The sequence below is a fragment of the Mycobacterium paraense genome (assembly GCF_002101815.1).
Classification (GTDB): Bacteria; Actinomycetota; Actinomycetes; order Mycobacteriales; family Mycobacteriaceae; genus Mycobacterium; species Mycobacterium paraense.
This window is the reverse complement of the sequence record NZ_LQPM01000036.1, coordinates 56,326-112,679: the sequence shown is the minus strand read 5'-3', so window position 1 is coordinate 112,679 and position 56,354 is coordinate 56,326. Positions and strand designations below refer to the sequence as shown.

General features: G+C 68.0%; 53 protein-coding genes and 1 pseudogene (2 of these 54 only partly in view). 31 read left to right on the top strand and 23 right to left on the bottom strand.

The genetic code is table 11. The features are described 5' to 3' along the window. Positions 1–2,521 carry the 3' portion of an aminotransferase class I/II-fold pyridoxal phosphate-dependent enzyme gene (locus tag AWB89_RS23750; RefSeq protein ID WP_085176983.1) on the top strand. 395 nt of this gene lie to the left of the window's left edge, so only the last 2,521 of its 2,916 coding nucleotides appear in the window; its start codon lies off the left edge, out of view; its stop codon occupies positions 2,519–2,521. Here AWB89_RS23750 and AWB89_RS23745 read toward each other — a convergent pair. Then, the gene (locus tag AWB89_RS23745) at positions 2,518–3,078 is read right to left on the bottom strand and encodes a PadR family transcriptional regulator (protein WP_085097906.1); all 561 of its coding nucleotides are present in this window, start codon (positions 3,076–3,078) and stop codon (positions 2,518–2,520) included. The two genes, AWB89_RS23750 and AWB89_RS23745, sit on opposite strands and share 4 nt — an antisense overlap. Before the next feature lie 120 nt (positions 3,079–3,198). Here AWB89_RS23745 and AWB89_RS23740 point away from each other — a divergent pair, with 120 nt between their 5' ends. Together AWB89_RS23740 and AWB89_RS23735 are read left to right on the top strand one after the other, a co-directional pair. Next, positions 3,199–3,639 carry a nuclear transport factor 2 family protein gene (locus AWB89_RS23740; protein WP_263993556.1) on the top strand — a complete coding sequence of 147 codons (441 nt, stop codon included), beginning with the start codon at positions 3,199–3,201 and terminating at the stop codon, positions 3,637–3,639. Positions 3,640–3,641: 2 nt separating this feature from the next. Beyond that, positions 3,642–4,679 carry an LLM class F420-dependent oxidoreductase gene (locus AWB89_RS23735; RefSeq protein WP_085097910.1) on the top strand — a complete coding sequence of 346 codons (1,038 nt, stop codon included), beginning with the start codon at positions 3,642–3,644 and terminating at the stop codon, positions 4,677–4,679. Here the strand turns inward: AWB89_RS23735 and AWB89_RS23730 are convergent, their stop codons facing one another. Continuing rightward, positions 4,680–5,738, bottom strand: coding sequence for a DUF3533 domain-containing protein (locus tag AWB89_RS23730; protein WP_241519356.1), 1,059 nt, complete (start codon positions 5,736–5,738; stop codon positions 4,680–4,682). A 66-nt stretch (positions 5,739–5,804) separates the two neighbouring features. Next, entirely contained in the window at positions 5,805–7,043 is a 1,239-nt protein-coding gene (locus tag AWB89_RS23725) for an MFS transporter (RefSeq protein WP_241520583.1), read from the bottom strand. A 223-nt stretch (positions 7,044–7,266) separates the two neighbouring features. On the opposite strand from AWB89_RS23725, the gene AWB89_RS23720 reads away from it, so the two are divergent. Further along, a complete protein-coding gene (locus tag AWB89_RS23720; RefSeq protein ID WP_085097917.1) occupies positions 7,267–7,548 on the top strand; it encodes a hypothetical protein in 282 nt (93 codons plus the stop codon). Between the two features lie 23 nt (positions 7,549–7,571). Here the strand turns inward: AWB89_RS23720 and AWB89_RS23715 are convergent, their stop codons facing one another. The 4 genes from AWB89_RS23715 to AWB89_RS23700 are packed head-to-tail and all read right to left on the bottom strand — an operon-like array spanning position 7,572 to position 11,643. Next, the gene (locus AWB89_RS23715; RefSeq protein WP_085176981.1) at positions 7,572–8,519 is read right to left on the bottom strand and encodes an NAD(P)/FAD-dependent oxidoreductase; all 948 of its coding nucleotides are present in this window, start codon (positions 8,517–8,519) and stop codon (positions 7,572–7,574) included. An 18-nt stretch (positions 8,520–8,537) separates the two neighbouring features. After that, the gene (locus AWB89_RS23710; RefSeq protein WP_085176979.1) at positions 8,538–9,755 is read right to left on the bottom strand and encodes a GNAT family N-acetyltransferase; all 1,218 of its coding nucleotides are present in this window, start codon (positions 9,753–9,755) and stop codon (positions 8,538–8,540) included. Between the two features lie 46 nt (positions 9,756–9,801). Continuing rightward, positions 9,802–11,013 (bottom strand): acyl-CoA dehydrogenase family protein, encoded by a 1,212-nt coding sequence (locus tag AWB89_RS23705; protein WP_085176977.1) that lies wholly within the window; start codon positions 11,011–11,013, stop codon positions 9,802–9,804. A 27-nt stretch (positions 11,014–11,040) separates the two neighbouring features. Continuing rightward, entirely contained in the window at positions 11,041–11,643 is a 603-nt protein-coding gene (locus AWB89_RS23700) for a TetR/AcrR family transcriptional regulator (protein WP_085097931.1), read from the bottom strand. 331 nt (positions 11,644–11,974) lie between these two features. Between AWB89_RS23700 and AWB89_RS23695 the strand changes: the two genes are divergently transcribed. From AWB89_RS23695 to AWB89_RS27135, 4 genes and pseudogenes are all read left to right on the top strand, one after another. Next, complete coding sequence (locus tag AWB89_RS23695; protein ID WP_372515377.1) at positions 11,975–13,540, top strand: SulP family inorganic anion transporter; 1,566 nt, start codon at positions 11,975–11,977, stop codon at positions 13,538–13,540. A gap of 216 nt (positions 13,541–13,756) precedes the next feature. Continuing rightward, positions 13,757–15,085, top strand: a complete 1,329-nt coding sequence (locus AWB89_RS23690; protein ID WP_085176973.1) for a sensor histidine kinase — start codon at positions 13,757–13,759, stop codon at positions 15,083–15,085. A gap of 58 nt (positions 15,086–15,143) precedes the next feature. Next, a complete protein-coding gene (locus AWB89_RS23685; protein WP_085176971.1) occupies positions 15,144–15,593 on the top strand; it encodes a nitroreductase family deazaflavin-dependent oxidoreductase in 450 nt (149 codons plus the stop codon). A gap of 56 nt (positions 15,594–15,649) precedes the next feature. Next, positions 15,650–15,733: pseudogene (locus AWB89_RS27135) on the top strand (LuxR C-terminal-related transcriptional regulator); the annotation flags it as partial. A gap of 21 nt (positions 15,734–15,754) precedes the next feature. Here AWB89_RS27135 and AWB89_RS23680 read toward each other — a convergent pair. Then, the gene (locus AWB89_RS23680) at positions 15,755–16,270 is read right to left on the bottom strand and encodes a winged helix-turn-helix transcriptional regulator (RefSeq protein WP_085176969.1); all 516 of its coding nucleotides are present in this window, start codon (positions 16,268–16,270) and stop codon (positions 15,755–15,757) included. A gap of 95 nt (positions 16,271–16,365) precedes the next feature. Here AWB89_RS23680 and AWB89_RS28125 point away from each other — a divergent pair, with 95 nt between their 5' ends. Then, entirely contained in the window at positions 16,366–17,040 is a 675-nt protein-coding gene (locus tag AWB89_RS28125; protein WP_241520582.1) for a hypothetical protein, read from the top strand. Here the strand turns inward: AWB89_RS28125 and AWB89_RS23670 are convergent. After that, positions 16,998–18,449: an aldehyde dehydrogenase gene (locus AWB89_RS23670; RefSeq protein WP_372515376.1), complete on the bottom strand. Its 1,452-nt coding sequence runs from the start codon at positions 18,447–18,449 to the stop codon at positions 16,998–17,000. The genes AWB89_RS28125 and AWB89_RS23670 overlap by 43 nt on opposite strands. A gap of 70 nt (positions 18,450–18,519) precedes the next feature. On the opposite strand from AWB89_RS23670, the gene AWB89_RS23665 reads away from it, so the two are divergent. Genes AWB89_RS23665 through AWB89_RS23630 form a run of 8 tightly spaced genes read left to right on the top strand, consistent with a single transcriptional unit; the run spans position 18,520 to position 25,114 of the window. After that, positions 18,520–19,785, top strand: coding sequence for an aromatic ring-hydroxylating oxygenase subunit alpha (locus tag AWB89_RS23665; protein WP_085176965.1), 1,266 nt, complete (start codon positions 18,520–18,522; stop codon positions 19,783–19,785). 2 nt (positions 19,786–19,787) lie between these two features. Next, positions 19,788–20,117 (top strand): hypothetical protein, encoded by a 330-nt coding sequence (locus AWB89_RS23660; protein WP_085176963.1) that lies wholly within the window; start codon positions 19,788–19,790, stop codon positions 20,115–20,117. Further along, positions 20,114–21,373, top strand: coding sequence for a metal-dependent hydrolase family protein (locus AWB89_RS23655; RefSeq protein ID WP_085176961.1), 1,260 nt, complete (start codon positions 20,114–20,116; stop codon positions 21,371–21,373). Before AWB89_RS23660 ends, AWB89_RS23655 begins: the two co-directional genes overlap by 4 nt. Beyond that, entirely contained in the window at positions 21,360–21,824 is a 465-nt protein-coding gene (locus tag AWB89_RS23650) for a MarR family winged helix-turn-helix transcriptional regulator (RefSeq protein ID WP_085176959.1), read from the top strand. The genes AWB89_RS23655 and AWB89_RS23650 overlap by 14 nt, the downstream gene beginning before the upstream one ends. A gap of 37 nt (positions 21,825–21,861) precedes the next feature. Next, on the top strand, positions 21,862–22,605 hold the full coding sequence (locus AWB89_RS23645; RefSeq protein ID WP_085176957.1) for an SDR family NAD(P)-dependent oxidoreductase: 744 nt from the start codon (positions 21,862–21,864) through the stop codon (positions 22,603–22,605). A gap of 38 nt (positions 22,606–22,643) precedes the next feature. Beyond that, positions 22,644–23,906, top strand: a complete 1,263-nt coding sequence (locus tag AWB89_RS23640; protein WP_085176955.1) for an aromatic ring-hydroxylating oxygenase subunit alpha — start codon at positions 22,644–22,646, stop codon at positions 23,904–23,906. Between the two features lie 3 nt (positions 23,907–23,909). Further along, a complete protein-coding gene (locus AWB89_RS23635) occupies positions 23,910–24,245 on the top strand; it encodes a hypothetical protein (protein ID WP_085176953.1) in 336 nt (111 codons plus the stop codon). A 23-nt stretch (positions 24,246–24,268) separates the two neighbouring features. Continuing rightward, positions 24,269–25,114 carry a TauD/TfdA dioxygenase family protein gene (locus tag AWB89_RS23630; RefSeq protein ID WP_085176951.1) on the top strand — a complete coding sequence of 282 codons (846 nt, stop codon included), beginning with the start codon at positions 24,269–24,271 and terminating at the stop codon, positions 25,112–25,114. Between the two features lie 6 nt (positions 25,115–25,120). Here AWB89_RS23630 and AWB89_RS23625 read toward each other — a convergent pair whose 3' ends face one another. The 5 genes from AWB89_RS23625 to AWB89_RS23605 form a co-directional block, all read right to left on the bottom strand. Continuing rightward, positions 25,121–25,375: a hypothetical protein gene (locus AWB89_RS23625; protein WP_241519359.1), complete on the bottom strand. Its 255-nt coding sequence runs from the start codon at positions 25,373–25,375 to the stop codon at positions 25,121–25,123. A gap of 176 nt (positions 25,376–25,551) precedes the next feature. Further along, the gene (locus AWB89_RS23620) at positions 25,552–26,904 is read right to left on the bottom strand and encodes an aromatic ring-hydroxylating oxygenase subunit alpha (RefSeq protein WP_085176949.1); all 1,353 of its coding nucleotides are present in this window, start codon (positions 26,902–26,904) and stop codon (positions 25,552–25,554) included. Between the two features lie 9 nt (positions 26,905–26,913). Continuing rightward, complete coding sequence (locus AWB89_RS23615) at positions 26,914–28,674, bottom strand: N-acyl-D-amino-acid deacylase family protein (protein ID WP_085176947.1); 1,761 nt, start codon at positions 28,672–28,674, stop codon at positions 26,914–26,916. Between the two features lie 159 nt (positions 28,675–28,833). After that, positions 28,834–29,970, bottom strand: a complete 1,137-nt coding sequence (locus tag AWB89_RS23610; protein ID WP_085176945.1) for a phosphotransferase — start codon at positions 29,968–29,970, stop codon at positions 28,834–28,836. Between the two features lie 107 nt (positions 29,971–30,077). Beyond that, the gene (locus AWB89_RS23605) at positions 30,078–30,698 is read right to left on the bottom strand and encodes a TetR/AcrR family transcriptional regulator (RefSeq protein ID WP_085097984.1); all 621 of its coding nucleotides are present in this window, start codon (positions 30,696–30,698) and stop codon (positions 30,078–30,080) included. Between the two features lie 124 nt (positions 30,699–30,822). On the opposite strand from AWB89_RS23605, the gene AWB89_RS23600 reads away from it, so the two are divergent. Both AWB89_RS23600 and AWB89_RS23595 read left to right on the top strand, forming a co-directional pair. Further along, positions 30,823–31,959 (top strand): Rv3169 family protein, encoded by a 1,137-nt coding sequence (locus tag AWB89_RS23600; protein ID WP_174627868.1) that lies wholly within the window; start codon positions 30,823–30,825, stop codon positions 31,957–31,959. Further along, positions 31,956–33,041: a phosphotransferase family protein gene (locus AWB89_RS23595; RefSeq protein ID WP_085176941.1), complete on the top strand. Its 1,086-nt coding sequence runs from the start codon at positions 31,956–31,958 to the stop codon at positions 33,039–33,041. The genes AWB89_RS23600 and AWB89_RS23595 overlap by 4 nt, the downstream gene beginning before the upstream one ends. Before the next feature lie 9 nt (positions 33,042–33,050). On the opposite strand, the gene AWB89_RS23590 is transcribed toward AWB89_RS23595, so the two are convergent. Together AWB89_RS23590 and AWB89_RS23585 are read right to left on the bottom strand one after the other, a co-directional pair. Next, the gene (locus AWB89_RS23590; RefSeq protein ID WP_085097993.1) at positions 33,051–33,512 is read right to left on the bottom strand and encodes an ATP-binding protein; all 462 of its coding nucleotides are present in this window, start codon (positions 33,510–33,512) and stop codon (positions 33,051–33,053) included. Between the two features lie 60 nt (positions 33,513–33,572). After that, positions 33,573–33,950 carry an STAS domain-containing protein gene (locus tag AWB89_RS23585; RefSeq protein ID WP_085176939.1) on the bottom strand — a complete coding sequence of 126 codons (378 nt, stop codon included), beginning with the start codon at positions 33,948–33,950 and terminating at the stop codon, positions 33,573–33,575. 366 nt (positions 33,951–34,316) lie between these two features. Between AWB89_RS23585 and AWB89_RS23580 the strand changes: the two genes are divergently transcribed. The 4 genes from AWB89_RS23580 to AWB89_RS23565 all read left to right on the top strand — a co-directional run bounded on the left by AWB89_RS23580 (position 34,317) and on the right by AWB89_RS23565 (position 37,660). After that, positions 34,317–35,450 (top strand): catalase family peroxidase, encoded by a 1,134-nt coding sequence (locus tag AWB89_RS23580; protein WP_276074802.1) that lies wholly within the window; start codon positions 34,317–34,319, stop codon positions 35,448–35,450. Then, complete coding sequence (locus AWB89_RS23575; protein WP_085176937.1) at positions 35,447–36,040, top strand: cytochrome b; 594 nt, start codon at positions 35,447–35,449, stop codon at positions 36,038–36,040. The genes AWB89_RS23580 and AWB89_RS23575 overlap by 4 nt, the downstream gene beginning before the upstream one ends. A gap of 18 nt (positions 36,041–36,058) precedes the next feature. After that, positions 36,059–36,679, top strand: coding sequence for a cysteine hydrolase family protein (locus AWB89_RS23570; RefSeq protein ID WP_085098002.1), 621 nt, complete (start codon positions 36,059–36,061; stop codon positions 36,677–36,679). An 87-nt stretch (positions 36,680–36,766) separates the two neighbouring features. Continuing rightward, entirely contained in the window at positions 36,767–37,660 is an 894-nt protein-coding gene (locus tag AWB89_RS23565; protein ID WP_085098005.1) for a fructose bisphosphate aldolase, read from the top strand. Between the two features lie 13 nt (positions 37,661–37,673). Here AWB89_RS23565 and AWB89_RS23560 read toward each other — a convergent pair whose 3' ends face one another. Beyond that, positions 37,674–38,753, bottom strand: coding sequence for a DUF190 domain-containing protein (locus AWB89_RS23560; RefSeq protein ID WP_085176935.1), 1,080 nt, complete (start codon positions 38,751–38,753; stop codon positions 37,674–37,676). 238 nt (positions 38,754–38,991) lie between these two features. Here AWB89_RS23560 and AWB89_RS23555 point away from each other — a divergent pair, with 238 nt between their 5' ends. Further along, complete coding sequence (locus tag AWB89_RS23555) at positions 38,992–40,923, top strand: pyruvate kinase (protein WP_241520581.1); 1,932 nt, start codon at positions 38,992–38,994, stop codon at positions 40,921–40,923. On the opposite strand, the gene AWB89_RS23550 is transcribed toward AWB89_RS23555, so the two are convergent. Then, entirely contained in the window at positions 40,855–41,448 is a 594-nt protein-coding gene (locus tag AWB89_RS23550; protein ID WP_085176931.1) for a TetR/AcrR family transcriptional regulator, read from the bottom strand. The genes AWB89_RS23555 and AWB89_RS23550 overlap by 69 nt on opposite strands. 142 nt (positions 41,449–41,590) lie before the next feature. On the opposite strand from AWB89_RS23550, the gene AWB89_RS23545 reads away from it, so the two are divergent. The 3 genes from AWB89_RS23545 to AWB89_RS23535 are packed head-to-tail and all read left to right on the top strand — an operon-like array spanning position 41,591 to position 45,449. Next, the gene (locus AWB89_RS23545) at positions 41,591–43,813 is read left to right on the top strand and encodes an acyl-CoA dehydrogenase family protein (protein WP_085176929.1); all 2,223 of its coding nucleotides are present in this window, start codon (positions 41,591–41,593) and stop codon (positions 43,811–43,813) included. Between the two features lie 8 nt (positions 43,814–43,821). Next, complete coding sequence (locus AWB89_RS23540; protein WP_085176926.1) at positions 43,822–45,030, top strand: thiolase family protein; 1,209 nt, start codon at positions 43,822–43,824, stop codon at positions 45,028–45,030. 2 nt (positions 45,031–45,032) lie between these two features. Beyond that, the gene (locus AWB89_RS23535; protein WP_085176924.1) at positions 45,033–45,449 is read left to right on the top strand and encodes a Zn-ribbon domain-containing OB-fold protein; all 417 of its coding nucleotides are present in this window, start codon (positions 45,033–45,035) and stop codon (positions 45,447–45,449) included. Positions 45,450–45,463: 14 nt separating this feature from the next. On the opposite strand, the gene AWB89_RS23530 is transcribed toward AWB89_RS23535, so the two are convergent. The 3 genes from AWB89_RS23530 to AWB89_RS23520 are packed head-to-tail and all read right to left on the bottom strand — an operon-like array spanning position 45,464 to position 48,815. Beyond that, the gene (locus AWB89_RS23530) at positions 45,464–46,459 is read right to left on the bottom strand and encodes a peptidoglycan-binding domain-containing protein (protein WP_085176922.1); all 996 of its coding nucleotides are present in this window, start codon (positions 46,457–46,459) and stop codon (positions 45,464–45,466) included. A gap of 44 nt (positions 46,460–46,503) precedes the next feature. After that, entirely contained in the window at positions 46,504–48,033 is a 1,530-nt protein-coding gene (locus tag AWB89_RS28120) for a glycoside hydrolase family 25 domain-containing protein (RefSeq protein ID WP_241520580.1), read from the bottom strand. Between the two features lie 56 nt (positions 48,034–48,089). Continuing rightward, the gene (locus tag AWB89_RS23520) at positions 48,090–48,815 is read right to left on the bottom strand and encodes a hypothetical protein (RefSeq protein ID WP_085176920.1); all 726 of its coding nucleotides are present in this window, start codon (positions 48,813–48,815) and stop codon (positions 48,090–48,092) included. A 373-nt stretch (positions 48,816–49,188) separates the two neighbouring features. On the opposite strand from AWB89_RS23520, the gene AWB89_RS23515 reads away from it, so the two are divergent. Beyond that, a complete protein-coding gene (locus AWB89_RS23515; protein ID WP_139830677.1) occupies positions 49,189–50,070 on the top strand; it encodes a hypothetical protein in 882 nt (293 codons plus the stop codon). Between the two features lie 15 nt (positions 50,071–50,085). Here AWB89_RS23515 and AWB89_RS23510 read toward each other — a convergent pair whose 3' ends face one another. Together AWB89_RS23510 and AWB89_RS23505 are read right to left on the bottom strand one after the other, a co-directional pair. Beyond that, entirely contained in the window at positions 50,086–51,258 is a 1,173-nt protein-coding gene (locus AWB89_RS23510) for a sulfotransferase family protein (protein WP_085176918.1), read from the bottom strand. Beyond that, complete coding sequence (locus tag AWB89_RS23505) at positions 51,255–52,337, bottom strand: DUF1214 domain-containing protein (protein ID WP_174627867.1); 1,083 nt, start codon at positions 52,335–52,337, stop codon at positions 51,255–51,257. Before AWB89_RS23505 ends, AWB89_RS23510 begins: the two co-directional genes overlap by 4 nt. Positions 52,338–52,636: 299 nt before the next feature. Here AWB89_RS23505 and AWB89_RS23500 point away from each other — a divergent pair, with 299 nt between their 5' ends. The 3 genes in view from AWB89_RS23500 to AWB89_RS23490 are tightly spaced (at most 2 nt apart) and all read left to right on the top strand, a layout consistent with a single transcriptional unit that may run on beyond the window. Further along, positions 52,637–53,974: an amidohydrolase family protein gene (locus tag AWB89_RS23500; RefSeq protein WP_085176914.1), complete on the top strand. Its 1,338-nt coding sequence runs from the start codon at positions 52,637–52,639 to the stop codon at positions 53,972–53,974. A 2-nt stretch (positions 53,975–53,976) separates the two neighbouring features. Then, positions 53,977–56,316, top strand: coding sequence for a CaiB/BaiF CoA-transferase family protein (locus AWB89_RS23495; protein WP_085176912.1), 2,340 nt, complete (start codon positions 53,977–53,979; stop codon positions 56,314–56,316). Position 56,317: 1 nt separating this feature from the next. Beyond that, a protein-coding gene (locus AWB89_RS23490; RefSeq protein WP_085176910.1) for a hypothetical protein crosses the window boundary here: on the top strand, positions 56,318–56,354 show its 5' end (the start). 293 nt of this gene lie beyond the right edge of the window; 37 of the gene's 330 nt are visible here — the first part of the coding sequence; it begins with the start codon at positions 56,318–56,320; its stop codon lies off the right edge, out of view.

Here is a 56,354-nt window from a genome sequence, read left to right as displayed (position 1 = left end):
CCGCCCCTATTTCGAGGTGCTCGTCGTCGAGAAGATGACCGAAGACCAGGAACGGGCGCTGCGCAACGAGGTCCGCAAGTGGCGCCGCCCCGACGACGAGTTCGTCTACGAGCTGGTCGTGGTGTCCAGCGGTGACGAGGCGCTGATCGCGGCGCGGCTCAACGTCAACCTGCAGGCGGTGGTGATCCGGCGGCGCTTCTCGCACCAGTCGACCCGGGACCTGTCGGCGCTGGCGGAGTTCGTCGACACGGGGGTGTCGCACGAGCTGGCGGATCACCAGTCGCCCGAGGAGCGCGCGCAGATCCTCGCGGTGTCGCTGGCGAAATTGCGGCCCGAGCTCGACCTGTATCTGATGACCGAGATCGAGGTGGAGGACATCGCCGGGCGGCTCGGCCAGTACTTCCGCCGGGTCTTCCACGCTCGCGAAGGCATGCTCGAGCTGCACCTGTCGATCCTGCAGGGCGTGGCGGCGCGCTACCGCACGCCGTTCTTCAGCGCGCTCAAGCAGTACAGCCACCGGCCCACGGGTGTCTTTCACGCCCTGCCGATTTCGCAGGGCAAGTCGATCGTCAACTCGCACTGGATCAGGGACATGGTCGGCTTTTACGGCCTGGACGTGTTCATGGCCGAGACGTCGGCGACGTGCGGCGGGCTCGACTCGCTGCTCGAGCCGACCGGGCCGCTGCGCGAAGCCCAGCAGCTCGCGGCCGAGGCCTACGGCTCCCGGCACACCTACTTCGTCACCAACGGAACGTCGACCGCGAACAAGATCGTGACCCAGGCGCTGGTGGCGCCGGGCGACATCGTGCTGCTGGACCGCAACTGCCACCAGTCGCACCACTACGGGATGATGCTCGCCGGCGCGAACGTGGTCTACCTCGAGGCGTATCCGCTCAACGACTACTCGATGTACGGCGCGGTGCCGTTGCGCGAGATCAAGTCGAAGTTGTTGGCGCTCAAGCGCGCCGGCAAGCTCGACCGCGTCAAGATGATGTCGCTGACCAACTGCACCTTCGACGGCATCGTCTACGACGTCGAGCGGGTCATGGAGGAATGCCTGGCCATCAAGCCCGACCTGGTGTTCCTGTGGGACGAGGCGTGGTTCGCGTTCGCCCGCTTCCACCCCGTCTACCGTGAGCGCACCGCGATGGCGTCGGCGCGGGCGCTGCGGGAGCGGCTGGCCGATCCCGACTACCAGCGCCGCTTCGAGGAGCAGCTGGCCGCCGACCCGGCCGGCGACGACGACCTGCTGGAGCGCCGCCTCGTTCCCGACCCGGCCCGCGCGCGGGTGCGGGTGTATGCCACCCAGTCGACGCACAAGACGCTGACCGCGTTGCGGCAGGGCTCGATGATCCACGTCTTCGATCAGGACTTCGACCAGAAGGTCGCCGAGCCGTTCCACGAGGCCTACATGGCGCACACCTCGACCTCGCCCAACTACCAGATCCTCGCGTCGCTGGACCTCGGCCGCCGGCAGGTGGCGTTGGAAGGCGTGGAGCTGGTGCAGCGGCAGATCGAAAACGCGATGCAGCTGCGCGACGCGATCGACAATCACCCGCTGCTCAGCAAGTACATGCGGTGCCTGCGCACGTCCGATCTGATCCCGGAGGAGTTCCGGCCTTCGGCCATCGCGCAGCCGCTGCGCTCGGGCCTGCGCAACATGATGGCGGCCTGGGAGCAGGACGAGTTCGTGCTCGATCCGTCCCGAATCACGCTGTTCATCGGCCCCACGGGCTACGACGGGGACACGTTCAAACGCCAACAGTTGATGGACCGCTACGGGATTCAGATCAACAAGACGTCGCGTAACAGCGTGCTGTTCATGACCAACATCGGCACCACGCGCAGCTCGGTCGCGTTCCTGGTGGAAGTGCTCGTCAACATCGCCCGCGAGCTGGACCAGAACATTTCCGAGATGAGCCTCGGCGAGCGCCAACACTTCGCGCAGGCGGTCTATCGGCTGACCGAAATGTCCTTGCCCCTACCCGATTTCAGCGGGTTCCACCCGGCGTTCCTGGATCACGGCGGCAGCGAGGCGACGCCCGAAGGCGATGTCCGACGAGCGTTCTACCTCTCCTACGACGACACCAACTGCGAATACCTGATGGGCGAGCAGATCCTCGAACGGCTGGACGCTGGAGCCGACATTGTCTCGGCGACGTATGTCACGCCGTATCCGCCGGGATTTCCGGTGTTGGTTCCGGGTCAGGTGTTCAGCCGGGAGATCCTGCAGTTCATGCGCGACCTCGATACCCCCGAAATCCATGGCTACCTGCCGAATTTCGGCTATCGCGTGTACACCGAGAAGGCCATCGAGATGGTCAGCGCGTCGGTCGGGCTGGCGACGCACAACGGTCACCGGCCCTCGGGGAGCCCGGACGGGTCGGCACCCCAGAAGCCGTCGAAGAAGAAGCCGACCAAGCGCGCGGCGGCCGATGGCGACGGGAACGTCCCGGAGGTGGGTCAGGACGAGCTGATCGGCCGGCAGTACCCGGGCGATGCGGTGGACACCACGATTTAGTGCGCCGAGAGGCGGCCGTCGAGAATCCGCAGCGCACGCTCCGCCCATCGGATGTTCTCCTCCTCGAACGATATTCCGCGCAGCAGCGTCAGGTAGGGGCCCACTCGTTCGTTGCGGGCGAGGTACTCCTTCTCGCCGCGGCCGTCGAGCATCCGGGCGCGCATCCGCTCGTAGCGTTGCAGCTTGACCTTCGCTCGCTGCAGTCGCTCCGCCATGAAGTCACGGACGGCCCGCGCGTCGCCGGCATCGGCGGCCAGCAGCTTGACCGCGAGATCATCGCGGATCACCGAGGGCTTCGGCGCCCGGGCGGTGAACTCCCGGATCGCGTCGTGCCCCGACTCGGTCAGCGAGAACATCCGCTTGTTGGGCCGGCGTTCCTGCTGCACCACGCGCGCCCGGATCAACCCGTGCTCGGCAAGGCGGTCGAGTTCGCGGTAGAGCTGCTGCGGGGTGGCCATCCAGAAGTTGGCGACCGAGGCGTCGAAACGCTTGGCGAGGTCGTATCCGGAGGCCTCACCATCGAGGAGCGCGGCCAGCACCGCGTCACGCAGCGACACGGCGACCAGCTTAACAATGCGAATACTCAAAAAAGTGACTAACCGCACATCGACGCGACGGCGGACGGCGGCTACCGTCAACCCCACCTACTCAATAAATTGACTAAGGCAGGTGTCTCGGTGGTTGCCACGCATCCCTTTCGGAAGGCGGTCGAGGAACGGGATGAGGGCGCCATCCAGGCGATGCTGGCCGACAATGTGGTGTTCATCAGCCCGGTCGCGTTCAAGCCCTATGTGGGCAAGCCGATAACCGCGGCGATCCTGCGCGGCGTGTTGCGGGTCTTCGAGGACTTCCGCTACATCCGCGAGATCGCCGACGCCAACGGCCGCGACCATGCGTTCGTGTTCGAGACCGCGGTAGCGGGGGCGCCGGGTGTGAAGATCACCGGTTGCGACTTCCTGCACTTCGACGACGACGGCCTCATCGACGAGTTCATGGTGATGGTGCGGCCGCTGTCGGGTGCGACGGCCCTGTCGAACGCGATGGGCGCCCAGTTCGAGCGGATCCAGCAAGAGGCCGTCGAACTCGCCGACCAGTTCGCCGTCGCGAAGGGATCCTGACCATGCGGATCGGATTGGGAATCAATTACGCGGGCGGGTTCAAGGACGTCGCCGCCGAAGTGGCCGACCTGGAACGCGCCGGCTTGGACATTGTCTTTGTCCCCGAGGCGTATTCGTTCGACGCGGTGAGCGCGCTGGGCTACCTGGCGGCGAGCACCGAACGGGTTCAGCTGGCCTCGGGCATCTTGCAGCTCTACACCCGCACGCCGACGCTGACCGCGATGACCGCGGCCGGCCTCGACTACGTGTCCGACGGCCGCTTCACGCTCGGTCTGGGCGCCTCCGGCCCCCAGGTCATCGAGGGTTTCCACGGTGTGCCCTACGACGCCCCGATCGCACGCACCCGCGAGGTCATCGAAATCTGCCGGCGGGTGTGGCGGCGCGAGACCCTGGAACACCAGGGCAAGCACTACGTGATCCCGCTGCCCGCCGGGCACGGCACCGGCCTCGGCAAGCCGCTCAAACTCATCAATCGCCCTGTCCGAGAGCGCATCCCGATCCTGGTCGCGGCGTTGGGGCCCAAGAACGTCGAGCTGGCCGCCGAGATCGCGGAGGGCTGGCAACCTATCTTTTTCCTGCCGGAGAAAGCGCGCGACGTCTGGGGCGAGGCGCTGGCTGCGGGCCAGGCCAAGCGCGACCCTGCGCTGGGTGAGCTCGACATCTACGCGGGACCGGTCCTGGCCATCGGCGAAAACGTCGAGCCACTACGCGAATTCGTCAAGCCGCACCTGGCGCTCTACATCGGCGGGATGGGTGCCAAGGGCAAGAACTTCTATCACACCCTGGCCACCAAGTACGGTTATGGCCCGCAAGCCGACCGGATCCAGGAGCTCTACCTGTCCGGCGACAAGGACGGCGCGGCCAAGGTGGTGCCCGACGAGCTGGTGCGCGACGTCAACCTGATCGGTTCGCGCGAGTTCGTCAAGGAACGTTTGGCGGCTTATCGGGAAGCGGGGGTGACCACCTTGAACGTGGCACCGCTCGCCGGGACGCCCGCCGAGCGGGTCAAGATGATCGAGACGCTGCGCGAATTGCTGTGATCATTCGGCCGGCGACCGCCCCAACGCGCGAGAGCAGGTCACCAGCCCGATCAATGTGACCGAAAACCACGCGGCCAGAACGATAAACGGCAGCGCCCGCTGGTTGTGGGGAAAGTACGTCGCAGTGTGGATGGCGGACACCGTGGCGCCGCTCGCCAGCGCGTGATTGAGGACCGCGAACGGTTGCGGCAGCAGGGAAGCCGAGACGGCGCCACCCGACGAGGTGTTGCCGAGCAGGATGAACACGCCCCAGGTCGGGATGATCGCCCATCGATGGATCAACACCAGCATGGTCGAGTTGAACAGGGCCGCAATCGCAACCTGCAGCGAGATCAGTAGCCACAGTTCGGCGAACGGTGTGTGCAGCGCGCCCAGCATCGGCCCGGCGACCGAGGCCAGTGCCGCGCCGCCGACGACCGCCAGGATGGCCACGCAACCCAGCCAGCGGCGCAGCGTCAACGTCTTGACGTTGGCGCGCAACTGAAACATGGTGACGAACCCCAGGATCGTCGCCGCGATCGTCACGTAGAACGTGGCCAGCCCCGACGGGTCGGAGGGCGGCAGGGGGTGAAGGTCCTGGATCGGCAGCAGGTAGCGCCCGGGCGCGGGCTCGTCCAATTGCGTCAAGACCCGGACCGCCGAAGCGCCGCTGGCACTGGACAACAGCAGCTGGGGCGGCGTCGCGGTGGCGTCGACGACCGCGGTGATCGTTTGGCGATCGACGGCCGCGATGGCCGCCTCCCGCGACGGATAGGTGCGCACCTCGAATTCGTGCCGGCCCTGCTGCATCCCGGCGACGATGGGGCCCGTCACGGACGCCGGGCCGACGACGCCGATCGGGAGCTGCCGCGGAGCGGGCCTGCCCAGCGCAACGGTGTAGGCCGCGGCGAACGTCGACGTCATGACCAGTGCGATGGCCATCACCGCCGCGGCCTTGCGGATCTCGAGCGGTATCCGGCGCAGCGACAATCGGCTTGCCGCAACCGGTGATTCGTCGCCTCCCTCGCCGAAGTCCCGCGCGCTCGGCGTCGCGGTATCAAGGGAGGCTTGTCTGGTCATGGCGTTCAGGGGCGATACCCGCGTGCCGTGCGGCAAAACATGTGCCGCTGTTGATCGGTCCCGTTCTCAGTGCCGGCGATGAGCGACTCGACGCAGGCGCACGGCCCGAATCACGGCTGTTGCCAGCGCGAGCACCGCCATGGTGGCAAGGATGGCGGCCGAGGGCGCGGGCCCGACGGTGGTCAACACAAGGGGCAGCCCGAAGCCGATGTAGGTCACCACGTAGAACGCCCCCACGAGCGCACCCCGCAGCCGCCGCGGCGCCGCGGCCTCGAGGTCGATCAGGCCGTCGCGCAAACAAAGACCCGACGCGCACCCCAGGATCAAGAAGACCGACAGGCCCAGGGGCAGCGACATGGTCGGCGGGGCCACCGCGGTGACGGCGTAGCCGAGCGCGGCCAGCACCGCGCCCGCGGTGCCGGCCTGCGGTCCCCAACGACGCGCGCGGGCAAGCACCTGGATTCCTCCGCTGACGCCGTTCACGATCAGCGTGGCGCCGCCCGCGGCCAAGGGCGCCGCCAGCCCGGTGTGCACCCGGGCGGGAATGGTGATGAATCCCAGCGTCGCCGACGCGAACACCCACGGGGCCAGCGGCATGGCCCAGCCCAGCGCCCACGCGGTTCCTTGTCGCGCCGCCGCCGACGGTTCCCAATCGTGCGCCGGCGTCGGTGCGGTCGCGTTTCCGCGCCGTACCGCCACGACCGAGAAGACCATCGCCGCCACGACGAGAGCGGCGGCCAACGCGAACGACCACCGAACGCCGGGTTGTCCGTACCGCGCGATCAGACCCGCGGCGAACGGACCGATGGCGAAGCCGCCGAGCAACACCGCTCCGGCGGTGCCCGCCCCGGCGGGACCTTTCAGGTCGGAGGCCCATGCGGTGCAGGAACTCATCAAGAGACCGACACCGATTCCGACGACCAAACGACCCACCAGCAGCACATCGGGCTGCTGCGAGACCAGCATCGCCACCGACCCCACCAGGGTGGCCGTCGCGCCCGCGAGCGCCACCGCCTGACGCCCCAGCGCATCGGACAGCCGCCCGCCGACGAGCAGTCCGGGCAGCAAACCCAGCGCGTAGATCGCGAAGATGGCGTCGAGCCGGGTCGCATCGAGGTGTTGGCGGTCGCTGATCACGGGCATCAGCGCGACGAAGTGGTTGGCGACCCAACCCGTCGACAACAACAGGGCCAAGACGCTGACGAATGTCGCTTGCGCCGCACGAGGGTCCGTGCGCTCTGCCGGCGTGGCCGGCGCCGCCGGTGTCCCGCTCGTGAGGTCGGTCGAGCCCTTCGACGAGAGCACGTATGTTCCTCCCCTGGGTCTGAGGCGCGTGGGCGGCCTACAAAAGATGGTCGACAAAGCCGCCCGCGGAGTTATTCCCGCTGAGCCCGCCGCCATGCACGCCCCCACCAGCCTTCCGCTCACCGTTCTGCAAACGCGCGACGATGCGCCGCGAAGCGCGGGCAAGGTTTGAAATCGGGCCGATTTGGTGTACAGATACCTCACTGCGAACCCAGGAGGGCAAATGATGAAGCAAATTGCTGCGGCGACGGTTGCGGTGGCCGCACTGCTGTCCGGCGCGTGTTCCGCCTCACAGGTGATCAACACCGGCGGCGACACCAAGTGCAAGGACTTCACCACGCAGGACGAGAAGAAGCAAAACGACGAGGTCAGCAAGATGCTCAAGGACAAGAGCGGCGCCGACCCGACCAGTATGGAGATTTCCGCCACCCGCCTGTCGGCCACGACCTGGTGCCAGACGCTGGGCAAGCCGGACTCCAAGATCTCCGAGGCCCCCCACGGCTGACGCCGGAAGGCGCTGCCGCGCAACTAATTTAGGACCAGTTCGGCCGGCAACGCGTCGCTGACCACGGCGTCGGCGAGCAGCTCGCCCAGCAGGGGGCCGAACTTCATCAGGTTGCTCCCTACGAACCCGACGACGCGGCCGCGGCGCGCCACCGTCCAGCCGTCGCCGCCGGAGTCCAGCCAGGGCGCGCGAACGGTGACGCAGTCGACCTGGCCCACGGCCACCAGCGACGGGAACAGCGTGCCCACGAGGGCGGGGTCGGGCGCCTCCTGCCCGAACGCCCAACGGCCGGTGCTGCCCAGCGGCAGCCCGTAGCCCTCGGGTGCGGAAAGGCATGCGGCGCCGGTCGCGTCGGCGCCCGCGTAGGTGAAGCGGGTGTGGGGTGCGAACTGGACTCCCAGCGGGCCGAACAGCGCCGAGGTCCCGACACCGGCGCAGATGAGCACGCCGTCCGTGCGCAGGACCGTGCCGTCCGCCAGCGTCGTCGCGCCGTCGTCGGCCACGGCCACCACCTCGCAGCGCCTGATGACCGCACGCCGCGCGAGGGCGTCGAGCGCGCGGCGGATGCGCAGGCTGCCGCCCAGCGGGTCGAACACCGCGGCGTCCCAGGGCGCCGCCGCGAACGGGATGCGCGCGATGATCTCGGACCGGTCCAGCCGAAAGAAGGCCGCGCCGGCCTCCGTCATCGCGGCGGCGGTCTCGTCGCAGGCGCCGGCGGCGATGAAGCCCTCCGCGCCGAGCAGGCGCCCGGCGCCCAGCTCGGACTCCCAGCGCTGCCAGCCGTCGCGGGCCCGCATCGCGAGTCGGCACAATGCCTCGCGCCGGTGTGCGATGCGGAAAATCCTTGCCAGACCAGCGGATTGCTCGGCGAACGGCTCGCCGCGCTCGAGCACGACGGCGTCCTGGCCGCGCCGCGCGAGCGCGTGGGCGGCCGCAAGCCCGCAGATTCCCGCCCCGACGATCACAATCACGTTCGCCCCCCGGCGGTATCAGAAAAAGAACCCGGCGTGCGGTGCGTCGGCCACCGCGAACAAGCGGTCGGCGATGGCCAGCGCCTCCGGATCGTCGGTCCGGGCCAGCCGCGCGGCGGCGAGGCTGCGCCAGGTGGTGCCCCCGAGCAGGACCGCGGCGAGGCCTTCGACACTGACGTGAAGCGCGGCGGGCCGGTCGGTCGGTTCGGCGCCGTCGCCGGCGATGGCAAAGCGTGCCGAATTGTGCGGCAGCAGAGGGTCATTGACCTCGACCGTGACCGACTCGTCGCCGGCGTACCGGCGCGCCGACAGCACCGCCTCGGCATCGACGATGCGCAGCCACGTTTCGTCACGCACCGCGGTCACCCGCGCGGCCCGTCGGTCCGTGAGCAACCAGGGCAGCGGATCGTCGAGGGGCAGCATCCAGAACACCACACGATCGATGAGATCGAGCCCGAGCAGGAAGCGCAGCAGACCGAAATACGCGTCGGGAGTGGGCGCGAAGAAATCCTCGACGGCGATCGTGCGCTGGTCGCTGACGAACCATGCCTCGGTGTCGACCGGGCGGTAGCGGGCGAAACCGGTTTCGCATCCCGGGGCGCCATGGACCGCGACATACGAAGGGCCCGGCGAGGATTCGGTACGTAACCGCAGGCTCTGCCACCACACCGCCGGCCGGTCGATGGTGCCCGGCCGCGGCGGGCGATGCGCCGCGTAGATCCGGGGCAGGACGTCCCACGCCTCCTGGACGTCCAGCAGTCGCACCGGACCGCCGGTCCCCACCCCGGGACGCAACGCCGCCCGTGCCGTCTGTACCTCCACCGTCTGCGACGAACTCGCCACCCCGTAGCCGAACCGCTCGTAGATCGTCGCCTCCGAGGCGCGCAGCGTCGCGACCGCCTCGCCCCGCGCGGCGAAGTCGTGCAGCTGGTGGCCGATCAGCTCGGTGGCGATGCCTTTGCGGGTGAACGACGGCAGCACCCCGATGTGCGTCACGGCGGCATGCCCGACGATCGCCCCGCCGGGGAGGGTGAGCCCGCTCGTGACGGCGTCGGCGGTGCCGACCAGCTGGCCGCCGGCGAAGGCACCGACGGTGCGGCCGGGCTCGAGCAGCTTGGTGATCTGGCCGGGTGCCAGGTTCGACAGCGGGGGAAACCCGACCATCGCGGCGCGGAACACGTTGGCCGCGGCGATCAGGTCGTCCTCGCTGTCGAGGACGCGGATGTCGGAGGTCATGCCGCCATCATGGCGCGTGCCCCCGGCGAGGGTTCCGGCGCGGTGCCTAACGGATTTGCAGGCCCGTCAGCGCGCGCGAAATGACCAGGCGCTGAATCTCGCTGGTGCCCTCGAAGATGGTGAAGATCTTCGCGTCGCGGTGCATCCGCTCCACGGGGTAGTCGCGGGTGTAGCCGTTGCCGCCCAGGATCTGGATGGCCTCGTCGGTGACGTAGACCGCGGTTTCGCTGGCGACCAGCTTGGCCATCGAGCCCTCCGCCGAGTCGAAGCTCTGGTTGTTGCGCGCCATCCATCCGGCGCGCCACACCAGCATACGCGCGGCGTCGATGCGGCTCTTCATGTCGGCCAGCTTGAACGCGATGGCCTGGAATTCGCCGATCTTGCGGCCGAATTGTTCGCGCTGGCAGGCGTAGTCGAGGGCGTATTCGTACGCGGCCCGTGCCACGCCGACGGCCATCGCACCGACCGTGGGGCGGGTGCGCTCGAAAGTCTTCATCGCGGCCTGCCCGCGCGACGACGCGCCGGACTTGACGCGTGCGATGCGCTCCTCGAACTTCTCCCGGCCGCCCAGGATCGTGTCCTCGGGCAGCCGCACGTTGTCCAGCACCACCTCGGCGGTGTGCGACGCGCGGATTCCGTGCTTCTTGAACTTCTGTCCCTGCGACAGCCCGTGGGTGTCCGGCGGGATGGCGAACGTGGCCTGGCCGCGGGTGCCGAGTTCGGGATAGACGGATGCCACCACGATGTGCACGTTGGCGATGCCCCCGTTGGTCGCCCACGTCTTGGTGCCGTTGAGGACCCATTCGCCGGCCGCCTCGTCGTAGCGGGCGCGGGTGCGGATGGCCCCGACGTCGGAACCGGCATCCGGCTCCGACGAGCAGAACGCCCCGAGCTTGGGTTCGTCGGGCGTGCCGAACATCTCGGGCAGCCAGCGGCCCAGCTGCTCGGGAGTCCCGTTGCCCGCCAACGCCGCCGCGGCCAGGCCGGTGCCGAGGATGGACAGCGCGATGCCGGCGTCGCCCCAGAACATCTCCTCGAACGTGGTGAGAAAGCCCAGGCCCGACGGCTCGGCCGCCTGCTGCGCGAAGAAGTCGGGGGAGTACAGCCCCACCTTCGCCGCTTCCTGGATCACCGGCCACGGGGTTTCCTCCCGCTCATCCCATTCCGACGCGGCGGGACGGATCACCTCGGCCGCAAACTTGTGCACCCAATCGCGCACCTCGATCACGTCGTCGCTCAGTTGCAGTGAGAATGTCACGGCTTCACTCCTGAAATATGTTGGTAGTTAACGGTTCCGGTATTGGGCGAGGACGCTGACCGTCTGGTTGACCCAGGCCTCGAAGTAGCGGTCCTCGTCGATGTTGCCGGGCAATCGCCCCGTCAGGGCCTGCAGCGTCGCGGCGTAGGACAAGGAGCCGATCGCCGCCGCCGCCGTCGCCTCGGGATCGGGTATGCGCGTGCGGCCGGAGCGATTGGACGCGACCAGCTCATCGGCGAAGCGCTGATACGCGTTGTCCGTGATGACCTGCCACGTCTTCTCGTCGAGATCGCCCAACTCGTCGGGCTCGCGCAGCATGACCTTGAGCAGTTCCTCGCTCTGTTTCAGGTTGTCCCAGATCAGCCGCCCGGCCGTGCGCACCGCCTGCTCGACGCTGCCCGGCACCCCGGCGTCGTACTGTTCCCGCGCCGCAACGATGCTGTCGATCCGGTGCGCCACCGCGGCCTCCAGCAGCTCGCGCTTGGAGCCGAAGTGCTTGTACAGCGCGCCGGAACCGGGCGCCAGGCCTGACGCCCGCTGAATGTCGGCCACCGACGTCGCCGCGTACCCCTTGGCGGCGAACAGGCTCATCGCGGCGGCCAGCAGCCGATCGCGTCCCGACGTCTGCATAGGTGAGAGAGTACTCACTCACCGCGGTGGCGGGAAGCCCGTGTAGCGCACCTCACAGTGCGCGGGGCGGGCCCCGGCAAAGATTTGCGTTCGGTATGCAGGCGGCTTGTCAGGTTGCCCGCGGTCAGGGCATCCACCTACCTTCGAACGCAGGAGCCAGGCGCTCCCAGTCGAGCGACAACGGCCGTCGTGCTTGTAATTGACTGCGCTCCAAGCGATTACGTGATCCGCACCAGCGCGGCGCGGAGCGGACGGCGCAATGCCCCTCAAGACCTAGCGAGGAAGTGAACCGATGCGGCACGTCAAAGAACCCGGCAATCGACGATTGCACTTGCCACCAAACGACCGCCTGCGCTCCATCATTCGCTACGACCTGCCCGCGTCCCTGGTGGTCTTCCTGGTCGCGCTCCCGCTGTCGCTGGGGATCGCCATCGCGTCGAACGCCCCGGTGCTTGCGGGGCTGATCGCCGCGATCGTGGGGGGAATCGTCGCCGGATGCATCGGTGGATCACCTCTGCAGGTCAGCGGCCCGGCCGCCGGTCTGACCGTGGTCGTCGCCGATGTGGTCTCCGAGTTCGGTTGGGGCGTGACCTGTTTGATCACCGTCGCGGCCGGCATCCTGCAGGTCCTGCTGGGCCTGAGTCGCGTTGCGCGCGCGGCACTGGCCATCTCTCCCGTCGTCGTGCATGCCATGCTGGCCGGGATCGGAATCACCATCGCGCTCCAGCAGTTTCACGTGCTGCTCGGCGGCCAATCCAAAAGCACTGCGTGGCAGAACGTTACCGGTCTTCCGAATCAGGTTGTCGGCGCGCACCGGCCGGGGGTGCTGCTGGGTGTCCTGGTGGTCGCCATCCTGGTCGCATGGAAGTGGGTTCCCCCCAAGGTCGCCCGCGTTCCGGGCGCGCTGGTCGCCATCGTGGTGGTCACCGTCGTCTCGGTGGTCTTCCCGTTCGACGTGCCACGCATCGAACTGGACGGATCGGTGCTGGAAGCGCTGCGCTTGCCGGCGTTGCCCCACGGTAACTGGACCGCCGTCGTGATCGCCGTGATCACGGTGACGCTCATCACGAGCGTGCAGAGCCTGCTGACCGCGGTGTCCGTCGACCGGATGCATCATGGGCCGCGCACCAACTTCGACCGCGAGTTGATCGGGCAGGGCGCCGCGAACATGGCCTCGGGCGCGATCGGTGGCCTGCCGATCGCCGGCGTCATCGTCCGCAGCGCGGCTAACGTCAACGCGGGAGCCAAGTCCCGGGCCTCGTCGATTATGCACGGCGTGTGGATCTTGCTGTTCACCCTTCCGTTCGCCGAGTTGGTCGAACAAATTCCGACCGCCGCGCTCGCAGGGCTGCTGATCGTCATCGGAGTGGAGCTGCTCAAGCCGGCCCACATCGAAACGGCGATGCGCAGCGGGGATCTCATCGTGTACGTCGTCACCGTGGTGGCGGTCGTGTTCCTGAACCTCTTGCAGGGCGTCATGATCGGGCTGGTGCTGGCCGTCGCGCTGACGGGCTGGCGGGTGCTGCGGGCCAAGGTGGAGGCGCGCCCCGTCGACGGTCGGTGGCGCGTCGACATCGGGGGCGCGTGCACCTTTCTCGCGCTGCCCCGGCTGACCCGCGTGCTGGCCTCGGTGCCGGAAGGCGCCGCCGTGACGGTCAATATCGCGGTCGATTACCTTGACCACGCTGCCTACCAGGCGATCAGCGATTGGCGCCGACTACATCTGGCCCGAGGCGGCGTGATCCGGTTCCAGGGCGCCATCGAGCGGGGCCGGCTCGCCGGTCGCCGCATCCAAGAGCTCTTCGAACCCGACGATCTCGACGCTCAGCCGTCCGGCGCAGCGCGGCGCGGCTCCCAGCTGACGTTGGTGGAGGCGGGGCCGCCGGCCACCGACTGAGGCGCACACCCGTGTGCCGGCCGGGTCGGCGAACGCCACGCCTATATTCTGAGGGCGATGTCCAACCCCGGGCCAAACACGGAAGGCGCGAAGCCACAGGCAACCGCTGCTGGGTGCCGGCTGACCGACGGCGCCGGTCACATGCTTCGGCGGCCGCCACGGGTCGGGTGAGCAATGGCCCCCGATGCTCCCCTGTTCGGTCAGGTTCGCCTCCCGATGCGCGTGCTGTCGCTGCGCACGATCGTCATTGTCGCCGCGCTATCGGTGATCACTCTCGTCGTGCTCTTGGGCGCGTGGGTGTGGATCGGCGTCACCAACGATCAGTACAGCCAGCTCGACCGCCGCCTGGATTCCGTGAGCAGCTTGGGTGACATCAACACGTTGATCAACACCGGGCAGCTCACCGCCCCCGACCATCCTCTTCCGGACGGCAACCTGGTGCGCACCGCACGCATTGGTGACATGACCGTGTCCGTTCCGGGCAACATCGTGTTGCCCCAACTTCCCAACGGGTACGCCAACACCACCATCAACGGGGTGCAGTACCGCGTGCGCACCTTCGCCGCCGGGCCTGCCTCGATCGCGCTCGCCGCGCCGTTGGCCGAGGCCCAGCATCGCATCAACGAACTGCACCTGCGGGTGTTGCTGATCTGTGGCAGCGTCATCGGGGGCACGGTGCTGGTCGGCTGGGTGATCTCGTTGATCATGGTCAATCCGTTCCTGTTGCTGGCGCAGCAGGCTCGTGCCATCAACGCGCAGTCCAGTCCGGACGAGGTGCAGGTCCGTGGCGTCCGCGAGGCCGTGGAGATCGCCGAAGCGGTCGAGGGCATGCTGGCCCGCATCGGCAACGAGCAGGAGCGCACCAAGGCCGCGCTCGAGTCGGCCCGCGACTTCGCCGCCGTCGCCTCCCATGAGCTGCGCACGCCGCTGACCGCCATGCGCACCAACCTGGAAGTGTTGTCCACCTTGGAATTACCCGCCGAGCAGCGCCACGAGGTGCTCGGCGACGTCATCCGCACGCAGAGCCGGATCGAAGCGACGCTGACGGCGCTCGAGCGGCTGGCGCAGGGGGAGCTGACCACCGTCGACGATTTTGTCCCCTTCGACATCACCGAGCTCCTGGACCGCGCCGCGCACGACGCCCTTCGCATCTACCCGGGTGTGGACGTGTCGCTGGTGCCGTCGCCGACGGTGCTGATGGTGGGGCTGCCCACCGGGCTGCGGCTGGTCATCGACAACGCCATTGCGAATGCCGTCAAGCACGGCGGTGCCACCGAAATCCAGCTCACCGTCAGCAGTTCCGGTGAGGGCGTGGAGATCGCGGTCGACGACAACGGCACCGGTGTCCCGGAAGACGAACGCACCGCGGTCTTCGCGCGCTTCTCGCGCGGGTCCACCGCGTCGCGAGCCGGTTCGGGGCTGGGGTTGGCGCTCGTCGCCCAACAGGCCGAATTGCACGGCGGCTCGGCCGCCCTGCACGCCAGCCCGCTGGGCGGCACGCGCCTGCTGCTCAAGCTGGCCGGTGACGGGCGTGGCCCGGCATAACGCTAGCCAATATAAGGAAGCTTGACATAAATCAGCCAGGTTGATATCAATCGGTGACATGGCTGACTTCAAACCGCCGGCTTGGCTGAAGCCGATGAACAAGGCCGTCATGGCCGTGCAGAAGTTGGGTGTCGTCACCGGACCGGTGCGGGTGTTGACGGTGCCGGGTCGCAAATCCGGTGAGCCACGCAGCACGCCGGCAACCCCGTTTGCGCTGGACGATGGCCTGTATGTCGTCGGCGGATATCCCCGCGCGGACTGGGTGCTCAACGCGCGGGCGGCCGGCGCGGGCACCGTGACGCGCGGTCGCAAGTCGGAGCGCGTCACCTTCGTCGAACTCACGGCTGCGCAAGCGCGGCCGGTGTTGCGCGCGTTTCCCGCCAAGGTGCCTCGAGGCGTCGGGTTCTTCAAGCGCTCGGGGCTGGTGCAGCGGGGCACCGCGGATGAGTTCGAGGCCCTGGCGGGCCGATGCGCGGTGTTCCGGCTCGACGCGGTCGCGATGCCCTGAGCAACGCGCGGGCTGCCGAAACCAGTTAAGCTTCAGTCGCTTTCGCCGCCGAACAGCCCGACGTGTTGACCCTGATCGGAAAAGGCTTGTCCAACAGTGAAATTGCCGATCAACTCTGCATCTCGGGCGTCACGGTCAAGAAACGGGATCGTCGCCCGGCGTTAGGCGCGCGACGCGGGCCGATCGTTGATCTCCGGAAAAAGCCGGCCGATCAGCTGCGCGCCCGGTCCTGGACTGGCGCCGGGCCCGGCTTCGACGTCCAGGTTCTTTGTGGTCACCGGCTGACCGCATTCCGAGCAACACACCGTCGGCGTACAGCGATGCCCGTCGTGAGTGAACAGCATGGAGGGCCCCGCGGGCGGAGCCGCCCATCGGTCGCCCCAGGCGGTGAGGGCCGCCAAAATCGGCACCAGATCACGACCGGCCCGGGTTAGCCGGTAGTGATCTCGCGGCGGACGCTCGGAATAGCGAACCCGCTCAACGATGTCCGCGTCGACCAGGGCCTTCAGGCGCGTGGTCAGCAGGTTGCGTGAGATCCCCAGGTTGGTCGCGAGGTCGTCGAACCGCTGCAGACCCAGCGAGAGGTCCCGGATGATCAGCGGGGTCCACCAATCCCCGATCAAGTCCAGGCTCCGGGCCAGGGAACAGTGGAAATCGGAAAAGCTGACCTGACGCATACCCACCCACCTTAGTCAGTTGCGTTATTGAACTCAACCCGTTACCGTGCGTGAGTACAGCTATTGAACTCACCACGCGTCGAGGGAGGCTCCCGATGTCGATATCGCCGGTGACACTGACCCACACGCCCGACGACGAAGTCGTTGCGCTATCGCCGTCCGCCGACGTCGAACCGCCACCGGATCCGCGTGGCGGCGCCGAAAGCCACGCCGGTGCAGTCGCGGTAGCCGACGCGGCGCGCCCACCTGCCGATCGGGAGATCGCCTCGATCGGTGTCAGCGCGGCCGGTGCCGGGACGCGCGCGAAGCCGCAGCGTTTCGAGGATCTGCGTTTTCTCGAATCGGCCCGGATGGACCGCGAAATGGCGCGCGAACTGAATCGCGGTGTCCGGAGCCAGAGGACGGGCATGTCGATCACTGCCGCCCTGATGAACATGTCAGTTGGGCGGTTTCGCGTCCTCGCTGCGGGAGTCCTGCTGCTGACGGTCGGTCTGCTGGCGCTTCGGTTCCCGGTCTTCCTGTCCGACTTTGACCAGTGGGGCTTTCAAATCAATTGCGGCAGTGGGTTCCAGGGCAGTTTCACCCAGGCCGGCGTCGCGGAGATGGCGGGAACGCATTTCGTCGATCACTGCCGCGCGGCCGTAGCGACGCGCCGCGCCTGGGCGATCCCTTTGACGGCCGGCGGAGCCTTGCTGATCGGCGGCTTGCTGGTGATACCGCCCAGGCGTCAACGGGAGATGGCCGCGGAGATCGACTTGCTGACCGTGTAGCCCTCGATCCCCTCCGCGCCGAGTTCCCGCCCGTAGCCGCTGCCTTTGACTCCGCCGAACGGTGCGAACGGGTCCATGGTGTAGCCCTGGTTGACGCCGAAGGTCCCGGTGCGCACGCGGCCCGCGATGCCGACCCCGCGGTCGTGATCGGCGGTGAACACCGAGCCCGCCAGCCCGTAGTCGGAATCGTTGGCGATCGCGATCGCGTCCTCTTCGTCGCGGTATGAGATGGCGGTGAGCACCGGGCCGAAGATCTCCTCGCGGGCGATGCGCATGCCGTTGTCGGCCTCGGCGAACAGCGTCGGCCGCACGTACCAGCCGCGCTCGACACCGTCGGGCAGGTCGGCGCCGCCGACGACCAGGCGCGCGCCCTCCCGCATTCCCGCATCGATGTAGTTGCGGACCCGCTCCTGCTGTCGTTGGGCGACCAGCGGGCCGAGCTGCGTCGCCGGATCCGCCGGATCGCCGATGCGCAGCGATTCCATCTCGGCGGCCAACGCATCGATGAACTCGTCACTGCGGTTGGCGGGCAGCAGGATTCGGGTGAGCGCGTTGCAGATCTGGCCGCAGTTCGACAGGCTCGCCGACCGGATCGCCGACGCGACCGCGGCGGGCTCGGCGTCGTCGAGCACGATCGCCGCGGACTTGCCGCCGAGCTCCAGGCTGACCCGCTTGAGGCCGGCCCCGCACGCGGCCGCGACGGCCCGGCCGGCGGCGGTGGAGCCGGTGAACGAAACCTTGTCCACGCCGGGGTGGCCGATGAGCTGCTCGCCGACCTTCGCGTCGCCGGGCACGACGCTGACGACGCCCTCGGGTAAACCGGCCTCTTCGAGCACGGTGGCCAGCAGCAGCGCGTCGAGCGGGGACTCGGGCGCGGGCTTGACGATGACGCAGCACCCGGCCAGCAACGCCGGGATCAGTTTGGTGACGATGAGGAACTGGGGCATGTTCCAGGGCACGATCGCCGCGACGACGCCGACGGGTTCGCGCCGGATGTCGAGGTCGGCTCCGTAGAAACCGGGCCGCGTCTGCTGCCAGGGGAAAGTCTCGGCGAGGTCGCAGAACGCGGTCATCATCATGGCCGGCAGCCCGACCTGGGCGCGCTGCGCAAAGGTGGTGGGCGCGCCGATCTCGGCGGTGATCAGCTCGGCCATCTGCGACCGTTGCGCCGCATAGAGTTTGGCCAGCCGGCGCACCGCCTGGATGCGATCGGAGGGATCCAGGCGCGGCCACGGGCCCTCGTCGAACGCCCTCCGCGCGCTCGTCACGGCGGCGTCCACGTCATCCGGGCCGGCCGCGGCGACCAGCGCGATGGGCGCCTCGGTGTGCGGGGAGATCACCTCGAAGGTGTCGGCCGTGCTGGGCGAGAGCCATGACCCGCCAATGAACAGCCTCTCGTGTCGGTCCACGCAGCTCCTCCTTCGACCGCCAATATCAACTACTTGCGATTGTGGTGTCGAGCATATACGGTCGGCAGACATGGCCCGCTTCCCCAAGCCGCCCGAAGGCAGCTGGACCCAGCATTACCCGGAACTCGGGACCGGACCGGTTTCCTATGAGGATTGCGTCAACCCACAGGTCTACGAACTCGAGCGCGCCGCGATCTTCAAGCGCGCGTGGCTGAATGTTGGCCGGGTGGAACGCATTCCGCGCAAGGGAAGCTACTTCACCAAGGAACTCAAGGTCGCCAACACGTCGATCATCGTGGTCCGCAACACCGCGGGCGACATCAACGCGTTCCACAACATCTGCCGGCACCGGGGCAACAAGCTGGTATGGAACGACATGCCGCTGGAAGAAACCAGCGGTGTGTGCCGCCAATTCACCTGCAAGTACCACGCGTGGCGCTACGACCTGGACGGCAAGCTCACCTATGTGCAGCAGGAGGGTGAGTTCTTCGACCTCGACAAGGACCGCTACGGGCTGGTGCCGGTGCACTGCGACGTGTGGGAAGGATTCATCTTCGTCAACTTCGCCCAGGAACCCGAACAGTCGCTGCGGGAATTCCTGGGGCCGATGATCACCGATCTGGAGGGATATCCGTTCGGGCGGTTGACCTCGCGGCGGTGCTACCGCTCGGAGGTAAATGCCAACTGGAAGCTCTACATGGACGCGTTCCAGGAGTTCTACCACGCACCCGTGCTGCATGCGAGCCAGTCGCCGAGCAAGTACTCGAAGGCCGCGGCGGAAGCAGGTTTCGAGGCGCCGCACTACCGCATCGACGGCCCGCACCGACTGGTCAGCACGTCGGGTGTACGGGCCTGGGAAATGGATCCCGACATGCGCAAGCCCATCGAGGACATCTGCCAGAGCGGGCTGTTCGGGCCCTGGGACAAGCCCGATCTCGGCGAAATGCCCCGGGGCATCAACCCGGCAGGGTGCGACCCGTGGGGACTGGACTCGTTTCAGTTGTTCCCCAACTTCGTCATCCTGTTCTGGGGCCAGGGTTGGTACCTGACCTACCACTACTGGCCGACGTCCTACAACACCCACGTGTTCGAAGGAACCCTGTATTTCCCCGCACCGCGCACCCCCCGCGAACGCGTCGCCCAGGAACTCGCGGCGGTGACGTTCAAGGAGTACGGGCTGCAGGACGCCAATACGCTGGAAGCCACCCAGTCCATGATCGAGTCGGGTGCGGTGCGCGAATTCCTGCTCAACGACCAAGAGATCCTGTTGCGCCACCTCCATAAGGAGACCGCCGCGTGGATCGCCGACTACCAGAGCAGCGGTGTGGGGGTGTAGCCGTGACCGCCAAGCTACCAACGGAATTCGCCGACCTGGAGCCGTTCTCCGACTGGTGCCTCCCGACCGAGCAGGAGCGCTATCGCAAGAGGCTGACCAGCTCGATGGCCGCGATGCAGGCGTTCTACGACGCGATCACGCCGCGGGCCGAGGAAGCGATCGCGTACTGCGACAAGTTTCCGCTCGACGACCTTCCCGAAGACGTCACCAACCTGATGCATCTGCTGTATTCGATGATCATGGTGTCCTTCCCCGTCGAGTGCTGGAAACAGCCGCGGGTTCCCGACTCGGGTGCCTCCAGCCTGGACTGCGTCTCCGAACCGGTGCCATGACCACCGTCGTGCGGGCCTCGCGCTGGGTGGACGTCGAGGCGGGTCAGGTCCGCTCTCCGGCCGTCCTGGTCATCGAGGGCGATCGCATCAGCGCCGTGAACCCCGTTGAGCCCCCGCCCGATTCGGCAACGCACATCGACCTGGGCGACGTCACACTGCTGCCGGGCCTGATGGACATGGAGCTCAACCTGCTCATCGGCGGACCCGGGGGCCCGGAGGGCCTGCCCAACCCCATGCACGGAGTGCAGGACGACCCGGCATACCGCACCCTGCGCGGTGCGGTGAACGCGCGCACCACCCTCGAGGCGGGGTTCACCACCGTGCGCAACCTCGGCCTGATGGTCAAGACCGGGGGCTACCTGCTGGACGTGGCGCTGCAGCGGGCCATCGATCAGGGTTGGCACACCGGTCCGCGGATCGTTCCGGCCGGCCACGCCGTGACGCCCTACGGTGGGCACCTGGACCCGACCGTCTTTCAGCGGCTGGCGCCGGGCATCATGCCGCTGAGCGTGGCCGAGGGGATCGCCAACGGCGTGCCCGATGTCCGCGCGTGCGTGCGCTATCAAATCCGCCACGGCGCCAAGCTGATCAAGGTCTCGGCCTCCGGCGGCGTGATGTCACACAGCACCGCGCCCGGCGCCCAGCAGTATTCGGACGAGGAGTTCGCGGCGATCGCCGACGAGGCCCATCGCGCCGGCGTCCGTGTGGCCGCACACGCGGTGGGCGACAGCGCCATCCGCGCCTGCATCAAGGCGGGCATCGACTGCATCGAACACGGCTTCCTGGCCACCGACGAGACGATCCAGATGATGGTCGACCACGGGACGTTCCTGGTGTCGACGACGTATCTGACCGACGCGATGGCCGTGGACCGGATCGCGCCCGAATTGCGCAAGAAGGCCGACGAGGTGTTTCCGCGGGCGAAGTCGATGTTGCCCAAGGCGATTGCCGCCGGCGTGCGCATCGCCTGCGGCACCGACGCGCCCGCGATCCCGCACGGGCAGAACGCCAAGGAGCTGTGCGCGCTCGTCGAGCGGGGCATGAGTCCCATGGAGGCGATCCGGGCGGCGACGGTGGTCAGCGCCGAGCTGATCGAGGCCGATCACGAGCTGGGCCGCCTCGCGCCCGGCTATCTCGCCGATGTCATTGCGGTCCCCGGGGATCCCTCCCGCGACATCGCGACCACCCTGGACGTGCGGTTCGTGATGAAGGGTGGCCGCGTCTACCGTTCGAGAGACCAAGATGGAACTCACTGACAACATCCTGTGGCTGCTCAAGCAGGCGTTCCATTTCTCGCTGACGACCGTGAACGAGGCGATCAGCGGCCACGGTGTGACGACCGCCCAGATCGGCCTGATGCGTCAGCTCGCGAACGAACCCGGACTGTCCGGCGCCGAGCTCGCCCGGCGGTTGTTGATCAGCCCGCAGGGCGCCCAGCTCGCGCTGGCGGCGCTGGAGCGGCGCGGCCTGGTGGAGCGCAAGAAGGATCCCCAGCACGGGCGAATCATGCAGTCGTACCTCACCGATGAGGGCCGGGCGGTGACCGCAGCCGTCCTGTCCGATGCGATAGCGGCCCACGAAAGGGTGTTCGGCGTGCTCTCCAGCGGCGAGCAGCAGCTGCTGCACGACCTGCTGGCCCGCGTCGTCGAAAAGGGCACCGGCCACGCGCTGTTCAGCGAGCATTCCGACGCATCAGATTTCGAATGATCAACAACCGAGGACGGTCAGTAATGAGGCACACGCGATGACACGGGTGGCGGTGGTGACCGGCGGCGCGTCAGGCATGGGCGAGGCGACCTGCCACGAACTTGGCCGGCGTGGACACAAGGTGGCGGTGCTCGACGTCAACGGTGAAGCGGCGCAACGGGTTTGCGAGGAGCTCCGCGCCGACGGAGTGGAGGCGCTCGGTGTGGTGGCCGACGTCACCAACCGGCCGGCGGTGGAGGAGGCCTTCGCCAAGGTGCGCAGCGAGCTGGGACCGGTGACCATCCTGGTGACGAGCGCCGGAATGGTCGGCTTCGCGCCGTTCCTGGACATCACGCCCGAGTACTGGGCGCGGATCATCGAGGTCAACCTGACCGGCACGTTCCATTGCTGCCAGGTCGCGCTTCCGGACATGATCGCCGCGAACTGGGGCCGCATCGTGATGATTTCGTCGTCGAGCGCCCAACGCGGCTCCCCGCGGATGGCCCACTACGCGGCCTCCAAGGGAGCGGTGATCACCCTCACCAAATCGCTGGCGCGCGAATACGCCCCGCTGGGCATCACCGTCAACAACATCCCCCCGTCGGGCATCGAGACGCCGATGCAACAGCAGTCGCAGGCGCAGGGCCATCTGAAATCCAACGAGGAGATCGCCAGCCAGATCCCGGTGGGACGCCTGGGCACCGGGGACGACATCGCCGCCGCGGTCGGATTTCTGTGCTCCGAGCAGGCCGGCTTCATCACCGGTCAGGTGCTCGGCGTCAACGGTGGGGGCGTGATGTGAGCGGGCCGCACAAATGATTTCGAGAGAGGCGGGTTGTGATGGGTCGTTGGCCTAAGCCGGCGGAGGGCAGCTGGACCGAGCACTACCCGCAACTGGGTACCGGACCGATCTCGTTCCGGGACTCGACGTCGCCGGAGTTCTACGAGCTCGAGCGCGAGGCGATCTTCAAACGCGCCTGGCTCAACGTTGCCCGCGTCGAAGAGCTGCCTCGGGTGGGCAGCTATCTCACCAGGGAGATCGAGGCCGCGCGCGCGTCGATCGTCGTCGTCAAGGGCAAGGACGAGACGATCCGCGCGTTTCACAACGTCTGCCGCCACCGCGGTAACAAGTTGGTGTGGAACGACTTTCCGCGCGAGGAAGCCAGGGGCGTGTGCCGCCAGTTCACCTGCAAATACCACGGCTGGCGCTACGACCTCGAGGGCGCGCTGACCTATGTGCAGCAAGCGCCGGAGTTCTTCGACCTCGACACCGCCGACTACGGGCTGCGCCCGGTGCACTGCGACGTGTGGAACGGCTTCGTCTTCGTCAACTTCGCGGAGGAGCCGCGGCAGAGCTTGCGCGAGTTCCTGGGCCCTATGGTCACCGGCCTCGACGCCTACCCGTTCGGCAAGCTCACCGAGCGCTATGACTTTGTGGCGCACAACAACAGCAACTGGAAGATCTTCGCCGATGCGTTCCAGGAGTACTACCACGTGCCGTCGCTGCATCCCCAACAGGTCCCCTCCGCGGTGCGCGATCCCAACGCCGGATTCGAGTGCGCGCACTTCCAGATCGACGGGCCGCACCGGGTGGTCTCCACCGCGGGCACGCGCCGTTGGCTGATGGCACCGGAATACATGTACCCGATCGAACGGGCCACCCGCAGCGGGCTCGTCGGGCCGTGGCGGACCCCCGACATCGGCGAACTCCCCGCCGGCCTGAACCCGGGCGGCATCGAGCCGTGGGGCATCAGCAATTTCCAGATCTTCCCCAACCTGGAGATCCTCATCTACGGCGGCTGGTATCTGCTGTACCGGTACTGGCCGACCTCGCACAACACGCACCGCTTCGAGGCCTACACCGCCTTCCATCCGGCGCGCACCGTGCGCGAACGCATCGAACACGAGGTGGCCGCGGTGGTGCTCAAGGAGTTCGCGCTCCAGGACGCCGGCATGCTCGGCGGCACTCAGGCGGCGCTCGAAACCGGAATCGTCGACGAATTTCCGCTGAGCGACCAGGAAATCCTGGTGCGGCACTTGCACAAAGAGGTCGTCGACTGGGTCGAGCAATATCAACGCGAAGCGCAACCGGCGGGGGTGTAGACGATGACCGAGGCCCTGTTGCCGAGCGCGTTCGCCGAGCTGGAGCACTTCGCCCGAACCTGGTGTCTGCCAACCGAAGCCGAGCGTTGGAATCAGCGGATGGCCAGCAGCCTGCCCGAGATGCGCGAGTTCTACGACGCCTTCTTCCCCCGGCTGGAAGAGGCGATCGACTACTGCGACAAGTTTCCACTCGATGACATCCCCGACGACGCGACGCACCTGCTGCAGCTCATCTACTCGCTGGTGATGGTCGCGATGGCGGTCGAAATCTTCGGCCAGGCCAAGCCCACCGACTCCGCCGACGCCGTCCTCGATCGGGTCGGTGAACCGGTGCCATGACTTCCCTTCAGAAAGGACGGGCGATGAGCCTGCTTACCGTCAACAAACTCACCTCGTCGGTGGGCGCCGAAGTCCTCGGCGCCGACGCCGACCGGCTCGCCGCCGACGATCAGCTCGGCGACGCGGTGATGGAAGCGTTGGAAGACAACGGCGTGCTGGTCTTCCGCGGCCTCGGTCTGCGGCCCGAAGCGCAGGTGGAGTTCTGTCGTCGTCTGGGCGAAGTGGACCATTCCTCCGACGGCCACCATCCGGTGGCGGGCATCTACCCGATCACGCTCGACACGTCGAAGAACTCGTCGGCGGCTTACCTGCGGGCCACGTTCGACTGGCACATCGACGGCTGCACTCCGGTCGACGACGAGTGCCCCCAGAAGGCGACCCTGCTGTCGGCGGTCGCGGTCGCCGAACGCGGCGGGGAGACGGAATTCGCCAATTCCTATGCCGCCTACGAGGAATTGACGGACGAGGAAAAGCTCCGGCTGGGCTCGCTGCGGGTCGTGCATTCGCTGGAAGCCTCGCAACGACGCGTCACGCCCGACCCCACGCCGGAGCAGGTGCAGCGCTGGCGGCAACGGCGCACGCACGAACATCCGCTGGTGTGGACGCACCGCAGCGGCCGCAAATCGCTGGTCTTGGGCGCTTCGGCCGACTACATCGTCGGGATGGACCTCGACGAGGGCCGCGCGCTGCTGGCCGCGTTGCTGGATCGGGCCACCGGCCCGGAAAAGGTCTACCGGCACACCTGGTCGGTCGGTGACACCGTCATCTGGGACAACCGGGGGGTGTTGCACCGAGCGGCGCCCTATGACCCCGACTCGCCGAGGGAGATGCTGCGCACCACCGTGCTGGGCGACGAACCGATCGAGTAGCAGCTCTTACATCGGGGTGGCCTGCTGGGCCAGGTTCAGCAGGACGTAGGCGACGCAGAACAGGAAGTTCAGCACGACCAAAACCAGGCCGGCGAACATCAGCGAGCGGGTGCCCTGGCGCTTCAGGCGTTTGACCCGCGCGCCGCGCGCCTCCCGGTTCAACTGCATCGCGATCAAAGCAAAATTGACATCCGTGACTTCGTCGTCTGCGACGGGGGCGCCGGCCACGATCTGCCGCAGCCGCTCCGGAGCGGTGTGCACGCCGACCCGCTCGAAGCGGTGACACAGCCGTCGCGCGCGTCTTCGGCCGAGTGCTTGACATCGCATCTGTACCTGATGCATGAGTTGCCGCCGTTCGTAGCCCCAAGCGTCGGACGCACTCGTCACAAGCCGGGATTCTAATTCGCTTATACCCGTTTTCGGGAGGTCTACAGCGATTACGTCGGCGCCTTTTCATCGGGGCTCATCCGCTCGGTCGCCGGCGATTCCCCGGATAGATTCAAGTAGCGCTCGAGGTTTCGGTGCGTGTTGATCACGCGCCGTTCCTCGCCGGACAGCACCAGGTGGGTGAAGCCGGGCTGGTGCAGGCCACGCTGCAGGCCCGCGAGCAGGCGGATGTCCTGGGTGAGCACCAGCCCCGGTTCGGCCTCGCCGGCGGTCGAATGCATCTCGGCGGGTTTGCTGTGCGGCGCGCCGGGGGCCATCCGCATCATCAGGAACATGACCAGCTCGCCGTGATCGGGGTCCGGGCCGGGGCGCGAGCACATGACGGTCAGGTGGTCCGCGTTGGCCAGCAACGTCATGTTGGGGAACACGTTGTACTGGTGCAGCCGGGTGACCCGGTCGGTGTCGGCCCAGTCCAGGTCCACGCCGCGGCTGGCCGCGAAGGCGCGCGTGCGCGCCGCGATCACGTCGGCGACCGTCTCCCCGGGCCGGCGCTCGTCGGCGGGGAACGGCGTGCCTTCGGCGGCGCCCATGAGCGCGCCCTGGGTGTAGACGTAGGCGTCCCACACCTCTTCGTCGGTCAGCGCGCCGTCAAAGCGCGGGCTCTGCACGCCGTAGGGCTGGTCGGACTTGCCCGTGTGCCCCCAAATCTGTTGCGGCGCATGAATGTCGTCGACGCAGCGCAGCAGCTCGGGATGCAGGGTCTGGATGTGGTAGGTCTCGCTGTAGCCGTCGGCGATCGTCTTCCAGTTGGCGTCGACGTCGATGGTGAGCGTCGCGTAGCACCGGAAGTCGCTGAGGTGGCACCAGGCGATGTCGTCGGGCACCGCTTCCAAGTACTCGGCCAACGGCATCGCGTCGAGGTCGAGGTTGACGAAGACGAGCCCCTCCCAGGTGTCGACCAGGGCCGCGACCAGCGGAAAGTCGGACATCCGCAGTGAGCCGAAACCCTTGCGGTTGGGCACCCGCTTGAGCGTGCCCGCCAGGTCCCAGGTCCAGCCGTGATAGCCGCACTTGAGTTCGCGAAGGCCCGAGCCCGAGCCCACGCACAGGCTGTTACCGCGATGGCGACAGGCGTTCTGGAATGCCCGGAGCTCCCCGTCGTCGCCCCGCACGATCAGCACCCCGTACGGGCCGCAGCGGTACTCGAAATAGTCGCCCGGCTCGGCGACGTGGTCGACCATGCAGGCGAGCTGCCACACCTTCGGCCACATCCGCTCGATCTCGAGGGCGGCGAATTCCGGCGAGTAGTAACGCTGCGCGGGGACCAGGGTCGGGCACTCGGGCGGGATGCCGATCGCGTCCTCGTCCCGGGTGCGGGCCGGATTGCCGGTGGGCGCGTTCAAGCGTCGGGCCTAACGCGCCCCGCGCACCAACCGGCCCGGGCGGGCCCCGGTGTCGACGTCGTTGCGCCGGGTCACGGTCCCGCTGACGATCGTCGCCGCGTAGCCGCTGGCGGCCTGCAGGATCCGGTTTCCGCCGGCGGGCAGGTCGAAGGCCATCGCCGCGGGGTGCAGCGTCAGGGCGTCCAGGTCGATGACGTTGATGTCGGCCTTCTTGCCCGGCTCGATGGTGCCGCGGTCGGTCAGGCCGAACAGGTGCGCCGTGTCGCGGGATTGCTTGCGGATCACGTACTCCAGGGCGAGCTTGTCGCCGCGGTGGCGGTCGCGTGCCCAGTGCGTCAGCAAGAAGGTGGGATAGGAAGCGTCGCAGATCATCCCGCAGTGGGCGCCGCCGTCGGAAAGCCCGAGCACGCCGGCGGGGTGCAGCAGCATCTCGCGGATCGCGTCGCAGTTGCCGTCGGCGTAGTTGAACAGCGGCAGCATCAGCATCGCGGTGGCGTCGCGCTCCAGCATCAGGTCGTACAGCGTCGAGAGCGGGTCGTCGCCGCGGGCCTTCGCGATGGCCGCGACCGTGCGGTCGGGGGTGGGCTCGTAGTCGGGCGGATCCCCGAGCGCGAAGAGCCGTCCCAGCGAGTGCTGCACCAGGGCGAACATGCCGTCGAACAACAGCGTCGGGTCGGGGGGCAGGTCGTCCTCGGCCAGGATGGCGGCCTTCACCGCGGGGTCGGCCAGCCGCTGCGCGAGCTCTTCGCGGCCGTATTCGGCCTTCAGCCGGCGGTAGGTGGGGCGGTGGCTGAAGCCGTGATGACCCTGGAACCCGATCATCATGCCGAACGGCCGCGCGGCGACCTGTGGGTAGAGCCGGGCGCCTTCCGCGTGCGCGTCCGCGGACAGGTCCAGCATCTCGCGCCACAGGTTCGGGTCGGCGTCGACCTGGATCAGCGCGAACGACACGGGCCGGTCGATCTCGCCGCTCAGCCGGCGCATCCAGTCCAGTTCCTTTTTGGGCGCGACGATGTCCTCGCCCGCGGATCCTTGCGGGGCGAGCTCGAACACCGCCTGGCCGCCGGCGGCCATGGCCCGTCCGAGGCCGAACAGCTCGTCCTCGGCCGCATAGGTGCCGGGAACCGGTTCACCGTCCATGGCGCGGTGACCCATCGTGCGCGACGTCGAAAAGCCCAGCGCGCCGGCCTCGATCGCCTCCCGAACGAGCCGGCCCATCGCCTCGATGTCGTCGGGCGTCGCCGGCTCGTTCCGCGCGCCCCGCTCGCCCATCGCGTAGGCGCGGATGGCGCCGTGGGCGACCTGGCTGCCCACGTCGATCGCGAACTTGTGCTTGCCGATCGCGTCGAGGTACTCGGGATAGGTCTCCCAGCCCCATTCGATGCCCTCGGTCAGCGCGGTGCCGGGGATGTCTTCCACGCCCTCCATCAACTCGATCAGCCACTGCTCGGTGCCGGGCCGCACCGGCGCGAAACCGACCCCGCAGTTGCCGGTGACGATCGTCGTGACGCCATGGCCGCTGGACGGCTCGAGCAGCCCGTCCCAGCTCACCTGCCCGTCGTAGTGCGTATGGATGTCGACGAAGCCGGGCGCCACCACATGCCCTGTCGCATCGATGGTTTCGGCGGCCTCGCCCGGCATCGCCGGGTCGTTGGCGCCGCGGCGGACGACGTCGACGATCTTGCCGTCCTTGATGCCGATGTCGGCCCGGTAGCGCTCCGCGCCCGTGCCGTCGACGACGGTGCCACCGGTGATCTTCAGGTCGAACATGAGCGCCTCTCCTTGTCGCCGTGCGCTGTCGACGTCAGACAGGCGGCATTACGCTACGCCGCGTAGCGTAACTACTGACGATATGCCTTCGGATAGATCCAGTCAATGAAACCGACGAACTTCGCGACGAACGCCGCGAGCGTGCGGCCGCATGGGGTTCTAGAGAGAACTCTTCAGTGCCGCAACGGTTTCCAGGTCGTCGAGCGCCGCGACGCCGCGCCGCAGACCCTCCATGGCGATGCCTTCGACCTGCATCCCGCCCATCCCCGCGGTGATGAGCGGAGCGACATACCCGTACAGCGCGCTCTGGCGGTACCGCAGCCACAGGTCGTCGCGGTCCAGGTCCGGTCCGCCGGCAGCCGCGAGCGCGCGTCGGTAGTCGTCGAGCAGGTCGCGCTGGGTCGCCCGTCGGTCTTCCGGCGTCAGGCTGGTGATGAGCATGTATGCCAGTTCGCGGGAGGGGTGTCCCCGCCGCACCGCCTGCCAGTCCAACAGACCCGCCTTGCCCCCGTAGAAGTACATGTTGCCGGGGTGCGCGTCGCCGTGCATGACGGTGTGCGGGGGCGTGTCGATCAGTGCGGCAACGGCGCGATAGTTGTCGGCGATGAACCGCCCGTTGTCGACGGGGAACGGGCTGCTCTCGGCGAGGCGCTTCATCGACGCGTGCATCAGCGACCCGGTCAGCAGGGACGTGACGTCCCCGGACGGGGTGTAGAGCCAGCCGAGCGGACCGCGACCGTCGCGCGGCAGCCGGTCCCAGAAGGCGGCGTGCAGGTCGGCCAGCAACTCGATGATCAGGCCGGCCTGGTCGGGGGAGATCGGGTGCAGGGTGTCGGGGAATTCGCACGACTCGGTGGGCAGGTCCTCCAGCACCAGCAGGTAGCGGCCCGTCCAGCTGTCGAACGCGGCGCCGTAGGCATACGGCAGGCCCGTCAGCTGCGGCGCGAGTTGGTTGTAGAAGCGCACCTCGGTCTGCCCCAGCCGGCCGAGTTCGCCCATCAACCGGGTGGCGGCGCTCTTGGCGGCGACCTTGACGAACACCGACTCGGGCACGTCTTTTCCGGTCAGCACCAGCCGGGCCCGCGACGACGTCCCCGCGTCTCGGTCCAGAACCCGGACCGACCTGACGGTGCTCCCCAAAATCTTCGACAGGACCCCGGCGTCGATGTCTTCGACCCTGCGGGGCAACCCGAGGCGCCCGCCCACCACGGCGTCGGCGGTCACGCGGCGAACGCCGTGGCCCAGGTGAGCGGCCAAACCGACGATGGACAAAGCCTGTCCCGCAAGATTTTTCATGTGTATCCGTCCTGCGCATACCCGTCACCGGCGGGAGCGGGCCGCCATCAACACCGCGCCCCGTCAGACAAAAGTAGCCGAATGTCTGGACTTCAGACAATACCAGATTATTGTCTGATTTGTGGCACCAGGGCGCGCACCACGAACTGCTCGACGAATTTGCGTTTGTCCGACGTCGGCCGGCGCCGCCACGAGGGCGCCAGCAGGAACAACGTCGTCGTGTGCAACCACTGGACGATCGAGCTGGGGTCGAGGTCGTCGTAGAGGCGCCCCGCCGCCTTCCATCGGTTCAGCAACGGCTCGTAGTGCCGCAGCAGCAGCCGCACGATGGGTTCGGAACCCTTCTCGAGGGCGGTGCCCACCGCGGTGCTCTCCGCGGCGAACAACGCCTCGTTCAGCGGATTGCCGTCCACCGACTCGACCCGCGCCAGGACCATCTCGGGAACCGAGCGCACCGGGTCGTCGGGCGCGGGCAGCGCTTCCACCAGGTCGCCGAGCGCCTTGTCCACCCGCATCAGCATCAGGCCCAGCAGCACGTCGTCGCGAGCGGGGAAGTAGCGATACACCGTGGACCGCGACACCCCGGCCTCGTCGGCGACCTCGCCCATCCGGAACTGGGTGTTGCCGCGGCGGACGATGCAGCGGCCCGCGGCGTCGAGGATCAGCCGGCGCGCCTCCTCGTCGTCGTGGATCGCGCGGTCGTCACCCCACCACCGGCTCGGTTCCATGGCGCCGATGCTACGGGATGCGTTGTGCTACTTCGGTATCTGATGCGCCGGGTCTGCCCGTCGCGGTGAGGCGCAATCGAATCGCGTTGCGGCACAGGCGCTCCGCACGACAGAGAGGGCGATGATGGGGTACTCAGCGGCCGACGAGTCGTTCACCCACCAGCTCCCGGCGACCTTCGACCAGGTGCACGATCCGGACCCCACATGGTCGGATCGGTGCTACTTCTTCACCGCGTCGCCGGACGGCACGATGCTGCTGGCCAGTGGCTACGGCAACAACCCGAACACCGCCAGCGGCCTGGGCTACGTCAAGGTCAGCCTCGCCGACGGCCGGCACTGGGATCTGTTGGCCGGCCGGCCGGTGCCGGGCGGCGACCGCGCGGAGCTGCGCGCCGGGCCGATGAGCTGGACCTGTGTCGAGCCGCTGAAGAAGTGGCGGCTCGACGTCGAACCGAACCAATCCGGAATCGAATGGGAGCTCTACTACGAGCCCACCGCACCGATGTGGGAGCTGCTGCCCATGAAGGTGCGCGGCGACGACGGCCAGACGCTGGCCGACATGTATCACATGAAGGAGCCCGGGCGCTGGAGCGGCTGGGTCAAGATCGACGGCCAACGGATCAGTGTCGACGGGTTCCACGGTGGGCGGGACCGCACGTTCGGGGTGCGCGTTTCGGACAAGATCGACTTCTGGCTGTGGCTCGACGCCGGATTCGACGACTACGCCATCGAGGCCTGGGTCATCGAATCGGCCGACGGCACAGTCAATTACGTCGACGGCGGCATCACGCACGCGGACGGGACCCTGTCGAAGCGATTCGTCAAGATCGAGCACGACGTCGAGTTCGACGGCGACCGCAAGCGCCCGGCCCGCGCGGTGCTGCTGTTCACCGACGAGGACGGCAAGGCCTACCGCGTCTTCGCCGACGCTCCGCACCAGCACGTCAACGCCTACTACGGGCTGCCGATGGCGCACTGCGAGTACGAGGACCTGGGCGGCGGCGGCTACTTCATTCATTTCCGCTGGGACAGCACCGATTACGGACAGCTCGGCGAGAGCGAGGGCAAGTCGATGGCGCTCGACCAGCTGATGCGCTTCGAGCGGGACGGCGACACGGGCTGGGGCATCTTCGAATTACTGGTCGGAGGACAGGGTTACCGTCGCTACCCCAACTGGGCGGCGATGGACATGTCCGCGTTCACCCAGGACAAGACCCCGGTGGATCGGCTGACGGCGGACGGGGAAGGAGCCCGTCAATGACGCTGGACCCCACCATGAGTCAGCGCCTGGCGGCGTGGCTGCACACGCAGCAGCCCGACGCCGACGACGTGCGCGTCGAAGGACTTGACCGGGTGAACTTCGGGCATTCGGCCGAAATGCTGATGCTGACCATCGTCACCCGACGCGGGGATCGGGACGACCGCCAAGACGCCGTGCTGCGGCTGCGGCCCAGACCACCGGCGCTGCTCGAGCCCTACGACCTGGTGCGCCAGTTCACCATCCTGCGAGCGCTGGCGAACACCCCGGTGCGGGTGCCGCGGTCACTCTGGCTCGAGGAAACCGGCGAGGTGCTCGGGAGACCCTTCTTTCTCATGGAACGGGCCACCGGCCAGGTCTACGAGATGGAGCCACCGACCGACGTCGCCGACGCGGTCGTGGTGCGGATGTGCCAGAGCATGGTCGAGCAGCTCGCGGCCATCCACACCGTGGATCTCGCACGCACCGGGCTGGACGCGCTCGACAGCGGTGCCGGGCACCTGGACCGCGAACTCGACCACTGGGCGGCGGAGCTGGACCGGGTCAAGCGCGGCCGGCTGCCCGCCCTCGAACGGCTGAAGGAGGCGCTGCGTGCTGCCAAGCCGGAGCCGTGCCCGAACGTCACCCTGGTGCACGGCGACGCCAAACCGGGCAACTTCGCGTTCGCCGGCGGCGAGGTCAGCGCGGTCTTCGACTGGGAGATGACCACGGTCGGCGACCCGCTGACCGACATCGGCTGGCTCGAGATGCTGTGGGTGCAGCCCGTCGGCCTCAACACCCACCCCGCGGCGCCCTGCATCGACGCGTTGCTGTCGCATTACGAGTCGGCCAGCGGGATCGTGATCCGGCACCGGCCGTGGTACCGGGCGTTCAACGCCTACAAGATGGCGGCGATCTGCCTCATCGGCGCGATGCTGATCGACGACGGCCACAGCGACGACCAAAAGCTCGTGCTCGCCGCCTACGGCACCTCGCTCTTGACGAAAGCGGGGCTGACCGAGCTAGGCATCGAGGAACCCCTCGACGACGGCCCAGTCCTGCCGCGCGAGGAGCGCATCCAGCAGGTCCTCGCGCCCGCCACCTGAGGAGCGGTATCAGGCGTTGGACCGCGCGGCCCCACCTAAGAGTTCCGTCCAAACCAACGTGACGTGCGTTCCCCGCGGGGTGCGGTCGATGGTCAGTCGGTCGGCGAGCGTCCGCATCAGCGGAATGCCGCGCCCCCGAACCTGTGGTTGCGGCGGCACGGTGGCCGGTTCGGGCAGCTTATGGCGCCATCGGCCGCGATCGTTGACGGTGACGGCGAGGGTGTCGGCAACGTCGTCGTAGGCGGCGGTGAGGTCAACGGTCCCACGCCGGGCCGCGTCGACATAGGCGAATTCCGCGGCGTTGGCCAGCGCCTCGTTCACCGCAAGGATCAGGTCATTGCTGCGGTCGGCGCCCAATTTGAAGTGCCTGTCGAGCCACTTCCCGAACTCGGCGCGGGTTCGAGCGGCGCTTCGTGCGTCGGCGGCCACGCGCCTCCGCACGAAGCGCGATCGATCATCGATGTCGGACACCTCATCCGGCCCACGTTCAGAGCGTCCCATCGCCCAGCTGCATCCTCACTCTGTCAGGGTTCACCCATCGCCGATACGGCTCAGCGCGCTGTCGAGCGTGCTGTACAGCGCCAAGACGTTGTCCAAGCCCATCAGCTTGATCGGCCTGCTGGTGGCCGACCCGTTCGCGACCACCGCGAATCGCGTCGGCGGCGTGACCTCGGCCTGCGCCGTGACCAGGACCGTCATCCCCGCCGACGCCAGGAAATCCACCTTGGTCAGGTCAATGACCAGCGCCGCCGGTCCCGCGGCCAGGGCGGCGCGTATCGCCTCGGCGAGCTGCGGCGCGCTGAGCATGTCCACCTCACCCGACACGGTCAGCACGACCGCGTCGTCTACCTGGTGTTTTCCGACGTCGAAGGTCGTCGGATCGACTGAATTGCCGGATTGTTCGATCATGCTTTGTCACTCACATTCGCCCCGTGCGGGACACCGAGAATCAAACAGCCTTGCCAAGCCGGGGCTGTCGACTCAACCCGCGTAACACGCCTTACTGGGGAGAAACACTCCATCTCTTCTGCACCGCTAGGCGGAGGCGCAGCCGCACGTGTTTAGACGATTTTAGGCCATGGCGAAAACGACCGTTGCAGCCGTCACTTTCCGACCCATTCGACTGAACGAATCCGGGCGGGTTGCCGTAGACCGAATGTGCGCGGTCCTCGCCGCAGATGTTGCGCACGGCAGCCTCCCGTGGGTGAATGCGACCACCTAGTTCGGTCCCAGGCTGCGCGGCTTGGCCCGGAAAGTGGGAGAAGGACGGTGGGCATGGAGCCCGGTGATCACGATGGCAAGTCGGACGACGGAACCGGCGCGACCGAGCCCCCGCGCCGCCTCGCGCTGACCCGGCGAAGCGCCCTGCTCGGCATGGGCGCGGTCGCGGGCTTCGCGGCCGTGGACGTCGGTGGATTCGCCTATGCCGGCGGGTGGCTGCGGCCGGGCACACCGCCACCGCTTACCCCCGCACGGTTCGCCGATCGCTTCGAGCAGGTCGCCGGACGCCATGACGGGTTCCGGCGAAATCACGCCAAGGGGTTGGCGGCCACCGGCTCTTTTGCGAGCAACGGGGCGGGCGCGGCCATCTGCCGGGCGGCGGTCTTCCGGGCGGGCACCGTTCCGCTCGTCGGCAGGTTCTCGCTGGGCGGGGGCCTGCCAGATCAGGCCGACAAGCCCGACACGGTCCGCGGCCTCGGGCTGCTGTTCCAGGCGGGCGGACAACAGTGGCGCACCGCGATGATCAACCTGCCGGTCTTCACCGACAGCACCCCCGAGGGCTTCTATGAGCGCTTGCTCGCGTCCAAACCGGTGCCCGGCACCGGCAAGCCCGATCCGCAGAAGATGGCCGCGTTCCTCGACCGGCATCCCGAGACCGCCGCGGCGATGAAGATCATCAAGCAGTCGCCGCCCAGTGCGGGATTCGCGGACAGCACGTTCTACGGGCTGAACGCGTTCTGGTTCACCAACGGCGCCGGCGCGACCGTTCCCGTGCGCTGGTCGGTCGTTCCGCAGAATGCCGTCGCGGCCGGCGGCCCGCAGCCACCGCGCGGCAAGGACTACCTTTTCGACGATCTCATCCGCGCGCTGGCGCACGGCCCTCTGCAGTGGCGCCTGGTGCTCACCGTCGGTGAGCCGGGCGATCCGACCCACGACGCCACCAAGCCGTGGCCGCCGTCGCGGCGGTCGATCGACGCCGGCACCATCACCATCGCGGCGGTGCAGACCGAGCAGGCCGGCAACGCGCGCGACATCAACTTCGACCCGCTGGTGCTGCCCGACGGCATCACCGCGTCCGACGATCCGCTGCCCTCGGCGCGGTCGGCCGTTTACGCGCGCTCCTTCACGCGCCGCGCCGAGGAACCCAAGTCGCCCAGCGAGGTCAACGTGGCGCAGGTGCTCGCATGACCGCCCAGGCGAGCGAAACGACCACCACGCCAAGGCGTTTCGCCCTCCCGTCCCGGATTCTGCACTGGCTGATGGCGCCGATGGTCATCGCGCAGCTGCTCATCGGCGTGATCATGATCGCGTCGCTGAGCTACTACCCGCTGCTGCTGGCCATCCACCGGCCGCTGGGGCTGTTGATCCTCGTGTTCGCCGTCGTGCGGCTGGTGAACCGGCTCACCCACCGGCTGCCACCCTTCCTGGCCACCATGAGCCGCGCCGAACGCCGCATCGCGTCCTGGTCGGAATACCTGCTGTACGCGCTGCTGCTGCTGCAGCCGCTGATCGGCTGGGCCATGCTCTCGGCGGCGCGATTCCCGATCACGCTGGCGGGCCCGCTTGCGTTGCCGGGCATCGCGCCGCACAACCTCGACCTGTACGGGGTGCTGCGGCAGGCCCACAACGTGGGGGCGTTCCTGCTGTTCCTGACGTTCACCGCCCACGTCTGTGCGGTGCTGTTTCACACGCTGGTGTTGCGGGACGGGCTGCTGGACCGGATGGCGGTCTGGCCCGCCAGGCGGGCCGCGCGGCAGGAGGACGAGACCGCCGTGTGACGGCCGTGTCGTGCGACGATGACGGACGTGTCGTACGACAAGGACCTCACCGGCCTCGTTGTGATCGATCCGTACAACGACTTCATCTCCGAGGGCGGGAAGGTGTGGGATCGCCTGAAGGGCGTCGCCGAAGCCAACGGGTGCGTTCCGCACATGCGCCAAGTCCTCGACGCCGCACGGGCCGCCGGCATCCGCGTTTTCTATGCGCTGCACCATCGGTATCGGCCCGGCGACTACGAGACCTGGAAGTACGTCGCGCCGATTCAGAAAGCCGCGTGGTCGCGCAGGACTTTCGAATACGGAACCTGGGGCGGTGAGCTACACCCCGGCTTCGAACCTGCGCCGGGCGACATCGTCGCCCAAGAACACTGGTGTTCCAGCGGTTTCGCCAACACCGACTTGGACCTGCTGCTCAAGAAACACGGCATCCACCGGCTCATCATGATGGGGCTCATCGCGCACACCTGCCTCGAGGCGACCGTTCGCTACGGCGCCGAGCTCGGCTACGACGTGACGGTGGTCAAGGACGCGACCGCGAGCTATTCGGACCGGGAGATGCACGCCGCGCTCGAGGTCAACATCCCGAACTACGCCAGCGCCGTGCTCACCGCGGACGAGGTCGTCGGCGCGCTGAGCTGACGGGCCTAGCGTGACCTGGCTGCCCACGCGCTGACCGGAAGAATATGATCGGCACCCGACAGTGCCACGAGGGAGTGGGGAAGTTCCATGCCGAACCAGCAGCAGGCCGACCGGATGACGTCGGGCAAGGGGTTCATTGCAGCGCTCGACCAGAGCGGGGGATCGACGCCCAAGGCGTTGCGCCTGTACGGCATCGAGGAGGACGCGTATTCCTCCGAGAAGGAGATGTTCGACCTCATCCACGAGATGCGTTCACGGATCATCACCTCCCCGGCGTTCAACGGCGACCGGGTCCTGGCTGCGATCCTGTTCGAGCAGACCATGGACCGCGACATCGAGGGTCAGCCGTCGACCACCTACCTCTGGGAGACCAAGGGGGTGGTGCCCATCCTCAAGATCGACAAGGGTCTCGCCGAGGCGTCCGACGATGTGCAGCTGATGAAGCCGATGCCCGGCCTCGACGACCTGCTGGAGCGGGCCGTCAGCAAGGGCGTCTTCGGCACCAAGGAGCGGTCGGTGATCGGCGGCGCCAACCAGGACGGCATCGCCGCGGTGGTCGCCCAGCAGTTCGAGGTCGCCCGGCAGGTGTTGTCGCACGGCCTGGTGCCCATCATCGAACCCGAGGTCACCATCTCCATCTCCGACAAGGCTCAGGCCGAGGGCATCCTGCGCGACGAGATCACCAAGCAGCTCGACGCGGTCCCCGACGGCCAGCGCGTGATGCTCAAGCTGAGCCTGCCCACGGAGGTCAACTTCTACCGTCCCCTGATCGAACACCCGAAGGTGATGCGGGTGGTCGCCCTGTCCGGCGGCTACTCCCGTGAGGAGGCCAACGAGCTGCTGGCGAAGAACTCGGGGTTGATCGCCAGCTTCAGCCGCGCGCTCACCGAGGGCCTGTCGGTGGACCAGTCCGACGAGCAGTTCAACGCCACCCTGGACAAGTCGATCCAGTCGATCTACGACGCCTCCGTCGCCGGCTGATCGGGCGTTCGCGTCAGTAGCGGTGGTTCGCCATTGGCGGACCACCCTGGCCGGCGCCGCCGTCATCCGACACCAAGGCGGGCACCATCTCGCTTGTCACCAAGCCCTCGTCGCGGGTGAGTTCGTCGACCACGCCGAAACATTCAGCGATATTGGCAGGTGTGTCGATGACGATGGTGACCACCGGGACGCGGCGGCGCAGCGACAGCAGCCTGTCGCCGTGGGGCCGGTGGTCTCCGTGGTAACCCCAGATGCCCCGCACCACCGTGGCGCCGTCGGGCGTCTCGCGCTGACGGAGCCGCTGCACGAGCGCGCGGTGGATCGGCACACCGTCGTGAAGCGCCGATTCGGACGTGTAGATCATCAACTTCTGCCACAGCGGCAGGCCGTGTTCGTCGACCCCGGGCAGGGCGTGCGGGCGTTCCAGGAGTTCGCCGTCGCGCTTGCACACCCGGACCCGCTCCAGCGTGAACATGGGCTGCTTCAGCAGCCCGCCCAGCTCCGGCAGCACCCGGCCGATGCGCTCGCCGGACCCGACGGCCACCACCATCATCGGGACGTTGGCGTTGCGCCCGAAGAACCGCGCCCGTTGCCGGTGTCCGTGAATGACGCCGTCCACGCCCAGGAAGACCGATGCGCCGGCAACGTGGCGGCGGTGCAACAGATCGCAGATGGCGATGTAGGCGGGCGCACCGTCGACGCGCTCCTTGCGGCCGACGTAAATGGTCAACTTGACGGCTTCGCGCAAGTCCTCGGGCAGCTCCGGCGGCCCGATGCCGTCGCGCAGCAGACGCGCGCGTTCCAAAGTGAGCAGGCCGCGCTGCTTGATCGCGAGCACCGGATCGAGCAGCGCCTCGATCTTCGTTTTGGTGTCGACCGCGATGATCGCCACGGGCGGATCCTCGGACAGCGTCAGGGACTCATCCGTTCGGAAGTTGCGCCCCGTCCCGAACCCACCGATGCCGCGCAAGACGATGCTGGTGGCAATTTGGTGGCGGCCATACAGCCCGAGCAGCACGTCGGAAACGAAGCCTTCGTCGGTTCGCCGCCGCTCGGCCAAATAGGTGGTGAGCTTCAGACAATCGTCGTCCACGGCCGCTCCTCAGGCGTATAACCCGCCAAAGCTTAACGGGAACCCGACGCCGCCCGGCGACGTGTGCCGGTCGATTCCGGCGACGCGAGGCGCACGCCGTCGCCGGCTGAGGACCAATTCCTCTGTCTGGCCGCGGCGGAACGCCGCTAACCTTATGTCTGCCTTGATGATTCGCATCGGGAGCGTTACGCGGACGTTAACACCAGGTGGCCACCGAGCCGCCGAACGAGGAGCCGTCGTGCCCAGTGAGCGCATCGCCGAGCGGTTGCATGACGGCGCGCGCCCGTCGGCCGACCCCGACAGCACCCGCCGACTCGTCGGCCTCCTCGGGCGGGTCGACGGCCTGTTGAGCCGATTGTCCGACGCCGAATTCGCGTGGGCGGAATGGCTATCGGCCGTTGCGCCCGAGCACCGGTCGAGCGCACGGAACCTGGTGCACTACTGGGCGATTCGCCAGCTCGATCTGCGGGAACTGCAAGCGGCCCTGGCGGTGTTCGGGCTGTCATCGCTGGGCCGCAGCGAATCACACGTCCAGGCCACGCTGTCGGCGGTCCGTTCGGCGATCGCCGCCATCGTGGGGGGAGGGTGGCAGCCGCCCGCGCCGTCGGCGGTGTCCGTCCAGGAGGGCCCCGAGATCCTGGGGCGTCACACGGTGGAGCTGCTGGGCCCCGAACCGCCGCATCGACCGACCCGGATCATGGTCACGCTGCCGTCGGAGGCCGCGACCGACGCGGGCCTGGTGGGCGGCTTGGTGCACCGCGGCATGAACATCGCGCGGATCAACTGCGCGCACGACGACCCGCAGGCATGGCGCGCGATGGCGCACCACGTCCGGGAGGCCGCCGCCGGCGCAGGCGAAACATGTTTGGTGGCAATGGATCTGGCCGGGCCAAAGCTACGGACCGGGCCGCTGGAACCGGGACCGCGCGTCATCAAACTGCGGCCGCGGCGAAACGCGCGCGGCCAGGTCGTCAGCCCGGCGCGGGCATGGCTGACGTCGGCCGAGGATCCGGTGCGTCCGCCGCATGCCGGCATGGGGGTGATCACGGTGCCTGGGCGATGGCTGACGCACCGCAGCGCCGGAGATGCGCTGGCCTTGCGGGACGCCCGCGGATCCAGGCGTCGCCTAGTGCTCGAGGCGGTTGACGAGGCCGCCGTGGGCGGATTCGTGATCACCGCGCGCCAGACGACCTACCTGGAAACGGGAACGGTGCTGGGTACCGACGGCGGCGGGGAACCGGCCGAAGTCGGCCCGCTCCCCGAGACGGAGCAGAGCCTGGTGTTGCGCGCCGGGGACCTCTTGCAGCTGACCCGCGACTGTTCACCGGCCCCGGTCCCGGGTCCGCAGCCCATTCCGCGGATCGGCTGCACGCTGCCCGAGGCGTTCGACCACGCCCGGCCGGGCGATGCTGTCCACTTCGACGACGGCAAGATCGGCGGGCGGGTGCTGTCGGTCGAGCACGACGCGCTCACCGTGCGCATCGATCACCCCGCGCAGGGGGAGGCCCACCTCAAAGCCGGCAAGGGCATCAACATGCCCGACACCGACCTGCCGATATCGGCGGTCACCGACCGCGACGTCGCCGATCTATCCGCCGTCGTCGAACTGGCGGACCTGGTCGATATGTCGTTCGTTCGCACCCCGGCCGACGTCGAGCGGCTGCTGGGTGAGCTCGATCGGCTCGGCGGTGACCACTTGGGCGTGGTGCTCAAAATCGAGAACCGGCGCGCCTTCGAACACCTGCCACAGCTGCTGCTGACCGCGATGCGCCGGCCGCGGGTCGGGGTGATGATCGCGCGCGGCGATCTTGCCGTCGAGTGCGGCTACGAGCGCATGGCCGAGCTGCAGGAGGAAATCCTGTGGCTGTGCGAGGCCGCCCACCTGCCGGTGATCTGGGCGACCCAGGTGCTCGAACGGCTCGCCAAGACCGGCCTCCCGTCGCGGGCCGAGATCAGCGACGCCGCGATGAGCGAGCGGGCCGAGTGCGTGATGCTGAACAAGGGGCCCTACCTCAACGACGCGGTAACCCTGCTCGACGACATCATGCGGCGCATGGCGGAGCACTACTACAAGAAGAACGCGTTGTTGCGCCCGCTGCGGTCATGGTCGGCGGCGCGACCCGAGCGCCCCGACGATGATGCGGGTGGTGCGCTCGGCCCTGCGCCGTGAATACTGCTGCGGCTCAGACAGTATCGGGTACACCACGCCGCCCACGATGGCGTCCGCCGCCGACTCCGCGGCGTCCGCCTCGACGCCGTCGGCGACCAGCCGGGCCCGAACGCTGTCGTGCAGCGGCGCGCTGAACCCGGCGCGCAGCTTGACGGCGGTCTCCTCGTGCTCCATGCCGGCCACGGTCAAGATCCGCAGCATCGCCATGCCGCGCGCCGTCGTCAGGCTCGCGACGAGCCTGCCGACCCACCGCACCAGGTCGGCGCACACGTCATCGGTGTGGTCGACCGACGCCAGGATCTTGTCCGCGTCCTCGAGCATGACGTCGGCGACCAGGGCCGGACGGCTGGGCCACCAGCGATAGATGGTCTGCTTTCCCACGCCGGCGCGGGCCGCGACGGCCTCGATGGTCAGCCCGTCGAACCCGCGCTCCAGCAGCAGCTCACGGGTGGCGGTGACGATCGCCGTGCGCGACCGTTCACTGCGGCGCCGCGGCGGGCTCTCCCGGGTGAGATCGCTTGGCATTTGGAGATCCTCACTGCTGCATAGCCCGCTTTACATATCCCGACTACCCCCGGTAGTCTGCCACAAGACGAGACGGTTCGTCTTGTAAGGGAAGGTAGCGGTCTTCGATGGCGTGTCGTCTCAGCCGCGCGGGCTCGCCGCGATGACGCTAGGACTGAGTCCCGAGCAGCAGGCCCTCAGCGACGCCGTCGTCCAATTCGCCAACCGGCACGCCCCGATCGCGCAGACCCGCGACAACTTCGACGCACTGGCGTCGGGAGCGCTCCCGGCATGGTGGGACGCCCTGGCCGCCAACGGCTTTCACGCGGTGCACCTGCCGGAGCGCCTCGGCGGTCAGGGCGGCCGGCTGATCGATGCGGCCTGCGTACTCGAGTCGGCGGGCAAGACGTTGTTGCCCGGCCCGTTGTTGCCCACGGTTGCGGCGGGCGCGGTTGCGCTGCTGGCCGATCCGACGCCGGCCGCCGAAGCACTGCTCCGCGAACTCGCTTCCGGTGTGTCCGCAGCCGTCGTCCTGCCCGACGGCGGCGACTTCCACGCGCGCGCCGACGGCCAGGGCTCGCTGCTCAGCGGGGAGTCGGACGTCACCGCGGGCGTCTGTTCGGCGCGGGTGATCCTGGTGGCCGCCCGAACCGAGGACGGCGATCTCACATGGGTCCTGGTCGACACCGAAAAACCTACGGCCACGGTCGAATCCGTAACCGGAACCGACCTGGTGGCCGATGTCGGCGTCCTGCGGCTGAACGACTACCGGCCCGAGTCGCCGGCGCTGACCGGGATCGACGCCGACCGCGCGCAGTGCATCGCCGTGGGGCTGGCGGCCAGCATGACGGCCGGCATCGCGCAGTGGTGCGTCGAAGCGGTCACCGCGCACCTGCGCACGCGGGAACAGTTCGGCAAGGTGATCGGGACCTTCCAGGCGCTGCAGCACAGCGCGGCGATGCTGTTGATCAACAGCGAGCTGGCGACCGCGGCGGCCTGGGACGCGGTGCGTGCCGCCGACGAGCCGCCCGACCAGCACCGCCTCGCCGCGGCCGGCGCCGCGGTGATCGCGGTCTCGCCGGCGCCGGACCTGGTGCTCGATGCCCTGACGATGCTCGGCGCCATCGGGTTCACCTGGGAACACGACATGCATCTCTACTGGCGGCGAGCCATCAGCCTGGCGGGATCGATCGGTCCCGCCAATCGCTGGGCCCGACGGCTGGGCGAACTGACCCGCACCCAGCAACGCGACATGTCGGTCAATCTGGGTGACGCGGAGTCGGAGTTCCGGTCCTGGGTCGCCGAGACGCTGGACGCCGCAATGCAGTTGCGCAACGACACCCCGGCTCCGCACGGTGATTACCCGGACCAGGCCTCCGGGCCGCAGCGCACGCTGATCGCCGACGCCGGTCTGATGGCGCCGCACTGGCCGGCGCCGTGGGGCGTCGATGCGGGTCCGCTCAAGCAGCTCATCATCGATGAGGAGTTCGCCAAGCGACCAGGGCTGGTTCGGCCGTCGCTCAACATCGCCGAGTGGATCCTGCCCTCGGTGCTGGCGGCCGCCCCAAAGGAGTTGCAGGAAAGGTTGATTCCGCCGACGCAGCGTGGCGATATCCATTGGTGCCAGCTGTTCAGTGAGCCGGGAGCGGGGTCGGACCTCGCGTCGCTGGCCACCAGGGCGACCAAGGTCGACGGCGGCTGGCGGATCAACGGCCACAAGATCTGGACGTCGTTGGCGCAGTATGCCGACCTGGGCGCGCTGCTGGCGCGCACCGATCCCGAAGCCAGCAAGCACCGCGGCATCGGTTACTTCATCATCGACATGAAGTCGCCCGGCATCGAAGTGCAGCCCATCAAGACGGCGACCGGGCAAGCGCACTTCAACGAGGTGTTCCTCAACGACGTTTTCGTCCCCGACGAGATGCTGCTGGGCGGTCCCACCGACGGCTGGAATCTCGCCATCGCCACGATGGCCGAGGAGCGCTCGGCCATCAGTGGATACGTCAAGTTCGACCGGGCCGTCGCGCTCCGCCGGCTCGCCGCACAGCCCGGCCCGGATCGTGACGACGCCCTGCGCGAGCTCGGCGAACTCGACGCCTACGCCATCGCCATCCGGGCGCTCGGCGTGCGGGAAACCATCCGGCTGCTCGACGGGCAGGCGTCGGGCCCCGCGTCCAGCATCGCCAAGGTGGCGATGAACGTGCTGTTGCGCCGGACCTTCCAGGCCACGCTGCAGCTGACCGGCCGGGTGGCGATGGTCGACGACGCCGACGCCGCGGTCGTGGAACCCTATTTGCATCTCCCGGCCGAGCTGATCGGCGGCGGGACCAGGGAGATCCAGCTCAACATCATCGCCCAAATGATTCTCGGGCTGCCCCGAAAGTAGGACGCCGGATGGGATTACGTGGAGAGGCCGCGATCGTCGGCTATGTCGAGCTGCCGCCCCAGCGGCTGGCCAAGGCCTCGCCCGCACCGTTCGTGCTCGAACAATGGGCCGAGCTCGCCGCCGCCGCGCTCCAGGACGCCGGCGTGCCGGGCGAGGCGGTCAACGGGATCGCGGCCTCGCACCTCGCCGAGTCGGAGATCTTCGTTCCCTCGACCATCGCCGAATACCTCGGCGTGGGAGCGAGATTCGCCGAAATGGTGGACCTCGGCGGCGCCAGCGCCGCGGCCATGGTCTGGCGGGCGGCCGCGGCGGTCGAACTCGGCATCTGCGACGCCGTGCTGTGCGCCCTGCCCGCGCGCTACATCACGCCGTCGTCGAAGAAGAAGCCCCGAAAAATCGTGGACGCGATGTTCTTCGGGTCGTCGAGCAACCAATACGGCTCGCCGCAAGCGGAATTCGAGATTCCGTACGGCAACCTGGGCCAGAACGGCCCCTACGGCCAGGTGGCCCAACGCTACGCGGCGGTCTACGGCTACGACGAGCGGGCGATGGCCAAGATCGTCGTCGACCAGCGCGTCAACGCCAACCACACCGACGGCGCGATCTGGAAGGACACGCCGCTCACCGTCGACGACGTCCTCGCCAGCCCGGTCATCGCCGACCCGCTGCACATGCTGGAGATCGTGATGCCCTGCGTCGGGGGCGCCGCCGTCGTCGTCGCGAATGCCGACATCGCCAGGCGCGCGCGACATCGCCCGGTGTGGATCAAGGGATTCGGCGAGCACGTGCCGTTCAAGACGCCCACCTACGCCGAGGATCTGCTGCGCACCCCGATCGCGGCGGCGGCCGACACCGCGTTCGCCATGACCGAGCTCAGCCGTCGCGACATGGACATGGTGTCGATCTACGACTGCTACACCATCACCGTGCTGCTCTCGCTGGAGGACGCCGGATTTTGCGAGAAGGGCAAAGGCATGGAGTTCGTCGCCGACCACGACCTGACCTTCCGCGGCGACTTCCCGGTGAACACCGCCGGCGGGCAACTGGGCTTCGGTCAGGCGGGATTGGCGGGCGGGATGCACCACGTCTGCGACGCCACCCGCCAGATCATGGGGCGCGCCGGCGCGGCCCGGGTCGCCGACTGCAACCGCGCCTTCGTGTCCGGCAACGGCGGCATCCTGTCCGAGCAGACCACGCTGATCCTGCAGGGGGACTGACGATGGACTTCGAGCGGCCCATGCCTGTCAAAACGCCCACCACCGCGCAGTTTTGGGATGCGCTGGCGCAACACCGCATCGTCATCCAGTACTCGCCGTCGTCGCGGAGCTATGTGTTCTATCCGCGCGTGCGGGCGCCGGGCACGCTGGCCGACGACCTGGAGTGGCGGGAGATATCGGGCCTGGGCACGCTGTACTCGTTCACCGTGGCCCGTCGACCCGTTGGCCCGCATTTCGCGGACGCGGTCCCGCAGCTGCTGGCCATCGTCGAATGGGACGAGGGCCCACGGTTTTCCACCGAGATGGTGAACGTCGAACCGGAAGACCTGCGGGTGGGGATGCGGGTGCGGCCCGTGTTCTGCGACTACCCCGAGCACGACGTGACCATGCTGCGGTACGAGCCCGTCGGCACGGGTTGACGCGACGCCTCGGTTCAGCTGCGAAGTCGATCTCGCATCCAAGCGAGTCCACCACTGATGTCGTACGGCGAGTAGTGGGGATTGGGCTGGTCGCCCAAGAACGCCACCCCGCTGACGATGGCCATGACGATCCCCAAGACCTCGTCGACCGGTTGCCCGAACAGGATGGCGATCTGCGCGGCGAGGGAGAACGGGTTGGAGAAGAAGTCCGAGCGCGCGACGGCCTGGTACACCGCGGCTTTCACCTCGCTCGACTTGTCGTCGAGGTTCTCGGCGAAGATGTCGCCCTCGCGGTAGATGTCAACCCAGAAATCGGGCTTGCCCGGGCAGCCGGGTAGCCCGAACCGCCGGATCGGGTCGAGCCCATGGCTGCCGGTTTGGGTGATCCAGGGCCGGGCCCAGTCCGCGATGCTGTCCGTCTGGCGCCCTGGATTCCCGTAGGCGAGCACGCCTTTGAGGTCCGGCGCGCGCCAGTCGAGCGGCTTGCCCGGCGTCAGGTAGTCGAAGTAGAAGTCACAGATGACGATGCCGCCCTGCGAGAACCCGCCGAGTGACCAGGGGGTGCCCTTCGGGAAGGGGACGAGGTTGTCCATCACCTCGGAGCCGACGAGCCGGGCCAGCTCGTTGACACCGCTGGCGTTGTCGAACGGGATCGGGCCGTTGTTGTAACCGATCGGTTGGTGGTGACAGAGGCCTTCGGTCTCGAGTTGCGCGCCGGTGTCGGCGACCGGCCCGGCGAACATGTTCGAGCTGTGCCCTTCGACGGTGAACATGATGGGCCGCAGGCCGGGGGCCGGGGGCACATATCCGACGCGGCTCGCCGTGGTGGCGTCGAATTCTCCCGATTGCGGCAGGCCGAGGCGCCGCTGCATTTCCTTGACCGCGGCGACCTCGTCCTTGCCGTAGTTGCCGTCCTCCGGAGGCGCGTAGGCGCGGTACTCGCGCTTGAACCATGCCTGCCAGTACTCGATTTCCGGGCCATGGGACCCGCTTTTGTAGGGGAGTGGCATTTCGGTGAATCTCCTTGAGGGGCAGGTACTTTGTCGCGGCGGCCTCACCGCTTCTTTGCGGGGGCCTTTCGCGCCGGCGCCTTCTTGGCAGCGGCCGGCCTCGACGCCGCCCCGTTGACGGCCGGGGGGATCACTATGCGGGGAGCCGCCTTCTTGTTGTTCGGCCGGGGACCCTGGGCCAGTAGGGCATCCAAGGCCGGCTTGTACTGGGCCAGATAGTCCACGATCGTCAGGTTGCCGAGCTGCGGCCAACCGTGCCCGTAGCCGTCCGAGCCGACCGGCCCGGCCAGCTGCTCGTAGATGAGTCGCTGGTAGTCCGCCGGCACGGTGGGTATCACCAGCGGCGTGGGGGCGACCGGTGCCGCGTCGCCGACCCCGAGTACGGAGGCCAGCTGGGATGGCGACAGGCCGTCGGCACTGTTCATGTCGCAGTTGCCGAAGGGTGGCGCCCCCTCCGGGAGGCCGTCACCGTACCCTTGGCCGTCGGTGTATTGGTGCGCGACCTTGAATACGGACGGGTCGTTGGGATTTGAGCCGTAGCCGGCGATGATCATCGGCACGTGCTCCGGCCTGGTCTGCCACATCTGGCGCATGTCGTTGAGGTTGCAATACCCAATCACGCGGCGCGCGTCGCCGAGCCACTTGGCCAGCGCGTAGTACATGCCGTTGACGGCGGCGCTCTGGTCGCAGGTGGGATTCCCGTCTCCACATTCCACGTCGATCATGGCGACCATCTTGGGGTGCGGGCCGCCGTTGGAGTTGATCTGATCCTGGAAGGTCGCCAGCGTCGACTGCCAGTCGGGGCGCCAGTAGGCGTAGACGATGAAGCCGTTGAGCCGGCCGCTGTCGGCGGCTTGCTTGCACCAGCTGTAGTTCTGGGCGAAGTTGTTGTCGCGGTGCGTCCCGTCGTTGGCTCTGATCGACAGCCAGCGATAGTGCCAGTCAGTGCCGTCCTGGTTGTACGTGGCGTCGGTGTAGGCATCGGTCACCGGTACCTGGTGCTCGGACACGTCGGCGAACAATGTGTCCCGCGGCTCGCCTTGCGGCGCGGGACCGGTTCCGCTGGGCTGGTGCGGAATTGGTGTGCCGTCCTCGACGATCGGGCCGGGCACGAACCACCAGTCGTTGGCGTAGGGGTTGTCCACCGCCATCGCCTGGTCGCGCAGCACGGTGCCGTTGTCGCCGTTGGTTTCCACGCGCAGATCGCCGATCTGGCACCACATGTGGGAGTTCACACCACCACCGGGCCCGTGGTGCAGGGCGATCTTGATCGCGGCGTCGGCGGGGAACGCGCCGGGGTTCGCTACCTGGATCGTGTGAAACGGGCCGTCAAGCGGATTGGCTTGGCCGCCGTGCGACGGCGCCCGCCAGCTCTCCGTGCACAGGCCGTGGCGCGACCACTCCATGGCGGTGCCGTTGATCCCCCCGTCGAGTTCGTCGACGACGCAGCCCGAGCAGTCGGTGCCCTTCTGGCGGTTGAAGGGGTCCCAGTTCCCGCCGTAGTCGTAGGGGTTGCCCTCGCGATCGATGGCAATCTGCTGTCCGAAGGAAATGGTCTTGCGCGGCACCGGCATTCGTCGGCCCTCCTTTGCGGCGTGGGTGGGTTTGGGGGTGCGGTGGGACGCGCGGTTCAGGCCGTCGCCTGGGCGAGCAGCGTGTCGGCCTGCTGGACGCGGCGCCGGGTGCGGGCGAACTTTCCCGACTTCATTTCCTTGCGCCAGTCGGGAAACTCGTCGCCGAATTTCTGGTGCTCGGCCCCGGCCGCCTCGTAGACGACGTAGCCACCCTTGAGAATGCTGAAGGGGGCGTGCAGCTTGCCCAGCTTGTCGTATTGGGCGGTCGCGTGATTGGACAGCGGGTCGAACCACGCCGGGGTCACGAAGTTGGACACCGACACGCCGTCGACGGCGTAGGTCGGGGCCTCGACCGGGTCGCACACCTCGAAGCTGTAGGCCTTGCCGTGCCCGTCGTTGGCCCACAGGTTGCAGTTCGGATCGATGAACATCTCGAGCACTTCGTGTGACAGGACGCTGGAGACGCTCCAGTCGCCCTTCGTCGTCGTCCCGCCGTTGTCCAGCTCCGGCTTGGCCGCGACCACGCCCCACAGCTTCCCGCCTTGGTCCTCGGTGTGGTAACCGAGCACGCCCGCGGGCTGGTCGTTGATGGTGTCGACGAGTGTGATGCCGTGCGCCGCCGGCGGCACGTCCTTGTCGTTGGAGTAGAAGATCACCGCCGCGGCGGCCCGATCCCACAGGGGGGCAACGTCCATGCGGACCTGGTTGGCTATCGCTTGGGTCATGACCGCGGCGTCCGCGTTGGACACCAATGTCGACTTGTTGAGAATTGCGATGAGCATGTCCCGCTCCTGTCGTCGGTGATGTGGATGAGAATGTGCCACTTCTCCGCCGTCCGGCGCATGAGTAATCGACTACGTCATCGCGTCCGGAGGGGTTCGCGACCGCGGGGCGCATCCGGGCGGCGCTGCACAAGCAAGTAGCCGACTACGCTATTTCGGCCCGACCCGCGGGAGTGACACTCGAGCCGATTTTCTGGCCCGACCCGTTCACCCCGCGGAGGAATCCATGTCTACACCGCCGACCGCCGGCCCGACGTCACCAACTCCCACTGCCCGCGGTGACACGTGGAACGGCTTCGAGTCCGGACTGCCGAAGTCGTGGAGGTCGACCTCGCCCTGGCGGCAGACGGTCCAACGTCGCCGGATCATGCTCTTGGACGACCTGGCCCGCCTCGAGCTGAAGAACCCTCCCGAGCAGGAGCAACGCGCCTTCCTGATCAACAGCCTGCTGTCGGACGCGAACATCGCGTCGCAGGCAAAGGTCGGAATCCGAAAGTGGTGGTGGGGCACCGAGATCGAGCGCGCCTGGGCCCGCCTGCATGAGGTCGATGAGCGCACGGTGGATCTGCTGCCCGACACGGAACTGCCGGCCCGCGCCAGCGAGGCCCTGGGGTATGCGAGTGTGCACCTCAACGGTGGCGACAAGAGGCAGAAGCATCTGGAGGCTTTGCTGGCGGATCCGTCCCACCTCAACACCGCGGATCTGCGCCCTTCCATCATCGCCGTTCTGCGCACCGCGCACGAGAACTCCGATCGCAGCAACCAAGAGGCGCGGTATCTCAGGAACCGGTTGATCCTCGCATCCGGGGTGTGCCTCTTTTTCGCCGCGCTCACCCTGTTGACCCAGCGGCTGTTCAAGGACAATCACTTCCTCACCTTGCCCGACGACACCTTCAAGGACTCGCCGTGGCAGTACCTCTTCCTCATCATGTTCTTCGGATCCGTCGGTGCGCTGTTCACCGCGATTCCGGCCATGTCCAAGGTGCCGTTGGACCACAGTCCGTTCAATCTTCCCCTCCAGCAGGGCCTCCTGAAGTTGGTCCTCGGCCCGCTGGTCGCCGTCGTCGGGCTGCTGATCCTGGGTGCCGACGTGCTGCATGTCGGGTCGTCGAACACGCTGATCGGTAACTTGCTGCTGGCGACCGTCTTTGGCGCGGGTCAGCACGCCGTCACCCGCTACGTCGACCAGCGTGCCAGCGAGATCCTCACGGCGGAAACGGGTTCCGTGAGCGGCGGCGGCGCGAACAAGGGTTGAGGGAACCGAGCGAACTCAGCGCAATTGCTCGGTCGGCACCCCGTAGCGGTCCTGGTAGGCGCCGACCCGGTCGCGGACCTCGTCGGCATCCAGGCCGGTGTCCGACCAGGTGTAGCGGCTGCCCCCGCCGTCACCGGGATGGGCGGCCAGGAAATCGCGCATCTTTTGTGCCGTCTCGGGTTTGAGCTCGCGGCCCAGCTTCCGGTAAATGTCGTCGATCGTGGTCCACGGGTCGGTCATGAAATCGGTGAAAAGCACGTCGATCACGCGGCCGGGGGGAATGGCGCCGGCGTCGCGCAGCGCCATTTCGCGATCCAGGCCGACGACGATCTCCTCATACGATTGGGCCGCGCACTCGGCGATGTTCGACTCGTCGCTGCCCATCCTCCGCAGGTGGTGGGTCAGCGCGGCGATCGACGAGATGACATTGAGCGGATCGCGGTGCGTCTGGACGATCAACGCGTCGGGGTACTCGGCGAGCAGGTCGTCGAGGTGCCACAGGTGCGCCGGCGATTTCAGCAGCCACTGGCCCGGAACCCCAGACTGCAGGTGTTGCAGGAAGATTCGGTGGAAGCGGTAGGCACCGGCGTGGTCGGCCTCGTAGAGCAGCCAGCGGTAGTAGCTCGGCAGGCGGTACTGCACGGAGAAGATCATGCTGGTGAACTCGCTGGCGGTGATGCGCACGCACTCCTGCCCGACGAGCGCGCCCATGGGGTGAAACGCCAAGAAGCCCGGGATGATCTGTTCGGACATCTCGATGCTGGCCTGCGCCGCGGCGATGCGCGGATCGGTGTTATAGGTCTCGGGCTGCGGGACCGGACAGGGCGCGTCGACCTCCCAGGTCAGCGGCGCCCGCAGGTCGGGATCCTGGGCGAGCAGGTCGTAGAGGATCGTGGTGCCGGTCCGGGGCTGGCCGACGATGAAGATCGGCGCGGTGACGGGCTTGGCGGCGATTTCGGGCTTCTCTTTGCGCCAGGCGATCACCCCGAGCCGGTTCTTCAGGGCGCGCATGACGTCCAAGTGGGCGATTTCGATTCCGATGGGCGACAGTCGTGCCTCGTGGACCAGCCCGTCGGTGAGCCGCTGCAGCCCGGGCTGCCACCCGTCGGCGCCGAAGTCGTCGCTTCCGGCCTCCTCGCAGGCGGTGGCGATGAGCCGTTCCGGCGCAAACCGCTCCTGCAGCGTCATCGCCTGTCCGCTGCTTCGCGGACCGACACTGAGACGTCGGGCGCGCTGGGATTGTCCAGCCAGCGCAGGACGACGAAGCCGCGATGTCGCCCGCCGGTGTCGAGCCAATGGCCGAAGCCGAAGTCCTCCGCGGAGATCGCGATTCGGACCCGCCCGTCCGCGGCGGGCCGGACCGCGCGATTGGTCACCGAGCTGTGCCGACGGCGCGGCTCGAGGCATTCGTGCCAGACGTTTTCCAGCGTGACGTTCCAGTAGCGGGTGTCCGGCGGCTCGATGTCGAGCACCAGCGCCTGGCCGGGATCGAGCCGGAACGTCCCGATCATGTACAGGTTGTCCGGCGTGGTGTCGGCGGCGCCCAGATCGGCGGCCTCGGCGGTCAGCAGCGTATTGGGTTGCTGCAGGAGCTCGGGCTTGATAGTGCGGTGCAGCGTCACGAGTTTCATCAGCGACCAGGCCATCGCGGTGAACTGATCGGCGAGCTCGTCATCGGTCAGCTGCCTCACGGGGTCGGGGTCGAGCGCGTCGATGCGTAGCGTGGCCAGCGTCTCGGCGGCGGGGTCGCCGATGTACTCCCGAACGACGACGGAGGATGCGTCGTCGGGAATCTTCACCCACCGGGCGCCGGCAAGATCGGCGGGTTCTTCCGCCGAGAGCACCAGCGCGAATTCGTCGCCGCCGCCCCGAAGGTCGGTGTCGCTGACGTAGTTCGCCATCCGGCGCGGGGTCAGGCCGGTGCCGGCGAGGATCTGAAAGCCAAGGTAGGCGCTGGTGCCCCGGGCGCCGGTGATCCGGTAGCGCCGGTCGCCGCGAATCATCGCCAGGTAATAATTGCCGTCCGGGTTGGGGCCGCCGACCATCCTTGTCGGAGAACACATATCGAAGAACGACGGCCGGCCCGGGTCGGCCTCGACGGACAGTTGCGAGCACAACGACGAGACACGCGCGATGACGCGCAGCCCTTCGAGCAGCTCGCGTTCCGATTCGGCGTCCTCCAGCACGATCTTGGTGACGTCGGCCGTCATCTGCTGGAAGAACTGCCACGCGGCGCGCGCCTTCGGGGCGACCTCGGTTTCGGCCATAGGTACATGCATAGACGATGCGTCGGCCTCGGGCGCCGATTCTCCTGAAATATCGGGAGGCGTGGGGCGGGTCAGGCGTGCCCAGTGTGGGCCCTGAGTACGTGACCGGGCTCGAAGCCAAGCACAGACTAATAGTCGTTGATATTCGGCACGATGCCTTACCGCCCCGAGCCTGCCGCCTTCGCTTTTCCACCGATGCCAACCCAAATTTCCACCACGCGGCGCCGCCCAGCGCCGTTGACAGTGTGACTGACATCATTGTCTACTAGTCCCTATATCGGGACGCGAGGAGCGCGGCAATGCACAAGGATGACCTGATCCTGATCAGTGTGGACGACCACATCGCCGAGCCCGCCGACATGTTCGACGCGCATGTCCCCGCCAAGTACCGCGACCTCGCGCCCCGGGTGGTCGTCGAGCCGGACGGGGTCCAGCAGTGGTACTACGGCGACGTTCGCGGACGGAACATGGGCCTGAATGCCGTGGCGGGAAAGCCCCGCGAGATGTACAACATCGACGCCTCGCGCTACGACGAGATGCGGCCGGGCTGCTTCAACGTCGACGAGCGGGTGCGCGACATGAACGCCGGCGGGCAGCTGGCGGGTCTGAACTTTCCGAACTTCACCGGGTTTTCGGGCCAGGTCCTCAACCAGGGACCGGATCGCGACGTCAACCTGGTGATGATCAAGGCATACAACGACTGGCATATCGACGAGTGGTGCGCCTCCTACCCGGGCCGGTTCATCCCCTGCGGCATCCTGCCGCTGTTCGACGTGGCCGAGGCGGCGAAGGAAGTCAAGCGACTGGCCGACAAGGGCTGCCACGCGGTGACTTTCTCGGAGAATCCGGAAGCGTTGCAAATGCCCAGCATTCACACCAAGTATTGGTATCCGTTGTTCGAGGCGGTCTGCGAGCACAAGACCGTGCTGTGCACCCACGTCGGGTCCGCGTCGCGATCCCCGCAGGTGTCGAGCGACGCGCCGCCCAGCGTGCAGATGACGGCGTCATCGATGATGAGCATGTTCACCTTCACCGAGCTGATCTGGGCCGAATTCTGGGCAGACTTCCCGCCACTGAAGTTTTCCCTCACCGAGGGCGACGTCGGCTGGATTCCGTACTTCCTGTGGCGCGCCGAGCACGTCTACAACCGGCACTCGGGCTGGACGCTCGCGAAGTTCCCGCCCGGCTACAGCGGGCCCGCCGACGTGTTCAAGCGCCACTTCTACACCTGCTTCATCAGCGACAAGGTCGGCGTCAAGAACATGGACTGGTTCAACGAGGACATGCTGTGCTGGGAGTCGGACTTCCCGCATTCCGACAGTAACTGGCCGTTCGCGCCCGAGGATGTCATGGAAACCATGGGCCACCTCGACGACTCGGTGATCGACAAGATCACCCACGAAAACGCCATGGCCGCCTACTCGTTCGACCCGTTCCGCTACATTCCGAAGGAGCACGCCCGCGCCGGCTACCTCCGCGCGCAGGCCACCGACGTCGACGTCGTCACCCATGTCGGCCGCCGAGCCAGTCAGCGTGACCGGGACGCGTGGACCCGGATGACGCAGTTCGCGCTGCAGGCGCAGGTGACCGCCGAGGCCAGCGGGATCGCGGGACGCGCCACCACCCTGGGCAATTGAGCGTGGCCGCCCGGGCACCGTTCGCCGGCTGGCGGGTGCTGGAGCTGTCCAACGGCATCGCGGCGTCGTACTGCGGCAAGATGTTCGTCGACGCGGGCGCCGAGGTGGTGAAAGTCGAGTCCCCGCAAGGCGATTCGGTGCGGCGTTGGTCGGCCCGCCCCGGCGGATCCGCCGGGGCGCTGTTCGGCTACCTGGCCGCGGGCAAGAAGTCGGTGAACGACGGCGCGGAGACGGCGGCGCTGCTGGCCGGTGCCGACCTCGTGCTGACCGACCTGACCGACGGCTGGACCGTCGACGCCATCACGGCCCACACCGGCGCCGCGGCCGTCGTCGTGGCCGTGACGCCGTTCGGCATGACCGGCCCCTACGTCGAGGACCAGGTGGTCGCAAACGAATTCGTCCTCCAAGCGTTGTGCGGCTCGATCGCGAGCCGGGGCTGGCCGGGCGAGGAGCCGGTGCAGGCCGGCGGGCGGCTGGGCGAGTGGCTCGCGGGCACCTTCGCCGCGGCGGTCGCCGCCGCGACGACCCGTCACGCGACCCGGTGCGGGCGCGGCGAGGTCGTCGACGTGTCGACCTACGAGGCGATGGTCATCGCGATGGGCGGGCTCTCGACCATGTCGGCGAGCGTCCTGGGCGCGGATTCCCTGCTCTACCAACGCAGTCTGGAGTTGCCGTCGATCGTTCCCACCGCCGACGGCATGGTCGGGTTCTGCACGATCACCGCGCAGCAGTTCCAAGATTTCCTGATCATGATCGATCGCGCCGATCTGGTCGACGACGCCGAATTGGCCTCCTTCGCCGGGCGCGTACAGCGCCGCGACGAGTTCCTCGGCATGGTCACCCACTGGACCCAGACCCGCACCACACAGGAGATCATCGACATCGCGGTGGCGTTCCGGATCCCGGTGGCACCCATCGCCACCCCGGTGTCATTGCCCACCGTCGACCACTTCGTGCAGCGCGGCGCCTTCGTCGAATCGGAGCTCGGGGTCCTGCAGCCGCGGGCGCCCTATCGCAGCGAGGCGATGGCCGTCAGGTCGCCCGGGCGGCCGCCGCGACTCGGTGCCGACAACGGCAGCGTCCGCTGGCCGCCCCGGCCGCAGCGGCCCGAGGAACCGGGCGCCGGCGCGCTTCCGTTGTGCGACATACGGATCACCGATCTCACCGCGTTCTGGGCCGGGCCCGTCGCCACGCAGTTGCTCGGCGCCCTCGGCGCCGACGTGATCAAGCTCGAGGGCGTGCGCAGGCCCGACGGCATGAGGTTCTCCGCGGGCCGCCCACCCGACTGGGACCAATGGTGGGAGTGGGGCCCGGTATTTCTGTGCAGCAACAACAACAAGCGCGGCGTCAGCGTGGAGCTCAGCACCGACGCCGGGCGGGCCGTCGCGTTAGAGCTCATGGCGGCAAGCGATTTCGTGATCGAGAACTTCTCGCCGCGGGTGATGGACAACTTCGGATTGACCTGGGACGTGGTGGTGGCGGCCAATCCCCGCGCCATCATGGTCCGGATGCCGGCGTTCGGGCTGGACGGCCCCTGGCGCGACCGCGTCGGGTTCGCGCAGACGATGGAGCAGGCGACGGGCATGGCGTGGATGACCGGACACGCCGACGGGCCCCCGGTGATCCCGCGCGGCGTGTGCGACCCCATCGCGGGGCTGCACGCCGCGTTCGCAGCGGTCGCGGCGCTGGCGATCCGCGACCGGGACGGGGTCGGGATACACGTCGAAGCCACCATGGTGGAGGCGGCCCTGAACGTGGCCGCCGAGATGCTGGTGGAGTACTCGCGCAACGGAATCGAGCTGCGGCGGCAGGGAAACCGGGGCCCCGGCGCGACCCCCCAGGGCGTGTACCCGTGCCCGGGTGACGACGAATGGGTCGCGCTGGCCGCGACGGACGACGCCGCGCGGGCGTCGCTGGCGAGGCTCATCGAGCGACCCGAGCTCGACCCGCGCGAGGACGCGTGGCGGGAACGCGCGGACGAGATCGACAAGCTGATCTCCGACTGGACCGCGCGGCACCCGGTGGCCCAGGCGGTGGCGGCGCTGCGCGCGGCCGGGATCGCCGCCGCGCGTGTCACCGAGCCGGCCGCCCTGCTGAGCGACCCGCAACTGCTCGCGCGCGGCTTCTGGGAAACCGTCGACCACCCGGTCGCCGGGTCCTTCCTGTGCACGGGCATGCCCTTCGCGTTCGTCGGGAAGCCCCGGCGCTGGATCCGGCGGGTGCCGCCGCTGTATGGCGAGCACACCGACGAAGTGCTGACCGGCATTCTCGGGCGCAGCCAACAGGATCTGCTCGAACTGCGCGCCGCGGGAGCCATCAGCGCGCGGCCGGCGGGATTGTGACGTGGCGGTGACGCTGTGCGTGCCGCCGCGTGCCGGCG

What these genes read in the sequence shown, in the direction of transcription:
- AWB89_RS23735 (WP_085097910.1), top strand. Translation starts at nt 3,642, where the DNA reads ATGCGGATCGGATTGGGAATCAATTACGCGGGCGGGTTCAAGGACGTC.
- AWB89_RS23730 (WP_241519356.1), bottom strand. Translation starts at nt 5,738, where the DNA reads ATGACCAGACAAGCCTCCCTTGATACCGCGACGCCGAGCGCGCGGGAC.
- AWB89_RS23720 (WP_085097917.1), top strand. Translation starts at nt 7,267, where the DNA reads ATGATGAAGCAAATTGCTGCGGCGACGGTTGCGGTGGCCGCACTGCTG.
- AWB89_RS23710 (WP_085176979.1), bottom strand. Translation starts at nt 9,755, where the DNA reads ATGACCTCCGACATCCGCGTCCTCGACAGCGAGGACGACCTGATCGCC.
- AWB89_RS23700 (WP_085097931.1), bottom strand. Translation starts at nt 11,643, where the DNA reads ATGCAGACGTCGGGACGCGATCGGCTGCTGGCCGCCGCGATGAGCCTG.
- AWB89_RS23690 (WP_085176973.1), top strand. Translation starts at nt 13,757, where the DNA reads ATGCGCGTGCTGTCGCTGCGCACGATCGTCATTGTCGCCGCGCTATCG.
- AWB89_RS23685 (WP_085176971.1), top strand. Translation starts at nt 15,144, where the DNA reads ATGGCTGACTTCAAACCGCCGGCTTGGCTGAAGCCGATGAACAAGGCC.
- AWB89_RS23680 (WP_085176969.1), bottom strand. Translation starts at nt 16,270, where the DNA reads ATGCGTCAGGTCAGCTTTTCCGATTTCCACTGTTCCCTGGCCCGGAGC.
- AWB89_RS28125 (WP_241520582.1), top strand. Translation starts at nt 16,366, where the DNA reads ATGTCGATATCGCCGGTGACACTGACCCACACGCCCGACGACGAAGTC.
- AWB89_RS23665 (WP_085176965.1), top strand. Translation starts at nt 18,520, where the DNA reads ATGGCCCGCTTCCCCAAGCCGCCCGAAGGCAGCTGGACCCAGCATTAC.
- AWB89_RS23655 (WP_085176961.1), top strand. Translation starts at nt 20,114, where the DNA reads ATGACCACCGTCGTGCGGGCCTCGCGCTGGGTGGACGTCGAGGCGGGT.
- AWB89_RS23650 (WP_085176959.1), top strand. Translation starts at nt 21,360, where the DNA reads ATGGAACTCACTGACAACATCCTGTGGCTGCTCAAGCAGGCGTTCCAT.
- AWB89_RS23645 (WP_085176957.1), top strand. Translation starts at nt 21,862, where the DNA reads ATGACACGGGTGGCGGTGGTGACCGGCGGCGCGTCAGGCATGGGCGAG.
- AWB89_RS23640 (WP_085176955.1), top strand. Translation starts at nt 22,644, where the DNA reads ATGGGTCGTTGGCCTAAGCCGGCGGAGGGCAGCTGGACCGAGCACTAC.
- AWB89_RS23635 (WP_085176953.1), top strand. Translation starts at nt 23,910, where the DNA reads ATGACCGAGGCCCTGTTGCCGAGCGCGTTCGCCGAGCTGGAGCACTTC.
- AWB89_RS23630 (WP_085176951.1), top strand. Translation starts at nt 24,269, where the DNA reads ATGAGCCTGCTTACCGTCAACAAACTCACCTCGTCGGTGGGCGCCGAA.
- AWB89_RS23615 (WP_085176947.1), bottom strand. Translation starts at nt 28,674, where the DNA reads ATGTTCGACCTGAAGATCACCGGTGGCACCGTCGTCGACGGCACGGGC.
- AWB89_RS23610 (WP_085176945.1), bottom strand. Translation starts at nt 29,970, where the DNA reads ATGAAAAATCTTGCGGGACAGGCTTTGTCCATCGTCGGTTTGGCCGCT.
- AWB89_RS23605 (WP_085097984.1), bottom strand. Translation starts at nt 30,698, where the DNA reads ATGGAACCGAGCCGGTGGTGGGGTGACGACCGCGCGATCCACGACGAC.
- AWB89_RS23600 (WP_174627868.1), top strand. Translation starts at nt 30,823, where the DNA reads ATGGGGTACTCAGCGGCCGACGAGTCGTTCACCCACCAGCTCCCGGCG.
- AWB89_RS23595 (WP_085176941.1), top strand. Translation starts at nt 31,956, where the DNA reads ATGACGCTGGACCCCACCATGAGTCAGCGCCTGGCGGCGTGGCTGCAC.
- AWB89_RS23585 (WP_085176939.1), bottom strand. Translation starts at nt 33,950, where the DNA reads ATGATCGAACAATCCGGCAATTCAGTCGATCCGACGACCTTCGACGTC.
- AWB89_RS23580 (WP_276074802.1), top strand. Translation starts at nt 34,317, where the DNA reads ATGGAGCCCGGTGATCACGATGGCAAGTCGGACGACGGAACCGGCGCG.
- AWB89_RS23575 (WP_085176937.1), top strand. Translation starts at nt 35,447, where the DNA reads ATGACCGCCCAGGCGAGCGAAACGACCACCACGCCAAGGCGTTTCGCC.
- AWB89_RS23570 (WP_085098002.1), top strand. Translation starts at nt 36,059, where the DNA reads ATGACGGACGTGTCGTACGACAAGGACCTCACCGGCCTCGTTGTGATC.
- AWB89_RS23565 (WP_085098005.1), top strand. Translation starts at nt 36,767, where the DNA reads ATGCCGAACCAGCAGCAGGCCGACCGGATGACGTCGGGCAAGGGGTTC.
- AWB89_RS23550 (WP_085176931.1), bottom strand. Translation starts at nt 41,448, where the DNA reads ATGCCAAGCGATCTCACCCGGGAGAGCCCGCCGCGGCGCCGCAGTGAA.
- AWB89_RS23545 (WP_085176929.1), top strand. Translation starts at nt 41,591, where the DNA reads ATGACGCTAGGACTGAGTCCCGAGCAGCAGGCCCTCAGCGACGCCGTC.
- AWB89_RS23540 (WP_085176926.1), top strand. Translation starts at nt 43,822, where the DNA reads ATGGGATTACGTGGAGAGGCCGCGATCGTCGGCTATGTCGAGCTGCCG.
- AWB89_RS23535 (WP_085176924.1), top strand. Translation starts at nt 45,033, where the DNA reads ATGGACTTCGAGCGGCCCATGCCTGTCAAAACGCCCACCACCGCGCAG.
- AWB89_RS23530 (WP_085176922.1), bottom strand. Translation starts at nt 46,459, where the DNA reads ATGCCACTCCCCTACAAAAGCGGGTCCCATGGCCCGGAAATCGAGTAC.
- AWB89_RS28120 (WP_241520580.1), bottom strand. Translation starts at nt 48,033, where the DNA reads ATGCCGGTGCCGCGCAAGACCATTTCCTTCGGACAGCAGATTGCCATC.
- AWB89_RS23520 (WP_085176920.1), bottom strand. Translation starts at nt 48,815, where the DNA reads ATGCTCATCGCAATTCTCAACAAGTCGACATTGGTGTCCAACGCGGAC.
- AWB89_RS23510 (WP_085176918.1), bottom strand. Translation starts at nt 51,258, where the DNA reads ATGACGCTGCAGGAGCGGTTTGCGCCGGAACGGCTCATCGCCACCGCC.
- AWB89_RS23505 (WP_174627867.1), bottom strand. Translation starts at nt 52,337, where the DNA reads ATGGCCGAAACCGAGGTCGCCCCGAAGGCGCGCGCCGCGTGGCAGTTC.
- AWB89_RS23500 (WP_085176914.1), top strand. Translation starts at nt 52,637, where the DNA reads ATGCACAAGGATGACCTGATCCTGATCAGTGTGGACGACCACATCGCC.